Below are 44,854 nucleotides of genomic sequence, written 5' to 3'. Positions count from 1 at the left end.
GGCGGTACCCTGGCCCGCGCCGGCCACACCGAGGCCGCCTGCGACCTGGCACGCATGGCCGGTTTCGAGCCGAGCGGAGTGATCTGCGAAGTGATGAACGACGACGGCACCATGTCCCGTCGCGCCGAACTGGAAGCCTTTGCCGCCGAACACAACATCAAGATCGGCACCATCGCCGACCTGATCCACTACCGGATGATCCACGAACGTACCGTTCAGCGGATCGCCGAGCAGCCGCTGGATAGCGAACTGGGCCAATTCAACCTGGTGACCTATCGTGATTCAGTGGAAGGCGATGTGCACATGGCGCTGATCCTGGGCACCGTGTGCGCCGACGAGCCGACCCTCGTTCGCGTGCATAACATGGACCCGCTGCGCGACCTGCTGATGGTCAAGCAGCCCGGTCGCTGGAGCCTGCGGGCCGCGATGGCTGCGGTCGCCGAGGCTGGCAGCGGCGTGGTGTTGCTGCTCGGTCACCCGCTCGATGGTGACGTGCTGCTCGCGCACATCCGCGAGACGGCCGACCAGGTAGCAGTGAAAAAGCCGACCACCTACAGCATCGTCGGTGCCGGTTCGCAGATCCTGCGGGACCTGGGCGTACGTAAAATGCGCCTGATGAGTGCGCCAATGAAATTTAATGCGATATCCGGTTTCGATCTGGAAGTTGTAGAATACGTGCCCTCCGAATAATGACCGGTTGTTTCCGGGCCTTGATTCGCGGTTAACACATCACTGAGGGACGCGTAGAAAACGCGTCCCGGCTCTTTAAGAGATCTAACGAATGACCCTGAAGACCATCGAAGGTACCTTCATCGCCCCTAAAGGCCGCTACGCTTTGGTAGTTGGCCGTTTCAACAGCTTCGTCGTTGAAAGCCTGGTTAGCGGTGCAGTTGATGCCCTGGTTCGCCATGGCGTGAGCGAAAGCGACATCACCATCATCCGTGCGCCTGGCGCCTTCGAAATCCCGCTGGTTGCGCAGAAAGTCGCTCAGAAGGGCGAGTACGCGGCAATCATCGCCCTGGGCGCGGTCATTCGTGGCGGTACTCCGCACTTCGAATACGTGGCCGGCGAATGCACCAAGGGCCTGGCCCAGGTGTCCATGGAGTTCGGCGTACCGGTCGCTTTCGGCGTCCTGACCGTTGATTCCATCGAGCAAGCCATCGAACGTTCCGGCACCAAGGCCGGTAACAAAGGTGCCGAAGCTGCCCTGTCCGCCCTGGAAATGGTCAGCCTGCTGGCGCAGTTGGAGGCCAAGTGATTAGCGACGAAAGTGATCGTTTCAACCCACGCGATCCAAAGCCTGCGGATGCCGGCAAGCCATCGAAAAGTGTCAAGCGTCGCGAAGCCCGTCAGCTCGCGACTCAAGCGCTGTACCAATGGCACATGGCCAAGCAATCGCTGAACGAGATCGAAGCGCAGTTCCGGGTCGATAACGATTTCAGCGATGTCGATGCCGCGTACTTCCACGACATCCTGCACGGCGTTCCGGCCCACAAGACCGAAATCGACGCTGCACTGACGCCGTGCCTGGACATCACGATCGAAGAGCTGGACCCGGTAGAACTGGCTGTTCTGCGCCTGTCCACCTGGGAGCTGATCAAGCGTGTCGACGTGCCGTATCGCGTTGTGATCAACGAAGGCATCGAGCTGGCGAAAGTCTTTGGTTCCACCGACGGCCACAAGTTCGTCAACGGCGTACTCGACAAGCTGGCTCCGCGTCTGCGTGAAGCTGAAGTGAAGGCGTACAAGCGCTGATCGGCGCTTGCTATCGCAATGGGTGAGTTTGAGCTGATCCGCAATTTCTTCGCCGCCGCGCCTTGTGCGCAAGGCGGCGAAGGCGTTGCTCTGGGAATAGGCGACGATTGTGCCTTGCTGGCTGTTGCCCCCGGGGAACAGTTGGCCATTTCCACTGACACCCTGGTTGCGGGTGTACATTTCGCAGATCCTTGCGACCCTTTTCTGCTCGGCCAGCGCTCGCTGGCGGTGGCGGTCAGCGATCTGGCCGCCATGGGCGCCACGCCAGTTGCCTTTACCCTTGCCCTGACCTTGCCGACGGTGACTGCCGATTGGCTGCAGGATTATGCCCGCGGTTTAAATCTCATGGCCCAGGGCTGCGGTGTGGCGCTGGTGGGAGGGGATACCACCCGAGGACCGCTGAGCCTGACCATGACGGTATTTGGCCGGCTGCCCAGCGGTCAGGCGCTGGTCCGCAGCGGGGCGCAGGCAGGTGACCTGATGTGCGTTGGCGGCGAGCTGGGCAACGCCGCCGGCGCTTTGCCGCTGGTGCTCGGCCAGCGAACGGCCGACCCATCGATTGCCGGTTCGTTGCTGGCACACTATTGGTCGCCGCAGCCTCAGTTGGCCCTGGGTCGAGCGCTACGGGGCAAGGCGACCTCGGCGCTTGATATCTCCGACGGTCTGCTGGCCGACTGCGGGCACATAGCGCTCGCCTCCAAGGTAGGTATTCAGGTCGAGCGCAGTAAGCTGCCTGTCTCGGCGCCCTTGGTGGCTTTCCTCGGTCAGGCGGGCGCAGAAGAAGCTGCGTTGAGCGGTGGCGACGATTACGTGTTGGCCTTTACCTTGCCGTCCGTCGAGTTGCCAGGTCTGTTGGCCGCCGGCTGGCCGATCCATGTGGTCGGACGTGTAGTCAGTGGTCAGGGTGTGACCCTGCTGGACAACGACGGACGAGACATCACCCCGCAAACCCGGGGCTACCAACATTTTCGGGAGACAACGTGACAGATCATCCCAAGCAGGTTCCGGCGGAATTCGTACCGCCGTCGGTCTGGCGCAACCCGTGGCATTTCCTGGCGTTCGGCTTTGGCTCGGGCACCCTGCCAAAGGCGCCGGGCACTTGGGGGTCGTTAGTTGCGCTACCCTTTATCCCTTTATGGCAGATGCTGCCCGATTGGGGTTACTGGCTGATGCTGGGCATTACCATGCTGTTCGGCTTCTGGCTGTGCGGCAAGGTGGCCGACGATTTACGCGTGCACGACCACGAAGGTATCGTCTGGGACGAGATGGTCGGAATGTGGATCACCCTGTGGCTGGTGCCGGAAGGCTGGTACTGGTTGCTTGCGGGGTTCCTGGTGTTCCGCTTCTTCGACATCCTCAAGCCGTGGCCGATACGCTGGATTGACCGGCACGTGCACGGCGGAGTCGGGATTATGCTGGATGACGTACTGGCTGGCGTGTTTTCCTGGTTGGTGATGCAGGGGCTGGTGTGGCTTTTCGCTTGAGGGACTGATCAGGGGGGGCAGGGAATGGCTCTGCGCGGTTTGGCGGTGATGATTTTGGCGATGCTGTGCTCTTGGGTGCCGGCGAGTGACCTGACGCCGCCTTCCGTCATTCACCTGGCCAGCGAAGAGTGGGAAGACTACACCGCTGCCGATGGTCATGGCCTGGCCTGGGATGTCCTGCGCGCAGTGTTCGAGCCCGCAGGCGTCAAGCTCGACATCCGTACCGAACCCTATACTCGCTCCATCGGCTTGGCCCAGCGCGATGAAGTGGATGCCTGTGTCGGCGGCTATCGTGATGAGGTCAGCGATCTGCTTTATCCAAAGTGGAATTACGACACAGATCACGTCTATGCCTTGGGGCTGGCAAGCAATCCTGCCCCCACCCTCGATACCCTGGGCAGCTACCGGCTGGCCTGGGTGCGTGGCTACCAATATCAACTCTATCTGCCCAATGTCCGCCACTACAACGAAGTGATTCGGCGCACTGGCATCCTGTCGATGCTGATCCACAATCGCGCCGACTACTACATCGATGCCCTGACCGAGGTGGATTACCTGGTCAGTCGGGCCAAGGATCCCTCGCAGTTTCGCCGCACCCATGTCGCGGAGCTGCCGTTGTACCTGTGCTTTGCCGACAACCCCAAGGCTCGCGGCTTGATGGCGTTGTTCGATCAGCGCATGGACGTGTTGGTGAAGAGCGGGCAGTTGAAGCCGATTTTCGCCAAGTGGAAACAGCCGTATCCATTTGCCTCAAATTAAACACAGATCACTGTGGAAGCGAGCCTGCTCGCGATAGCGGTATAACTGTCATTTGATGTCGACTGGTACTGCGCCATCGCGAGCAGGCTCGCTCCCACAGCGGTGATGGAGGCCTGAGATCAAACTTTTTGATCGTTATGCCCCATAATTCAGCCTGAGCGTCTGCTGGAACCTGCTGTTACAATGCCGCGTCTGCGAATCTCCAGTACCTATAGAACAGGAGCACACCGGTGCCTGTCGTTTTTGTCGCCGCTTCCAAGCTGCCAACGCCTTTTGCGCAATTCACCATGCACGGCTTTCTCGACGAAGAGAACGGGCGCGAGCACGTCGTCCTGAGCCTGGGTGAGTTCGATGACGGTGCCCCGGTACTCGGTCGCTTGCACTCCGAATGCCTGACCGGCGATGCCTTGTTCAGTCAACGCTGCGACTGTGGTTCGCAGCTTGAGGCCGCCTTGCAGGCCATTGCCCGTGAAGGCCGTGGCGTGTTGCTGTACTTGCGTCAGGAAGGTCGCGGCATCGGCCTGCTGAACAAGATCCGTGCCTATGAATTGCAGGACGGTGGTGCCGATACCGTCGAAGCCAACGAGCGCCTGGGCTTCGCCGCTGACCAGCGTGACTACGCCATGTGCCTGCCGATGCTCGAACATCTGGGAGTGAACTCCCTGCGCCTGATGACTAACAACCCGCGCAAGGTCAAAGCCTTGACCGATATGGGTATCGTGGTCGCCGAGCGCGTGCCGTTGCACACCGGGCACAACCCGCACAACAAACTGTACCTGGCCACCAAGGCCAGCAAGCTCGACCACATGATGGGCAATGAGCATCAGGGCGAGGTAGGTCGGGCGTGACCCGAGGTCAGGTGCGGCGGCGACTTTCCGTCAACTGGTGGCAATACCTGGCGCTGGCACTGGCGCCGCTTTTTGTGATCAACGGCTTATTCGGCGATAGCGAGCCGATCCTGCCTGTGCTGGCGATGCCTTTGTTCATTGCCGGGGTCGCGTCGATGTTTGTCAGCCTGAAATTCTTTGGCGCCTACAAGCATGGGTTGATTGCCACGCAAAAAGCCCTCGATACCCCTGAAGAGCCCGTCGCCTGGATTAGCCTGGCCGCCAAACGCCGCACGGCGCTCCTGGTCGCCGGTTTGCCTGCCTGGATCGGTGCCCTGGCGGTATTTGTCGGTCTTGAAGCGGTGCCGTTGTTCCTGCTGGCGCTGTCGACCGCAGTGCTGTTCTACCTTTACCGTATCCCGCGTCAGCTCGGCTGATGTTGCGTTATTGGCTGGCGGTGTTGCTGCTGGCCGTGAGCGGCAACGCTGCAGCGGTCGAGCGGGTGGTCAGCCTGGCGCCGTCCCTGACTGAAATCGTCGTTGAATTGAATTCTGCAGATCTCCTGGTGGGCGTGCTGGATGCCGGCGAGCGTCCGGCGGCGCTGAATCATCTGGCATCAGTCGGCCGCTACGGCCAGTTGGACATGGAGCGCCTGCTCAGCCTCAAGCCCGATTTACTGTTGCTGTGGCCCGGCAGCGTCGGCCCGGCCCAGCGTGAACAGCTCAAACGCCTGAATATCCCCACCTACGTTGCCGAGCCTCATGACCTGCAACAACTCGCGGCGCAGATCGAGGCGATAGCCCGGCAACTCGGGCGACCGGAACGGGGCGTGGCATTGGCTGCAAGTCTGCGCGAGCGCCTGGCTGAACTGCGCCAGCGGTACCGAAGGGATGAACCATTGCGGGTGTTTTATCAGGTCTGGGATCGACCGCTGTATACCGTCGGTGGCGGGCAGATCATCAGTGATGCACTTGAAGTGTGTGGGGCGCGCAATGTGTTTTCCGACCTGCAGCTGCCGGCGCCGCAGGTGAGCGTGGAGGCGGTGCTGCAGCGCAATCCCGAGGTGATTTTAGCCGGTGACCAGGCACAGCTTGAGGCATGGAAGGCCTGGCCCCAGGTAGCGGCAGTGGCGCAAGGGCGGTTGTTGAGGGTGGCGGATAAGGGACTGGAGCGGCCAAGCGGACAGATGATCGAGGCGACGGCCGCATTGTGTCGGCTGATTGCGCCCGACCGCTAAACTGCGTCGCCTGCATCGTGGGCAAGCCCAGGCACCGTTGGATCAGAGCTCAGGCGTCCAGCTCACCCCGAACATCCACGCCCGACCTTCCTCGCGATACCCATATTGGCTGCCGTCATGGCTGTACAGCGCCCGGCTATAACCCTTGTCCAACAGGTTATCCACCTTCAGCTCAAGCTTGACCTCGCGATTCAGTTCCCAGCTGCTGCGTAACCCCAGCAGCGCATAACCGCCAAGCGGTTGCAGATTGGTCTCGTCGTCATAACTGCTGCTCACCGCCTGCCAGCTGGCGCCGACTCCCAGGCGATCGAACTGCCGGTCCAGGTCCAGGCTCAGGGTGCGTCGAGCGCGGCGCGCCAGGGTATGACCGGTGTCGCGATCCTGCGGGTCGATGATTGCTACGCCCAGATTGCCTTGCCAGCCGAACAGTTCCTGTTTCAACGCGGCCTCGAACCCGTTGATCCGCGCCGATGCGACGTTCTGCGGGCGTGAATTGCTCCCGAAGATGATCGCGTCTTCCAGGTCGGTGCGATACAACGATGCCTCCAGACGGCTGGTTTCGCTCAACTGGCTGCGCCATTGCAGCTCGTAGCTCTTCGAGGTTTCCGGCTTGAGGTCGGGGTTACTGAAATCCGGGTAGTACAGGTCGTTGAAGGTCGGTGCGCGGAAACCTTCGCTGTAGCTCAGCAACAGGTCGTTGTCCGGGTTCAGCGGCAGGGTGAAGGTGCCGCTCCAGCTGTTCTGGCCGCCAAACTGCTGGTTCTGGTCCCGGCGCAAGCCCAGTTCTGTGGAGAAACTATCCGCCTGGTAGCGATGTTGAATGAACGCGGCGCGGTTCCAGCGACTGTCCTCGTCAAAAGGTGTGCTGCTGTTGATCCGGTCTTCGTACCAGTCGCCACCGAGGATCAGGCTGTTGCGGGCGTTGAGCGTCAGGTCGTTCTGCCAATTCAGCGAATCGCGGTAGGTGTTGAAAACGCTGCGCTCATCACTGAGCTTGTCGAGCGTCTTCTCACGGTTCTCGCTGTGACCCAGTTCGAGCCGGGTTTTCCAGGCGTCGTTGACCTTCGCATCAAAGTAACTGCTGACGCTGCTCACGGTGAAATCGCTGTAGGGCTGCTGCTGGACTGATTCGAAGGTGTCCATGTCGAAACGGCCGAACGGATTGTCAAACGCGCTTTTGCCGCGGTTATCCAGCAGGTTGGCGCCGACTTCGACGTCATCAGTCAGCGCATGGCTGAGGCTCATGCTGACCGACTTGTTGCGGTACTCATCGTGATCGCCATCGCTGGGGTACGACTCGTGGGTGCGATCGATTCCGGCGGTTTCATCGAGACTGGCCCCGAGGTTGAAGCGGGTTTTCTCGTTACCGCCAGACAAGCCAAGGCTGCGTTCCCAGGTCTGATTACTGCCAAAACCGGCATGCAGGCGGGGCTGCAGGCCCTGTTCGCCGCCGCGGCGGGTGAAAATCTGGATCACCCCACCAATCGCATCACTGCCATATATCACCGACCGGGAGCCACGCAATACTTCCACTCGCTCAACCTGCTCGATGTTGATGTGCTGCAGGTTGCTGTCGCCGGACGTCGAGTTGCCGATACGCTGGCCATCGACCAGCACCAGGCTTTGCGCCGACTTGGTGCCTCGAATATAAATCCCCGGCAGACTGCCGCGCCCGCCGGCTTGTCCGACCTGCACGCCTGGCACGCGACGTAGCAGGTCAGTGACACTGGCCGGTTGCAGGCGGTCGATGTCTTCGCGGGTGAACACGGTATTGGCGGCGCTACTGTCGTTGCGGGCTTCGACCTGACGGTTGGCGCTGATCAGCACGTCGGGGAGCTTGAGGGCCTGGTCGCGTTCGAAAGTGTCGGCCAGCAGTGAGCCGGATGGCAGGAGGGTCAGCGTCAGGGCGAGAGGGGCGAGTTTCATTGGCATCCGTCGGTGTTTCAGGTGTACATAAATCAAATGTGGGAGCGGGCTTGCTCGCGAATGCGGGGCGTCAGTCGACTCTCAATTGACTGATCCGGCGCATTCGCGAGCAAGCCCGCTCCCACAAGGGGTTTTGCATTTATTCAAATGTTGAGCAATTGCAGGCGTCGGCGAATCGACGCCTCGATCCCGGCTTCATCCAGACCGCACTCAGCCAGCATCTGTGCTGGCTTGGCGTGCTCGACGTAGATATCCGGCAAGCCCAGGTGCAGCATCGACTTGAGGATATTCTCCCGGGCCAGGAACTCGCTGACCGCGCCACCGGCGCCGCCCATGATCGCGTTTTCCTCGACGGTCACCAGCAAGTCGTGGCTGCCGGCGATTTCACGAACCAGGGCTTCATCCAACGGTTTGACGAAACGCATGTCGACCACGGTCGCATCCAGCGTCTCGGCGACTTTCAGCGCTTCGGCCAGTTGCACGCCGAACACCAGCAAAGCGACTGTGCTGCCCTGGCGGCGAACGATGCCCTTGCCGATTTCGATCGGTTCGAGAGTTTTTTCTATGGTTGCATTCGGACCATTGCCGCGCGGATAGCGCACCGCAGCCGGACCGTTGTGCAGGTGCCCGGTAGTGAGCATCTTGCGCAGTTCGTTTTCATCGCTTGGCGTCATCACCAGCATGCCGGGGATGCAGCGCAGGAACGACAGGTCGAAGCTGCCAGCGTGGGTCGGACCGTCTTCGCCTACCAGGCCGGCGCGGTCGATGGCGAACAGCACGTCGAGGTTCTGCACTGCCACATCATGCACAAGCTGGTCATAGCCCCGCTGCAGGAAGGTCGAGTAAATCGCCACCACCGGCTTGGAACCTTCGCACGCCATGCCAGCCGCCAGGGTCACGGCATGTTGCTCGGCAATCGCCACGTCGAAGTAGCGCTCCGGGAATCGCTCGCTGAACGCCACCAGGTCCGAGCCTTCCTTCATGGCCGGGGTGATGCCAACCAGGCGCGGGTCTTCGGCGGCCATGTCGCACAGCCATTCGCCGAACACACCGGAGTACTTCGGTCCGCCGGCTTTCTTCGGGGCTGCGGCGGGCGCGTCGACGGGTTCCAGCTTGGTGATCGCGTGATAGCCGATCGGATCGACCTCTGCGGGAGCGAAGCCTTTGCCTTTCTTGGTGACCACGTGCAGGAACTGCGGGCCCTTGAGGTCGCGCATGTTGCGCAGGGTCGCGATCAGGGTCGGCAGGTCGTGGCCATCGATCGGGCCGATGTAATTCCAGCCCAATTCCTCGAACAGCGTACCGGGGACCAACATGCCCTTGGCATATTCTTCAGTGCGGCGAGCGATCTCCCAGGCGCCGGGCAGGCGCGACAGGACCTTCTTGCTGCCTTCACGCATGCTCGCGTAAGTGCGGCTCGACAGGATCTTCGCCAGGTAATTCGAGAGCCCGCCGACGTTGCGCGAGATCGACATGTCGTTGTCGTTGAGGATCACCAGCATGTCGGCGTTCACTTCCGGCGCGTGGTTCAACGCTTCGAATGCCATACCGGCGGTCAGTGCGCCGTCGCCGATCACTGCGATCGCCTTGCGATCGCTGTTCTGCAGGCGGGCGGCAATGGCCATGCCCAGCGCGGCACTGATCGAGGTGCTGGAGTGGCCGACGCCAAAGGTGTCGTATTCGCTTTCAGAGCGACGCGGGAACGCGGCAACGCCGTCCTTCTGGCGCAGCGTGGCCATACGCTCGCGCCGGCCGGTGAGAATCTTGTGCGGATAAGCCTGATGGCCCACGTCCCACACCAGCCGGTCATCCGGAGTGTCGAACACGTAATGCAACGCGATGGTCAGCTCGATGACGCCCAGGCCGGCGCCGAAATGCCCACCGGTCTGTCCGACCGTATAAAGCAATTCCAGGCGCAACTCATCGGCCAGGGTTTCCAGCTCGGCTTCGCCTAACCGGCGCAGGCCGTCCGGCGTGTTGGCACGGTCGAGCAGGGGCGTGGTCGGGCGCTTGCGGGGAATCTCATGAAACGTCGTGGGCATCAGGCGAATCGTTATAGGTATAAAAGATGCGGCAGTTTACCTGATGCATCGCCCCCTGCCCACGCGTTGGTTTTAACTTGGCGGATACGCCGTCAGCTACGGCGCTCGACAATATAGCGGGCAAGGTCGCGCAACGGCTCCGCTGACGCGTCAAACGGTCGCAGGGAGAGCAGGGCCTGATCGCGCAGTTCCAGAGCATATGCCTTGGCCGCGTCGAGGCCGAGCAGGGCCGGGTAGGTCGGCTTGTCGCGAGCAATATCGGCGCCCTGGCGTTTGCCCAGGGTGGCTGTATCGCTTTCGACGTCAAGAATGTCGTCCTGCACCTGGAACGCCAGGCCGATGGCCCGTGCATAAATCTGCAGGGACTTCAGTTCGTCCTTTTCGGCACGGCCGCTGGCCAGGGCGCCCAGCTTGACGCTGGCCTCGATCAACGCGCCGGTCTTGTGCCTATGCATGTACTCCAGTGCCTTCTGATCAAGCTTCAAACCGACTGAGCCGAGATCGATGGCCTGGCCGCCCACCATACCGGCCGGGCCTGCCGCCAACGCCAGGGTGCCTACCATCTGCAGGCGAATGTCAGCATCGGCGGTGCTCAGTTGCGGATCGAGCAGGGCGCTGAACGCCAGGCTCTGCAAGCCGTCGCCGGCGAGAATGGCGCAAGCTTCGTCGAATTTTTTGTGGGTGGTCGGCTGGCCGCGCCGCAAATCGTCATCATCCATGGCCGGCAGATCGTCGTGCACCAGGGAATAGGCGTGGATCAATTCGACCGCACAGGCCGCGCCGTTAGCCTGTTCGACCTGACCGCCCAAGGCTTCGCAGGCGGCATAGGCCAGCAATGGACGAACACGTTTGCCGCCGTTCATCACGCTGTAGCGCATGGCTTCGTACAACCGTGCGAGCTCGGGGCCTGGGGCGACAAACAAGGTCTCCAGCGCAGCATTGACCCGCGCCTGGCTGGTTGCCGAATACCCGGCAATCATTCTGGCTGGTCCGCGTCGAAGGGTTCCTCGGCGAGTTCGCCATCGCGCTCAAGCAACACCTGAACCTTTTGCTCGGCCTGGGCCAGCGCCGCCTGGCAATCGCGGGTCAGCCCGATGCCCTGCTCGAAAGCCGTCAGCGAGTCTTCCAGCGACAATTCGCCGTTCTCCAGGCGCTCTACCAGCGTTTGCAGGTCAGCGAGGGATTGTTCGAAATCCAGTGCAGCTTTTTTGCGGGCCATGGCGGCTATTTCCGGTTGACGTTAAACCGGCGCGACACTAGCAGACATGGGGGTTATGGGCAAATGAGCGGGGGCGTCAAAGGCTCATTCCCAGGGTCAACCACACTCTGTGGCGAGGGAGCTTGCTCCCGCTGGGCTGCGTGGCGGCGCCGAAATCCTGCGAGCGTTGCGCACTCGAGCGCGAGCAAGCTCCCTCGCCACGGGCCTTGGTTCCTGCTGAGTTGTCCGGATAGGGGCGTTCGTGGCGTTCTCTTGAGACGAATGAGCCGAATAGAAATGCTATTCGGCTCACCGTCCACCCCTTCGCCGTGACTCCTACCGCAAATTCAGCCGGATCTGATTGTGAAAAACCGGCCGACTGTCTAACCTCGCGCCATCCTTGACCCGATATTCACAGGTCTTTCTGACGAAACGCAGTATCTGGATTTGTCACGCGCCGAGGATCAGGCGCAGGGCTTCATTGTGCATGGCAGGAGGCGTTACATGCGTTCATTTCTTCCGGTGCTGCTGGGGTGGGTCTGCACGACTGCTGCCTTGGCCGAACCGACGGCGCAATTGTCGGAACCGGTCGGCGGCTGGCGTTACAACGGTCTGCTCGATCGCAGTGAACACCCTCAAGTCGCCTATCCGACACCGCCTATCGACCGGGGCGTGCAGCGCAATCGCAGCATGATCGAGGGCCAGCTCAAGGCTATCGGCACACAGCGCGGTCCGCACAGCCTGGCGGTCAATGGTAATCCCCTCAATCTGTACACCGACGAGCAGGGCCGCTTCGCCCGACCTTATGCGTTCGGCGCCGGCTCCAACAGTGTCGAAGTGCGCAGCGCTGAAGGCCAGTCGCTGAAACGCGTGCAGTTCTACGAAGCCAACAACCTGCGTACGCCAGCGCGCATTCGCGTGGTGCTGGGCTGGGACGATCCGAAAGCCGAGCTCGACCTGCACATCGTCACACCCGATGGCCAGCATGCATTCTGGTCGCATCCGGCGTTATCCAACGGGGGCGGCCTGGACCCGGACGGGGTGGACGGTCCCGGCCCGGAAATGTTCACCATGACCGCGCCGATGCGTGGCACCTATCTGGTTTACGTCAACTATTGGGGCAACTTCGGTAGCGGCGGCTATAACTTCGATGAGACCAGTAACCAGAACGAGGTCATCACCTCGCAAATCAACCTGGTGCTGAACGAGAACACCGTCAACGAAAAACGCGAAACCTTCATCGTGCCCCTGCGCGCGATTGGTGACCTGCTGCTGGTCAAGACTTTCAACTATTAAGCATCCCGCTCCACGGATGAACTGCTGAGCCTTGGGAACATGAGCGTGAATATGAGCGATAACACTGTACCTGCGTCAGCCAATCCCCCGCGTCGCTGGCCGGCACTGTTGATCGGGCTGTGCGTAGTGGCTGGCGTGGCCGGCGCCATGGGTTGGTTCATGTACAAACCCAAGGCGCCGATGGCGCTGCTGGCCAGCGACAAGCTGGGGATGAGCCGGCCGGACGGCCTGCTCGAAACCCATTCCCTGAGTCAGTTGCCCAAAGACCTGCTGGCCGTGCCGTTCCTCAAGGAAACCCTGACTGAGGATTTCGTCTTCTATTACGAGACCCATGCCGATCGCCTGGGCTTGATCGGCAGTCTGCGACGGATTATTTACGAACATGACCTGAAATTGCAGGACAGCCTCATCGAGCAACTCTTCGATCAGCCGGCAGACGTTGCACTGTGGCGCGGGGCGGATGGTCGCCTGAAGGATTTTCTGCTGGTGATGGATCGTGGAGGCCTGGCCAAAGTGCTGGAGCCGCTGGCCAAGGTGGCGCTGGATGATACCCAGTTGAGCAAGGTCGCTGAGGTGAAAGTCGGAGCCGACGATGTCGCGCTGTACCAGCTGACCTATAACGCTACCAAGGCGTTGCTGTTCGCTTCTCATGGCGACAAATTGGTGGTGCTGTCCAATCCGACCCGCCTGCAAGACCCCGAAGATGGCGCAGCGCCAGAGCCGGGCAGCGTTTCCAGCCAGGCCATCGCGGCCTTGCTCAATGGCGAAAAACTGTTCCCCGAGGCATTTGGCCTGCAACCCCGAGCCCCGGAGGTGAAACAGCGGCTGTCGGTGAATTCCAGTGTTTTGGCCATGGGCTACCAGCGATTCATCCCCAACTTTGCCGGGCTGCGGTTCGACATGGACGACCAGGGCTGGCACAGCTTCCTCGCTATGGACGAACTGGACAACCAGCCAGACTTCGATTTCAAGCCGATCTGGCAGGCCATGCCCATGGGCGCCAGCGCCTGTGTGGCCTTGCCGCTGGCCGCCGAGCAACAGCAACCCTTACTGGTGAAGCTCGGCGCCGACGACAAGGTGGCCCAGGCGTTGACCGGACACATGGCAGGTGCTGCCGGCCTGTGCTGGTACGCCGATTCGCGGCTGTACACGCCGTTGATGGTGGCGAGCCTGGACGATGATGACAGCGCCAGACTCGACGGCGACCTGGGCACTTTGTTCGGCTCGATGGTCGGTGCCTATGAAGGCAAGGTCGATGAGCATGCTTTCCCGGTGGTGGAAAAACAGGAAGGTGAAAGCCGTCAGTGGCAGCGCCAGGTCAGCTCCAACTTCGGCCCCTATGCGGCCAAGGATGCTGAACAACCGGACGCGATCAGCGGCAAGGCGTTCATGCGCGTGAGTCTGGCGCGTCATGGCTCGACGCTGCTGTTCTCCCTTGATGACAAGCTCGTCGACAAAGCCCTCGGCACCCTCGACAAGCGTTTCCCGCCGATGGCTGACCTAGTGCCGAAAGACCTGGTCATGCCGGTGTACTTCGGTCCGCAATCCATGGCGCAACTGATGCAGCGGGAAACCCTCGACAGCCTGCCACAAGACATGGAACCGGTGTTCTACAACGCCGCTCAGACTTATCTGATCCCAAAACTGCGCACGTTGGGGGGCTATGGCAAGTACGCCCTGACCTTGCCCGCAGGCAGTGAGCCTGACGGTCATTGGCAGTGGCTGCCACTGCAGTGGCAAGCGCTGTGACCTTGCTTGTGCGCAGCCTTGGCCTTTTGGCGATGCTCTTGGGCAGTCGCGTGTTCGCCAGCGATGTGGCCTCGCTCGATCCACAGCAATCCCAGGTATTTCGCGCCTGGTTCGTACGCATCGCCCAAGAGCAGTTGGTGCAGGGCCCAAGTCCGCGCTGGTATCAGCAGGACTGCGCCGGGCTGGTTCGATTCGCCGCCAACGAAGCGCTGAAGGTGCATGACGGCAAATGGCTGCGCAGCAATGGCTTGTCCAATCGCTACCTGCCGCCGGAATTGCAACTGAGCGAGACGCAACGCGGCCTGGCCAGGCAGTGGCAGCAAGGTGGCGGCAAGGTTGGGCCCTACGTCAACGCCATCAAGCTGATCCAGTTCAACAGTCATCTGGTTGGCCGTGACGTGGCTCAGGCCCGGCCCGGCGACCTGATGTTTTTTGATCAGGGCGACGACCAGCACCTGATGATCTGGATGGGCCGTAACATCGCCTATCACACGGGCACCAGTACCCCGACTGACAATGGCATGCGCTCCGCGAGCCTGCAGCAACTCATGACATGGAAGGACACCCGATGGATACCCGACGCAGCCAACCCCAACTTCATCGGCGTCTATCGACTGAATTTTCTCTCCCAATGATCGGTGCCCGCATGCTGCGTTTTCTGCCTTTGCTGTTGGTCCTGATGCTGCCTTTTTCGGCGGTCGATGCCGAAGACAGCGTCCAGCCAAGCGGCTACACGCCAGTGCCCGGGGAAAGCTTTTTCCTGTTGGCCGACAGTAGCTTTGCCAGCGACGAACAAGCAGTGGTTCGACTCGAAGCCCCTGGGCGCGATTATCGCCGGTTTCGCATGGAGCCCTATGGCGGCGCGGACATCCGGGTGTATCGCATCGACAAGCCTCTGGACTTTCTCAAGCGCCAGAAGAACCTGCACCGGGTAGTCAGCGACGGCCAGTTCAAGGGCGAAGGCCTGTCGAACACCCTCGCGTACCTGTGGGACAACTGGTATCGCAAGTCCCGCCGGGTGATGCAGCGAGCGTTTTCCTACGAGTCACGTAAACAAGTCACCGAGGCAGTACCAGAGCTGAAAATGGGCGCCGCCATGGCTGCGCCCACGCCCTACGACGCCCAGCCACAATTCGCCTTGATTCCGGGTTTGCCGGTGGTCAGTCAATTCCGCTACCCGCTGTGGGAAGCCAAGCCGATCCAGCCGCCGCCGGGCGTGAACCTGGCGGGTTCCTCCAGCGATTTCGTCAGCGTCGCCCCGGGCAATGTCTACATCCCGCTGGGCAATCTGAAGCCGGGCCTGTACCTGGTGGAGGCGCTAATTGGTAAATATCGCGCGACCACCATGGTGTTCGTCTCCAACACCGTGGCCGTGAGCAAGATTGCCGGTGATGAATTGCTCGTGTGGGCAGCGCGCAAACATGAAGGCAGCTCGGTGCCGAAGGTCAATGTGCTATGGACCGATGGCCTCGGCGTCATGAGCAGCGGAGCCACCGATGCCGATGGCTTGCTGCGCCTGAAACACGTGAGCCCCGAACGTTCGTTCGTGATCGGCGAGGACCAAGAAGGCGGGGTGTTTGTCTCCGAGAACTTCTATTACGACAGCGAAATATACGACACCAAACTTTATGCCTTCACCGATCGGCCGCTGTATCGGCCAGGGGATTGGGTGTCGCTGAAAATCGTCGGGCGTGAGTTTAAGAATGCCCGGGATTCGGTACTGCCAACCGCCGCCGACGTCAATGTGACCGTCCTTGATGCCACGGGTACCGCGCTGCAGTCGCTGGCGCTGAAACTGGACTCCAAAGCCGGCACCCAGGGCCGTTTCCAGTTGCCGGACAACGCGGTGGTCGGCGGTTACGAATTGCGTTTCAGCTACAAAAACCAGGCCTACAGCAGCGCCTTTCGCGTCGCCGAATACATCAAACCGCACTTCGAGATATCGCTGAACCTGGCGAAGCAGGATTACCGCACCGGCGAACCGGTGAAGGGCAGCCTGGTGCTGCTGTACCCGGATGGCAAGCCCGTGGCAAACGCCCGGTTGAGCCTGACCCTGCGCACCCAGCAACTGTCGATGGTCGACAATGAGCTGCAATACCTCGGCCAATTTCCAGTTGAGTTGACCAGCACTGAACTGATCACTGACGCCAAGGGCAGTGCCTCTCTGGACCTGCCCGCTGCCGACAGACCGAGCCGCTACATGCTGACGGTGTTCGCCAGTGATGGCGCGGCGTATCGGGTCCGGACCACCAAGGAAATCCTCATCGACCGTGGTGCCGCCAGCTTCAGCCTGAGCACACCACAGCGCTTCAGTGCGGTGGGGGAAAAAGTGCTGTTCAGCTATCTCGATCAAGGAGGCAGCGAGCAGGCCAAAACGGTTGTGCCGAGCAGTTACAGCTGGGTCCGTCTGGAAGATCAGAGCACCGCTGAAGGCAAGCTGGATGCGGCGGACAAGGGCTTCACCCTGGCCTTCGAGCGTCCGGGCACCTACAACCTGACGTTAAAAGATCCTCAGGGCCGGGTGATCGGCGCCACCGGGCATTCGGTCACGGGCGATGGCGTGAAAGCCGTGCCCGGCACCGTGGAGATCGTCCTCGACAAACCCGAGTATCGGGCGGGTGACGAGGCCCTGGCGCTGATCACTTTTCCCGAGCCCGTCAGTGATGCGCTGCTGTCGCTGGAGCGGGATAAAGTCGAGGCCACCGCACTCATGTCCAAGGGCGGCGACTGGCTGAAAATGGAAAAACTCAGCGAGACCCAATACCGTGCGCGCATCCCGGTAAAAGACAACTTTGCCCCCAACCTGACGTTCTCGGTGCTCTACACCAAGGGTGGTCAGTACAGCTTCCAGAACGCCGGGATCAAGGTGATTGCGCCGCAGATCGACGTGGCGATCGTTACGGATAAAGAGACTTACCAACCGGGTGAAACAGTGTCGGTCGACCTCGCCACCGCATTCGCCGACAAGCCTGTGTCGGCGCACCTGACGGTCAGCGTGGTGGATGAGATGGTGTACGCGTTGCAACCGGAAGTCGCGCCGAGCATCGACCAGTTTTTCTATCACCCTCGACGCAACAACGTGCGCACCAGCGCCAGTCTGTCGTTCATCAGCTATGACGTCGCGCTGCCCGGCAGCCCTGGCGCACCGGGAAAGGCCAACCGTAGCGAACGCGGCGTGAAAGTGCTGGAGCGGCCGCGCCGTGAAGACGTCGATACCGCTGCCTGGCAGCCAGAGTTGGTCACCGACGCCAATGGCAAGACCCGTTTTACCTTCACCATGCCGGACTCTCTGACCCGCTGGCGCATCACGGCCCGGGCCATCGCCGATGACGGGCAGGTAGGGCAGAAAAAGCAATTTGTGCGTTCGGAAAAACCGCTGTACCTGAAGTGGAGCGGCCCGACCCGATTCCGCAATGGCGACAAGCCGGACCTTGGAGTATTCGCGTTCAGCCAGGCCGAAAACCCGGTCAAAGCCGAACTGCTGATTCACTACGGCGGTACCGAGCAGCGCATGCCGGTGACCTTGAACAACGGCATCAATTACCTCGCGATACCTGCCTTTACGTTGGCCTCGGGAGAGTGGTCCGCCGAATTGGTGCAGAACGGCAAGACTGCCGACTCCCTGGCCGTGCGCCTGACCACGACCGGCGAAGGCTGGCAGGTCACCCAGAGCCAAAACCTGTACGTGGCGAGCGGTGATACGCCGTTGAGCCTGCCTGCGGACGCGACGGATATCCGCTTGCGCCTGGATGACAGTGCGCAGGCGGTGTTCCGGACGGCGCTCGATGATCTGCTGAGTTATCCCTATGGCGGGGTCGAACAAACCGCCAGCCGTTTGCTGCCATTGAGCATTGCGTATCCGGCGTTGGCGTCGAGCCCACCAATCCGCGATCGCTTGCGCCTGATCATGCAAAACAGCCGCCTGCGCCTGGTGCAGATGGCCGGCCCATCGGCCAGCTTCACCTGGTGGGGCATGGACGGTGAGCCGGACGCATTCCTCACGGCCTACGCGTATTACGCCGACTGGCACGCCAGCCAAGCCCTGGAATTGAGCCTGCCGCCGGAGCATTGGCAGCGGGTGCTCGAGGTGTATGCGAAGCAGGCGAAAAACACCCCGTTGTTGCAGCGGGCGCTGATCCTGTCCTTTGCCCGGCAGATGCAGTTGCCGGTGAACACCTTGCTCAGCGGGTTGATGGAAGATCTGACACAAGCAGGTGAGGGGCAAGCGGCGAACAGGCTCGACGAGTCTCAAGACAGCCTTGTCATGGGGGCCCCGGATTCGGCGCTGGGCCTGGCGGCCGCCCGAGTACTGGCGGCCTCCCTGGCCAACCAGTTGAAGGTCAGTCTGCCGGAGGCCTTCACCCTTCAACTCGCTGACGCCCGGCATCGCCTGGAGGTCAGCTCACAACCCTTTGTCGAAGCATTGAACCTGTCGCTGCAACCCTTCGACCAGGCCCAGGCGCAAGCTTTGCTGCAACGTCTATTGCCGCAACAATCCACCCTGGAGCGCGCCCTGGCCCTGACGTGGTTGGCGCGCAGCATTGAGCAGGCCTCGCCCACCATCGCGCTGGCACCGGGTGCAGGCTGGAAGAAGCAACATGGTGCTACCGGCGAGATGTACTGGACGTGGCAGGGTGCTTCGCCGGTGCCGACAGTGCTGGCGTTGTCCGGCACCCAGGAGCGGCCGTTGAGAGCCGCCTTGAGCTTCCAGACCCTGCAGCCGCCAGCCGAGCCGCTGGCCGTGACCGTCACGCGCCGTTTGTCACGTCTGGTGCCGGGTGACGAAGCCTTCACCTTCAAGCTCGAACCGGTGGTCGGCAAGCCGTTGTCCAGCGACAGCCTGTACCTGGATGAAGTGATCATCAACAGCAAGGCCTCGAAACCACTGCGCTACGGCATGCTGGAAGTGCCGTTGCCGCCGGGAGCCGATGTCGAGCGCACCACCTGGGGCATCAAGCTGATGGGCAAAGCAGGCACCGAACCGACGGCACTGGAGAAAGCGCGTTTCGAACCGGGGCAAATGGCCTACGCCGTTCCAGTCGACGCCTTGAGCGGCGAATTGCGCTTGCGCCATCTGGTGCGGTTCTCGCAAAAGGGCCAGTTCAATCTGCCGCCAGTGCGCTTCAGTCAGGTCTATGCGCCACAGCACCAGGCTCAGGAGCAGACGCCGGCCCTGAGCCAAGTCACGGTCCACTGACATGCTACGGCCAGTGGTCTGGTGCCTGCTGTGCTTGATTCCCGCGCTGGCGACAGCGCAGGACGAGCCCTTACGTGTGGCTTTCAAAGGGGAACTGCTGTCGCTCAGCCGCACACAGCTCATCGCCCGCCAGCCATTACCTGCTGATTTGCAGGCGCCGCTGGGCAGTCTGTGGAAGTTGTTTGTCTACGCCTGGCTGGTGGATACCGGCGCGCGGGAATCATCCTATGAATGCCGCGGACAGTCTAAGGAAGAAGTCTACTGCTGCAGCTCCGGCGGTAAGATCGAGCGCGATCAGGCCCTGGTAAAATCCTGCGGCTTGTACTTCGAACCGGCGCGACTGGGCATTACCGGCTCTGACTGGCGCGCCTATTGGCAAGCGCGGCAGGCACCGCAGTGGTTGCTGCAGTTGCCGTCATTGCAACCTTCCACGCGAGTGTCGGTGGCGCAATTACTTCAGGCCCTGGCGCTGATGCCGGCGCAGGCCGAGGCGCGAAAGGTGTTGCTCGACGTGGTGTTGAATGCCGCTGACGGCAACGCCGTGGGTGAGTTTGGCGGCCGGCTGCGAGTGAAAACCTGGAGCTGGTTGGGCGATCAGGATCCGTCGTCGCGCCAGGGTGGTTTTGCCGGATGGACAGTGGATGGCACGCCCATCTGGGCGGGCGGGCGCGGAACCAGCCAGAGGGTTCTGCGCAAACATGGCCAGGCCCTGGCCTCGGTGTTGTCGGTTGACTGGCCGGCGCAAGCAGGGCGTTGTGTCGAGGTGGGACTGTTTTCTCGTTATCCGATCGCGCGGGTCATGTCAGGGGATCGCATCGTCACGTCCGGGCCGCTGCAAGGCGATTTACGAGTCGAGTTCACCAACGGCAACCAACTCGATATCCGCAGCGACGGCGAACTGTTCCTGCTCGATAATAAGCTGGTGGCCCGACTCGAACGTGAAGAATACGTCGCCAGAGTCCTGCAGCGCGAAGCCCAATCGCAACCCGCAGAAGCCGCCAAGGCCTTGGCCGTGGCGATCCGCACCTACCTGCTGCAGAACGCCAGCCGCAACGGCGACTGCCTGAGCATTGACGACAGCAGCGCTCGGCAACGGGTCGCCCCAAGGCCGGCCACTGCCGAGTCTCGCCACATCGCCGCCTGGACCAGCGACCTGGTGCTGGCCGGCACCACCGTCACTTACCACTCGGACCAACCGGGCCCGGACAAACTTTCCTGGCAGCAAGCCGTCGAGCAAGCCAACGCCGGCCAACGCTACGACGCCATCCTGCTGCACGCCTATCCACGCGCCAGCCTCAGCCGCTGGGATAACCCGGTCGCGTCCTGCGAAGCACTGCCCGCCGCCCAGGACTGGCTGCAAAAACAGCGACGAGGCTGGCGTCCCAGGCTTGAAAGCGAAACCGGCTACAACGAAGTCAGCACGTTCGCCGTCTGCCGCCTCGCTTTTGGTCGGCCCTACGTCGACCGAGAACGCCTGCGTCTCTATGTACGCGGCGTGCTGTCGCTGCAGGATCGCCTCGACCTGACCCATGAATACCTGCACCTGGCCTTTGAAGCACATCCCAACGGCCAGGACGAAACCTACATCGAAGGGCTTGCCCGTCACCTCTTGCTGGAATAGGCCATGAAACTCCGTTATCCACCGATCATCCTGCTCCTCTGCCTATTGCCAACCATTGTTGCGGCCCAGAGCGCCGTGAAACTCGACACACCCGTCGGCGGCTGGCGCAGCGGCGCAGCCGAAGGCGAGGGCGAAAGCTTCCGCCAGACCGTCAACTACCCGGCTTCGTCGGTAAATACTCCCGCCGGCCAGGCCAACACGGCCCGCATCACCGGCCAGATCAAAGCCACCCCCAAGTCCGCTGATCCCGGTCGCCTGATCGTCAACGGCGTCAGCATGCCTCTGAAAATCGACGCCGCCGGCCGCTTCGACCGCCCGTTCTCATTCCCCAACGGCAGCAACAGCGTCGAAGTCCGCAGCCCCAACGGCCAGCAACGCCATCGCACCCAGTTCCTCAACACCAGCGGTGGCGCCACCCCGGCCAAGCTACGGGTACTGCTGGCATGGGACAGCGACAACACCGACCTGGACCTGCACCTCATCACCCCGGACGGCGCCCACATCTGGTACGGCGACCGCGCCGTCCCGAACGGCGCCGCGCTCGACGTTGACGTCACCACCGGCTACGGCCCGGAAATCTTCGCCATGCCGGCGCCGATCAAGGGTCAATACCTGGTGTACGTGAATTATTTTGGCGGCGGGTATCGCAGCGATGACGAAGGGCAGGAAGATGCCGTGCAGGCGCTGACGACGGCGCAGGTGACGGTGATTACGGAGGAGGGCACGCCTAGTGAGAAGATGGAGACGTTTCTGGTGCCGATGCGGGCGGTGGGGGAGTTGACGTTGGTTAAGAGGTTTAGTTATCCGTGAGGGGAGGCAGCAGCGTTGCTGAACATGAGCGGATAGGAAACTACAGGTCATACAGGCTTACCTTGACTCGCTGAGGGGCGGCAAGGCGTTCGGAGACCACAGCGATGAGTGTTTCATCTTCTTCGCTACGCGCGGCTTTTCGACAGGCATTAAAAAGCCGGCTTGTGGCCGGCTTCTCGGGGACTGGCTTGATTCATTTTTGGTAAACCGCGCCAGCCTTCAAAACGTACACCCGGATCTTGCGTCCGGCTGTGGGACCTGGGGAGAAAATCATCTGCCAGGTCGGTGCGATCTGAGCCTTGGGTAGGGTCGATGCGCAAATGTGGGGCGCAGCATACTGATTTTTTTGGGGAATTCCCAGTGTGATGTGGTAGGTAGAGCGTTTCGGTGTGTGTAGCAGCTAACTTCGCTAGCTGCTTCCGGTTACTTCCTCTGGTTTACAGAAACGGCACCAGCGGCCGACGTTTGTTCAAAGTGGACCACCAGAACACCCAGCCCAGCACGCGAATGTTCTGCTCTTCAATCTGCGCCGAACGGAAGACTTCGTCGGGGTATTGGGCGCTGTTGTGGCTGCGTATGCGTATGGCGTTACCCGGTACGCGGTGCAGGTATTTGATCAGTAGCATGCCGTCATGTTCGATGGCGTAGATCTCGCCATCGATGATTTGAGTGAGCCCCCGATCAATCGCGACCAGAGAGCCATCTTCGATTTTTTCCGCCATGCTGTTGCCTACCATTCGCGCGCAAATGGCGTCGGCGTGGCGGATTTCCAGGGAGTCGAGGTCGCAGCGTGGCAGGCGGATGGAGTTCTCGGGATCTTTGACGACGTGGGTTTTGCTGGAGCCGGGTGTGAGGGGCATTTCCTTGTAGAAGGGCACCTCGACATCCGTCTGTTCGATCACTTGGTAGGTGCCGCGTATGGCATGGGCGTCGAAGATGTTGCCGGTGTCGTGGATCAGGCGCGTTTCCTTGGCGTCTTTGGGACCCTCGCCGGTTTTCAGCCAGGCGCTGTTGATGGACAGAATCCTGGCGACTTCCTCCATGCGGTACTCGGGCACGCCTCGTGTGTACCAGTTATGGACGTTTTGCGCCTGGGCGATCTTCAGGAAGTCGGCGAATGCCGTCGTCGTGATTTTCGCCTCCTTAAGGACGGCCTTGAATCGTTTACCGCAGGTTTTATTCTTTTTCATAAACGCGAGTCTAAAGCCGTATGCCAAGGCTTTGAATCAACGAAGCGTTCAAATATCGCGTGATTTTTACGACCGGATGTAAGACGTATTGTGGGAAAATTAAACAAGGAAAAACCAATCCGTCTCGCAGTTAAACCCAGCGTTTAACGCAGTTTCCCCCGTCCACAAAAAACCCCGGATCACCGGGGTTTTTCTTGATGCTTGAAGCTGCTTCTTTAGCCTTTATAGGCCGCAACCGACTTCATGATCTCGGTGCGGGCTGCTTCTGCGTCGCCCCAACCTTCGATTTTCACCCATTTGCCTTTTTCGAGATCTTTGTAGTTCTCGAAGAAGTGTTTGATCTGTTCCAGCAGCAGGGCTGGCAGATCGGTGTATTCCTTCACGTCGACGTAGAGCTGGGACAGCTTGTCGTGTGGGACTGCGATGACTTTGGCATCGCCGCCACCGTCGTCGGTCATATGCAGGATGCCGACCGGACGGGCGCGGATCACCGAGCCTGGAGCAACCGGGTAAGGGGTCACGACCAGCACGTCGAGGGGATCACCGTCGTCAGCCAGGGTGTTCGGGATGAAACCGTAGTTGGCCGGGTAGAACATCGGGGTGGCCATGAAACGGTCAACGAACAGGCAATCGCTGTCTTTGTCGATTTCGTATTTGATCGGCGCGTGGTTGGCCGGAATCTCGATCGCGACGTAGATGTCGTTCGGCAGGTCTTTGCCAGCCGGAATCTTGCTGTAGCTCATTGGGCGGTGCCCCCGTTAGTTGACCAAAAACACTTGGCCGGATTGACCAAAAAGTGGCGGCGATTATAGGCATATTCCGCCGTCGATGCCACGTACCAAGGGTCGTAGAGACCTTAGTCGTGTGCCTGATAGACCGGGTCTTCGGCCTGAAGTTGCCGCAGCCGGGCCAGTGGGTCCTGCCGGTAAAACAGCTTCAGCTGGTCGTAGACCTGAGGATACGCCTCGTGCAGCAAATCCGGGGCGCTGAAGAAATATTCGCTGGTGACAGCGAAAAACTCCGCTGGATTCTCTGCGGCGTACGGATCGATGGCGGTCTGTGCATCGGGGTTTCGGTCCAGTTGCCGGTCGAGGTCGTCGTACGCCTCCTGCATGATCCTGGCCCAGTCGCTGACCCGCATGTTGGCGTGCAGCGGCGGCAGACCGTTGGCTTCGCCGTTGAGCATGTCGAGTTTGTGCGCGAGCTCGTGGATGACCAGGTTGTAGCCTTCCCAGCCGCCGCTGGCCATCACGCCGGGCCAGGCGAGGATGATCGGGCCTTGCTGCCAGGCTTCGCCGCTGTGCTCGCCGTCCCACTCGTGTTCGACGCCGCTGGCGTCGCGATGGCGCTGGGGGCTGAGGAAGTCATCCGGGTAGAGAACGATTTCGTGAAAACCCTGGTACCAGTTCAGGTCGCCCAGGTGCAGCAGCGGCAATTGCGCCTGGACGGCCAGCAGCAGGCGTTGTTCCTGGTGCAGTTCGACGCCGGGTAAGGCGGTCAGGTGCTTCTGGTCGAGGAACAGCACGCCGGCTTCACGCAGCCACCGTTCTTCCTCGGTGCTGATGCCGTCGAGAAAGCTCAAATGATGGCGCACCCGTTGCCACAGGTCGTCGGCAATCGGGTGTTTGGCCAGGATGCGCTGGCGCCGCCAAGCGCTCAGGGACCACATGGATGATCAGCGTGGGGCGGTTTTGGAGCTGGAACCGCTGATGCGGCTGCGCACGATGCCGATGATCATCGGAACCAGCGACAGCAGGATAATGCCGACCACCAGTAACGACAGGTTGCTCTTGATGAACGGCACGTTGCCGAAGAAGTAGCCAAGTGTCACCAGGCCGCCCACCCAGAGGATCGTGCCCAGTACGCTGAAAAAGAAGAAGCGCGGGTAAGGCATCCGGGCAACGCCGGCGACGAACGGCGCGAACGTACGGATGATCGGCAGGAAGCGCGCCAGGGTCACCGTTTTGCCACCGTGCTTGTCGTAGAAGTCGTGAGTTTGCTGCAGGTAGTCGCGGCGGAAGATTTTCGAATTGGGGTTGCTGAACAAGCGTTCGCCCGCCGTTCGTCCGATCACATAGTTGGTACTGTCGCCGAGGATGGCCGCTAGCATCAACAGGCCACCCAGCAGTACCGGGTCCATGCCACCACCGGCGGCTACAGCACCTGCGATAAACAACAGGGAATCACCTGGCAGGAATGGCATGACCACCAGGCCGGTCTCGCAAAAAATCACCAGGAACAGAATGGCGTAGATCCATGGCCCGTAGTTATTGACCAGCAAATCGAGGTAGACGTCGAGATGCAGGATAAGGTCGAGCGGGTTGAAATCCATGGAAAGCACCTGTGGTGACGGCCCGACTCTGCAGGCCTGTGCGAATGACTACGCGAAAGCCTACAGGGATATGTAGTTTTTCTTACGAGCCGAAAAGGTCGGCATTATACGAGCTGACAACTGAAAAGCGCGTTGAGTTTGTAGCGGGGGATGTCGGGGAGACCGGCGGTGTGTCCGCGATATTCTGTAGGAGCGAGCGTGCTCGCGAAAAGCCCGAGAGCGTTGCGGGGGTTCAGGTGCCCAGCGTCATCGTTGACGACCATCGCGAGCGATCTCGCTCCTACAGTTGGGGGTCAGAGCTCTTCGCTGATCGGCAGTACGTAGTTCTTGAATTCGGTGTCTTCCTTGAATCCGATGGATTCGTAGGTTTTCTGCGCGACTTCGTTATCACTGCTGGTGGAAACGCGCATGCGCACGGCGTTGGTATCCTTGGCCATCTTCTTCGCGGTGCGGATCAGGTTGTCGGCCACCAACTGGCGGCGGGCGTCTTCGGCGACGTAGATGTCGTTGAGGATCCATACGCGTTTGAGTGAAAGAGAAGAAAAGCTTGGGTACAGCTGGCAGAAGCCCATCAGCTTGTTGTTGTCGTCATCGGACAGGGCCAGATAAATCACTGACTCCTTGCGACGCAGGCGTTTTTCGAGGAACGCGCGGGATGAGTCAGGGTAAGGCAGGGAGCCATAGAACTCACGGTATTTGACGAATAACGGGGTCAGCATGTCCAGGTGTTCGAGGGTCGCTTGGATAATCCGCATCGATAGGTCTCGTCTTCAAATGGCTGTCTTCACGTGTTCTGACGGCGAACGGTTCTCACTCGGGCAGCCGTGGGTCGATCCTGCCTGAAACCGCAGGCCAAGCGCAATGCGGAAACGGTTCAGGCTTCTGGTGGGCTCAGCAGGAAGTTGCCTTTCATCTCAACGTCCGCGTCCGCTTCCAGGGTGTGCACCTGGGCTTCATCCTTCAAATTGACCCCGGACAACTGCCGCCGACAGGCCTCGCGCATCAGGTACAGCAAGCGGTGGGCGGCCATGCCGTAGCTCAAACCTTCGAGGCGGACATTGGAAATGCAGTTGCGGTAGGCATCGGTCAGTCCGACCTTGGGGTTGTAGGTGAAGTACAGGCCCAGGCTATCCGGCGAGCTGAGGCCGGGGCGTTCGCCGATCAATATGACCACCATTTTTGCGCCCAGCAGTTCGCCGATTTCGTCACCCACTGCGACTCGGCCCTGTTCGACCAGGATTACCGGCGACACTGACCAGCCCTCGGCCTGGATCTGCTCTTCCATGCGTTCCAGGAAAGGCAGGGTGTGCCGATGCACGGCCAGCGCCGACAAGCCGTCGGCCACCACGATGACCAGATCCACTGCGCCGCGATTGGCCTGCGCGTACTCGCGCAGGGTCTGGGCCGACTGGTCGCTCAATTTTCGGCCAAGGTCCGGGCGTTGCAGATAGCTGTTGCGATCGGTGGCCGCACTGCGCAGCAACAGGCTCTGCCGTGCGCGTTGATCGAGTTGTGTACGGATGCCAGCGTGATCAAATGGCAGATGCACGGCGTCCCGAGCCTGGGCGTGGGCCAGTTGGAAGTCCAGCTGCGCGCTGGTGGGCATGCTGGTGCCGGTTCGGCCGAGTGCGATGCGCGCCGGCGTCAGGCGGCGCAGTTCCAGCCAGGGGTTTTGTGGATCAACAGGTGGTTTTTCCATATCAACACTCATCCCAATTGCGCCAGGGCCTGGCGGAAAGCCGGAGGCAGGTTGTTGCCGAAGAGTACCTTGCCGTCCGCCTGGGTGAAGATGCCCATTCTTGCCAGCCACTGTTCGAATTCCGGTGCGGGTTTGAGGCCCAGGGTCTGCCGCGCGTAGAGCGCGTCATGGAACGAGGTCGTCTGGTAGTTGAGCATGATGTCGTCGGAGCCGGGGATGCCCATGATGAAGTTGATCCCGGCCACGCCCAGCAAGGTCAGTAGGGTGTCCATGTCGTCCTGGTCGGCTTCGGCGTGGTTGGTGTAGCAAATGTCGCAACCCATGGGCACGCCCAGCAGTTTGCCGCAGAAGTGATCCTCAAGGCCGGCGCGGATGATCTGCTTGCCGTTGTACAGGTATTCCGGGCCGATAAACCCTACGACCGTGTTTACCAGAAACGGTTTGAAGTGTCGCGCAACGGCGTAGGCCCGGGTTTCACAGGTCTGCTGATCGACTCCGTGGTGGGCGTTGGCGGACAAGGCACTGCCCTGGCCGGTCTCGAAATACATCAGGTTCTGCCCGAGAGTGCCACGATTCAGGCTCAGCCCGGCGTCGTAGCCTTCCTGCAGCACATTCAGGTTGATGCCGAAACTGGCGTTGGCCGCTTCGGTGCCCGCGATGGACTGGAACACCAGGTCCAGGGGGACTCCGCGGTTGACCGCTTCGATGGACGTGGTGACATGGGTCAGCACACAAGCCTGGGTAGGAATGTCATAGCGCTGGATGATGGCATCGAGCATTTCCAGCATCGCGCAGATGGAGGCGATGCTGTCGGTGGCCGGGTTGATCCCGATCATGGCATCGCCGTTGCCATACAGCAGGCCGTCGAGGATGCTTGCTGCGATGCCGGCGGGCTCGTCGGTGGGATGGTTGGGCTGCAGGCGTGTAGACAGCCGGCCGCGCAAGCCCATCGTGCCGCGAAATTGGGTAACCACGCGGATCTTCTGCGCAACCAGCACCAGATCTTGTACGCGCATGATCTTGGACACGGCGGCGACCATTTCCGGGGTCAGGCCGGGTGCGAGGGCGCGCAGGCTTTGTTCGTCGGCATGGTCGCTCAGCAACCAGTCGCGAAATCCGCCGATGGTGAGGTGGCTCACCGCGGCGAAGGCCTGCTTGTCATGGGTGTCGATGATCAGCCGGGTCACTTCATCGGCTTCGTAGGGGATCAGTACTTCCTGCAGGAAGTGTGTGAGCGGGATGTCGGCCAACGCCATTTGCGCGGCGACGCGCTCGCCATCGTTGAGCGCGGCAACGCCGGCCAGGAAATCCCCCGAGCGCGCCGGGCTGGCCTTGGCCATGACGTCCTTGAGGCTCTCGAAGCGATAGACCTGGGCGCCGACGGTGTGAGCAAAACTAGCCATACAGATTCTCCGTGACGGCGCAGGCCGGGCCTGCGCCGTGGTTTGCGGCGGTCAGTGCAAGGCTTTTTCAGCGGCCTGAATCGCCGCGAACTCTTCTTCGGGCGTGCCTGCTACCAAGTGATGCCGACTGTAGAACGCAAAGTAAGCAATTAACACTCCATAGATGATCGCTGCGCCGATGACCACTCGTGGGTCCACCAGAAAGCCCGCCACTACCGCGATGCATGCTAATACCAAGGCTACACCGGAGGTGAATATGCCGCCCGGTGTACGGTATGGCCGATCCATTTTGGGGCGGCGAATGCGCAGGGTGATATGGGCGGCCATCATCAGGACATAGGAAATGGTCGCACCGAACACTGCCACGAGGATGAGCAGGTCACCCTGGCCGGTCAGAGACAGGCCGAAACCGATAATCCCCGGAATGATCAGCGCCAGCACCGGCGCTTTGCTTTTATTGGTCTCGGACAGTTTACGTGGCAGGTAGCCGGCGCGGGACAGGGCAAAAATCTGCCGCGAATAGGCATAAATGATCGAGAAGAAACTGGCGATCAGACCCGCCAGGCCGACCAAGTTGACGAAACCACCCATCCAGGTCGAGCCGCCATATGCCTTGCTCAAGGCTTCGACCAGCGGGTTACCCGAGGTCAGCAGCGCGTTGGCACCTGCACCACCGGGCCCGATGACCAGAATCAGCAAGGCAAAGCTTACCAGCACCAGCATGGCGCCGATCAGGCCGCGGGGCAGGTCGCGTTTCGGGTTCTTGGTCTCTTCTGCCGCCAGCGGTACACCTTCGACTGCGAGAAAGAACCAGATCGCATACGGAATTGCCGCCCATACGCCGACATAACCAAAGGGCAGGAAGCTGCTCGCGCCCTTGGCGTCCGTCACTGGAATGTCCAGCAGGTTGGCGACGTCGAAGTGCGGCACCATCGCTACCAAAAACACGCCCAGGGCCAGTGCGGCAACGGCGGTGATGATAAACATCAGTTTTAGCGCCTCGCCCACGCCGAAGATGTGGATGGCGATGAAGATGATGTAGAACGTCAAGTAGATCATCCAGCCGCCAATGCCGAACAGTGACTCGCAATAGGCGCCGATGAACACCGCGATCGCGGCGGGCGCGATGGCGTACTCGATCAGAATCGCGGTCCCGGTCAGGAATCCGCCCCAAGGGCCAAATGCGCTGCGGGCAAAACCATACCCGCCACCGGCGGTGGGAATCATGGAAGACAGTTCGGCCAGGGAAAAGCACATGCACAGGTACATGGTGGCCATTAGCAATGTGGCGAGGAACATGCCGCCCCAGCCACCTTGGGCCAGGCCGAAGTTCCATCCTGCGTAATCGCCGGAAATGACGTAGGCCACGCCGAGGCCTACCAGCAGGACCCAGCCTGCAGCGCCTTTTTTCAGTTCCCGTTGTTGGAAGTATTGTGAGTCGACTTTTTCGAAATCCACGGAAGAGCCGGTCGCCGGGGTGCCCGAAAGGGGTTCGCTAGGCATAGGGTTCACCATTCTTATTGTTTTGGGTGGGCCTTGTGGGAGTGAGGCTGCTTGCGATGGCGGTGGTTTTTCAACTGATGTGTTGAAAGGGTGAGCCGCTATCGCGAGCAGCCTCGCTCCCCCAGGGGGAGCAAGTGCTGCGCGGTTTTAGAAGAAGCCCAACGGATTGATGTCGTAGCTCACCAGCAGGTTTTTGGTCTGCTGATAGTGGTCGAGCATCATTTTGTGAGTTTCACGACCGACGCCGGACTTTTTGTAACCGCCAAACGCCGCGTGCGCGGGGTACAGGTGATAGCAGTTGGTCCAGACACGGCCGGCCTTGATGGCGCGGCCCATGCGGTAGGCGCGGTTGATGTCGCGGGTCCAGAGACCGGCACCCAGGCCGAACTCGGTGTCGTTGGCGATGGCCAGCGCTTCGGCTTCGTCTTTGAAGGTGGTGATGCTCACCACCGGGCCAAAGATTTCTTCCTGGAACACGCGCATTTTATTGGTGCCCTTGAGCAAGGTCGGCTGGATGTAATACCCGGTCGCCAGGTTGCCCTCGAGTTTTTCCACTTTGCCGCCGGTCAGCAGTTCTGCGCCTTCGCCCTTGGCAATTTCCAGATACGAAAGAATCTTGTCGAACTGCTGTTCGGAAGCCTGGGCGCCGACCATGGTCTCAGTGTCCAGCGGGTCGCCACGTTTGATCTGCAGAACTTTCTTCATCACCACTTTCATGAAGTCGTCGTAGATCGATTCCTGCACCAGTGCACGGGACGGGCAGGTGCAGACTTCGCCCTGGTTGAAGAACGCCAGCACCAGGCCTTCAGCGGCTTTTTCAATGAAGGTTTCTTCAGCGTCCATGATGTCGGCGAAGAAGATGTTCGGCGACTTGCCACCCAGCTCCACGGTGGATGGAATAATGTTTTCGGCAGCGCATTTCATGATGTGCGAGCCGACCGGGGTCGAACCGGTGAAGGCGATCTTGGCGATGCGTTTGCTGGTGGCGAGCGCTTCGCCGGCTTCTTTGCCGAAACCTTGCACCACGTTCAACACGCCCGGCGGCAGCAGGTCGCCGATCAACTCCATCAGCACGGTGATGCCCAGCGGGGTTTGTTCGGCAGGCTTGAGGACCACGCAGTTACCGGCTGCCAGCGCCGGGGCGAGCTTCCAGGCGGCCATCAGGATCGGGAAGTTCCACGGGATGATCTGCCCGACTACGCCCAATGGTTCATGGATGTGATAGGCCACGGTGTTGCCGTCGATCTCGGCAGCGCTGCCTTCCTGGGCGCGCAGGCAACCGGCGAAGTAACGGAAATGGTCGGCCGCCAGCGGAATGTCGGCATTGAGGGTCTCGCGCACGGCTTTGCCGTTGTCCCAAGACTCGGTGATCGCCAGGACTTCCAGATTCTGCTCGATACGATCGGCAATTTTCAGCAGTACCAGCGAGCGCGCCTGGGCAGAAGTGCTGCCCCAGGCGTCAGCGGCGGCGTGTGCAGCGTCCAGGGCCTTGTCGATGTCTTCGGCGGTCGAACGCGGGAATTCGGCAATGGGTTGGCCATTAACTGGCGAGGTATTGGTGAAGTACTGACCTTTGACAGGCGCGACGAACTCGCCGCCGATGTAGTTACCGTATTTGCTCTTGAATGAAACGATAGCGCCTTCAGTACCGGGGTGAGCGTAACGCATGATAGTTCTCCTTGGCTTTTATGCTTATTAAGGGAGTGGCGCATGTGCGCTTGCTATAAGCGTAGAGCAAAGGTTGGGCCACTGCCTTGCAGGGCAGGGGAATCAAGGGGTTGCGCGGTTTTTGTCGGACGGATGGGCGGGCGCTGTGACGGTATCGGTACAGGCTGGGTAACAGTTTGTACCGAATTTGTCACACCTTGTGACTGGGCGGTCTTGCCAGCATTGCAATGCGCTGGAGCCTGGAGGATGCTCAGTGGGCGTTATGGACCGCGTAGGACCTCTCGGGAGAATAATAAGAGATGCAAGACAACCATTTGAGTCGCCATGCCCAGCAGGTCATGACCGTCACCCAGGGCAAATCCCATTTGCACGGTCCTGGCAGTGATCCGTCCATTGCCCGTTCGTGGTTGCGTTGTCTTGAGGATTATCACCTCGACCCATCCCTGACGATGGCGCCCACGGTACTGGAGCACGGCCGCGTGCTGGAAAGCCGCGAGCGTTTGCAGCAAGTGCTGCATATCGCCGGTACTGAAATGACCAGCCTGCACCAGCAATTGTCCGGCGCCGGTCATGCCGTGCTGCTGACCGATGCCCGGGGGGTGATTCTCAACTGTGTCACGGCGCCTGCCGAACGCAAGATCTTCGAGCGTGCCGGCCTCTGGCTGGGCGCCGACTGGAGCGAAGCCTGCGAAGGCACCAATGGCATCGGCACCTGCCTGGTGGAGCGTCAGTCGCTGACCATCCACCAGGATGAACATTTTCGCGGGCGTCACACCGGCCTGACCTGTTCGGCGAGCCCCGTGTTCGACCCGCATGGCGAGCTGCTGGCGGTGCTCGACGTGTCCTCGGCGCGCCACGATGTATCGCGCCAGAGCCAGTTCCACACCATGGCCCTGGTCAACCTCTCGGCGAAGATGATCGAGAGCTGTTATTTCCTGCGCTATTTCGATAATCAGTGGCTGCTGCGCTTTCACCTGCAAGCCGAGTCCGTCGGTCTATTCAGCGAAGGCTTGCTGGCATTCGATGGGGAAGGGCGGATCAGCGCCGTCAACCAGAGCGCCCTGAATCTGTTGGGGCACATTCGCGGCGGGCTGCTCGGCAAGCCCGTCGAGGCGTTTTTCGACTGTTCGCTGGACGAGCTGCTCGGTCGTGCAAGTATCAATGCCAGCGCCAGTTGGCCACTGCGCACCCGTGACGGGCGCAACCTGTTCGCCTTGTTGCGCGGGCAATCGCGCAGTATTGCGGCACCAGTGGTAAAGAGCCCGGTAGCGCCGCAGCAACCGCGTCCTGCCGGCATTTGCCTGGGGGATACGTCGCTGCAGGAGGATTTTCGCAAGTCCTTGCGAGTCTTCGAGCGTGACGTGCCGCTGCTGATCAACGGCGAGACGGGCTCGGGCAAGGAGGCCTTTGCCAAAGCGGTGCACAACGCCAGTCAGCGCTGCGAAAAAGCCTTCGTCGCGCTCAATTGCGCGGCCATTCCCGAAAGCCTGATCGAGAGTGAGTTATTCGGCTATCGCGGCGGCAGTTTCACTGGCGCGCGCAAGGAAGGCATGCGCGGCAAGTTACAGCAGGCGGATGGCGGCACTTTGTTCCTGGATGAGATCGGTGACATGCCCCTGGCCTTGCAAACCCGCCTGCTCAGGGTGCTGGAAGATCGCCAGGTGGTGCCGATCGGCGGTGAACCGGAGGCGGTGGATGTACGCATCATCAGTGCCACTCACCGTAACTTGCTGGGGCGGGTGCAGGACGGCAGTTTCCGCGAAGACTTGTATTACCGGCTCAATGGACTCGAAGTCGCGTTGCCGGCGCTGCGCGAACGCACCGATAAATCGCAGCTGCTCGATTTTCTGCTGGCCGAGGAGGCCGGCTCGGACGCTGTGCTGATTGAGGAGCCTGCGCGCCAGGCGCTGCTCGGGTTTGCCTGGCCGGGGAATGTGCGGCAACTGCGCAATGTGCTTCGCACCTTGGCGGCGTTGTGCGACGGCGGGCGGATCGGTCTTGCGGACTTGCCGGCAATGATTCGCCAGGCGCTGCCGCAAACGGATATTGCCCCTTTCCCATCGGAGCATCCGCTGGAGGATGCCGAGCGGTTGGCCTTGCTCAATGCGCTGGAGCAAACGCGCTGGCACATGACTCACACGGCCGAGCAGCTGGGTGTCAGCCGAAATACCCTGTATCGCAAACTTCGCAAGCACGGCCTAAGCCGATCCCTGTAGGCGGTGATCTTGAAACACAGGGTGCGTATTTGGCCTCCCTAGGCTAACCTGCGGCCATGTTTTACGAGGTCGATTATGCACATTCATATTCTTGGTATCTGCGGCACTTTCATGGGTTCGATGGCGGTCCTGGCCAAAGAGCTGGGTCACCGCGTGACAGGCTCCGATGCTAACGTCTACCCGCCAATGAGCACTCAGCTAGAGGCTCAGGGCATTGAATTGACCCAGGGTTACGATCCCGCGCAACTTGAGCCGGCTCCGGATCTGGTGGTGATTGGCAACGCCATGTCCCGCGGTAACCCGGCTGTCGAATACGTCCTGAACAAAGGCCTGCCGTACGTCTCGGGCCCGCAGTGGCTGGCAGACCATGTGCTGCAAGGTCGCTGGGTGCTGGCCGTCGCCGGGACCCATGGCAAGACCACCACCAGTAGCATGCTTGCCTGGGTGCTGGAACACGCGGGCATGAGCCCGGGTTTCCTGATCGGCGGCGTGCCGCAGAATTTCTCGGTGTCGGCGCGTCTGGGTGATACGCCGTTCTTTGTCATCGAAGCAGACGAATACGACAGTGCCTTTTTCGACAAGCGCTCCAAATTCGTTCATTACCGTCCGCGCACCGCGATCCTGAATAACCTTGAGTTCGATCATGCGGACATCTTCCCGGATCTGCCGGCTATCGAACGCCAGTTTCACCATTTGGTGCGAACCATCCCGAGTGAAGGCCTGGTGATCCATCCGACTACCGAGCCGGCGTTGCTGCGGGTGATCGACATGGGGTGCTGGACGCCTGTCCAGACCACGGGTGCTGGCGGTCAGTGGCAGGTCAAGCTGCTGAGCGAAGATGGCTCGAAGTTCGAAGTGATGTTCGAGGACAAGGTCCAGGGCGTGGTCGAGTGGGACATGACCGGTCAGCACAACGTTGCCAATGCCCTGGCGACCTTGGCGGCGGCGCGACATGTCGGCGTGGTCCCGCCCATGGGAATTGCGGCTCTGAGCGCTTTCAAAAGCGTAAAGCGGCGGATGGAGAAAGTTGCGGAAGTTCGTGGCATCACCATCTATGACGACTTTGCTCACCACCCGACGGCTATTGCCACGACGCTAGACGGCCTGCGCAAGCGCATCGGGGACGCACCGCTGATTGCGATCATCGAGCCACGCTCCAATTCCATGAAGCTCGGCGCACACCGTGATGGCCTGCCGGAAAGCGTGGTCGATGCCGACCAGGTGATCTGGTACGCCCCGGCCAATCTCGGATGGGACCTGGGCGCCACCGCAGCGCTGTGCACGGTGCCGTCGATTGTCAGCGACTCCCTGGAAGGCATCATCGAGCGCGTGAAGAGCCAGGCCCAGCCCGGCACACACGTGGTTATCATGAGCAACGGCGGCTTCGGCGGCCTTCACGGCAAACTGGCCGAGGCGCTGCAATGAACAACGGCCCGGAACGCATCACGCTGGCGATGACCGGTGCTTCGGGCGCGCAATACGGTTTGCGCCTGCTGGACTGCCTGGTGCGTGAAGATCGCGAAGTGCATTTTCTGATATCGAAGGCGGCGCAACTGGTGATGGCCACTGAGACAGACGTTTCGCTGCCGCCGAAAACCCAGATGATGCAGGCGTTCCTGACCGAATACACCGGTGCTGCCGCCGGGCAGATACGCGTCTATGGCAAGGAAGACTGGATGTCGCCAGTGGCATCGGGCTCCGGCGCGCCGGCGGCGATGGTGGTGGTGCCCTGTTCCACCGGGACTTTATCGGCCATAGCCACGGGAGCCTGTAACAATCTGATCGAAAGGGCGGCCGACGTGACCTTGAAAGAGCGTCGCCAACTGATCCTGGTGCCTCGTGAAGCGCCTTATTCGAGCATTCATCTTGAACACATGCTCAAGCTGTCGAACATGGGCGTTACCATTCTGCCAGCGTCGCCGGGCTTTTATCATCAGCCGCAAACGATCGATGATCTGATCGATTTCGTCGTGGCACGGATTCTAAACCTGCTGAACATTCCCCAAGACATGCTGCCGCGTTGGGGCGAACACCACCTGACCAGCGATGAATAAGCTGCTGGTGATTGTCCTCGCACTGCAATTGGCCGGTTGTGCCACGGCGCGCACGCTGGATGCGGCCAAGCCGGGTGCGCCGGTCGTTTATGCGGGGACCCGGCTGGATTTGTATGCGTTGAATGGTGGGTGCTGTGCCATGGATCGCTTTGGCGCTGAGGCACCGAGTTACCCGGGTGTGGACCTGCCCGCGAGTGCGTTGCTGGACACGCTGTTGTTGCCGTTGTCGTTGTTGACGGTGATTGGCGTAAGTTTCCAGGCGACCGGGGGATTGTAAGAATCTAAAGATCGCAGCCTGCGATCTTTTGACCTTATTTGCCTAACTTACGTAATTCATCAGATTCAACCACCCGAACCCCATCCTGCTCCTCCAGCGCCAGGCGCCACATCGCCCGTGCTAGTTGGCACGCTTCGATCCCATGGTATTTTCCCGGAATCAATCGAGATAATGGCCCGGCGACTTTTTCAGCCAGGCGCGGTTCAACCCGGTCACCCAGCAGCAGAGAAGGGCGGCAGATGGTTAATTGCGGCCAGTCCTGCGCGCGCAAGGCTTGTTCCATCTCGCCTTTGACCCGGTTGTAGAACACCGAGGATTTCGGATCAGCGCCCAGCGCACTGATCACGATCAAATGCCGTGCGCCCATTTCCCGCGCGCGTTTGGCAAACGCCACGACCATGTCCAGGTCCACGGCACGAAACGCCTGTTCCGAGCCGGCCTGCTTGATGGTAGTGCCGAGGCAGCAGTAGGCGATGTCCACGCGCCCGTTGAGTTGGGGTAGAAACACTGCGGGGTCGCCGACAGGGTTTTCCAGGTGGGGGTGCTTGGCCAATGGCCGGCGTGAGGGCGCCAATACCCGGGTAATCGTGGGTTCATTGAGCAGGCGGTCAAGCAAGTGTTCACCGGTCAAACCGGTAGCTCCGGCAAGCAATACATGCTGAGGCGTCAAGTACATAGTGTTTCTCCCTTGATACTGTTCAGCTTAGTTGCTCTTTGCATCCTTGCTGCCGACAGACACACTTTGCAGCGCCTTGCGTGCTTGCTGCTTGCGCAATAACTGCCAGTGCGACAGGACGGTCTTGGGCGCCCATATCTGCGGTTCGGATGCTTCGAAGTTGTCGGCGAGTTCGCGCTCGGCCACGGTGGCCTTGGCCAGTTTGAAGGCTTGTTCCAGATCGTCGGTCTGGTTCAGCGCCTGGGCGAAAAGGGCATCGCCGAAATAGGTGAAGTTGGCTTCCTCGGAACATCCGAACGACACGCGATCAGCCCGTGAGGCGGTCATGATCAGGGTGCGTTCATCCTTGAGGGGCGGGATGAAACCGCCGGAGTAGCACGCGGAAATTACGATGATTTTATCGCGGTTTTTCAGCGGGGCCAGCACTGCAGCAAGCTCGTCTGCAGGCAGATCTGACAACTCCATGCGCGGCTGATCCAATACCAGTTCGTGTTCGCTGGTGCCATGGCTGGTCAGGTAAATGAAAATCAGGTCTTCCGGTCCGCTGCGCTCGGCCAGGGTCGCCGCGGCGCGGCGCAGGTTTTCCCGGGTGGCCATCGGTCGATCCACCAGGTGGTCGCGATGGTTGACCAGGCGGATCTGGCCAAACGCACCAAAGCGGCTGCTGAGCATGTTACTGACGTAATCGGATTCGCGCAGGAACACGCTCTGCTTGCCATCACCCCCAAGGGTCAGGGTGTAGAGCTCGACGGCCGGCGTCGAGGCCGGCACGCTCGCCAGGGCGTCGTCCAGCAACCGGCCCTGAGCCAGCAGGCCAAGTTCAAGACTGTCGGGAAGCAGCTTGCCCTCGGCGTCGCGAACCCTCTGGCCAGCGATCCAGGTACCGCTTTGCACGGTGCCATCAGTCAATACCAGCGTGCCGCGGCCCGAGTAGCTGTCATTGTCGAACTGGCCAACGTAGAAACTGCCGTCCGCAAGGTTCAATCGCCCGGGCCCGCTGAAGCGCCAGTCGCTGAACTGGCCAATATAATGGCTACCATCGGCGCCAATCAGTTCGCCTTTGCCATTGAGCGAGCCTTCCTTGAATTGCCCGAGCCAGACATCGCCGTCGGCGTTCTCGTAGCGGCCTTTGCCGTGCAGCTGGTTATTCTTGAAGCTGCCGACATAGATATCGCCATCAGCACTATTGAACGTCCCGTTACCTTCGAGCTGACCGTCGACGAAATGGCCGGTGAACTGGTTGCCGCTGGCATCGCCGCGCTGGCCTTCACCGTTGGGTTTGCCATGGGCGAACTGGCCCTGATAGGAACTGCCGTCCTCGAGCTCAAGGCGACCCAGTCCTGAATATTGATCGGCCTTGAACTCGCCGCGGTAGGTCATGCCGTTTTCTTTGAGGGTACCTTCGCCGTCCCGTCGACCGGCCTTGAAGCCCCCGGTGTAGCTGCTGCCATGGGTGGTCAGCGTACCCTGGCCATCGAACAGGCCTTGATTGAATTGTCCGCGATAGACTTCGCCATTACTGCCGTGCCATTCGCCCTGGCCGTGCCATTGGCCCTTGTCGAACTCGCCGGCGTACCAGCTGCTGTTCGGATAATCGACCCGCCCCTGGCCTTGCAGCAATCCGTCCACCAGTTCGCCGCGATAACGTCCGCCGTCCGGCAGGCGAGCGTCAGGCGGCAGCAGCGATTCGCCGTCTCCGCAAGCGGTCAGCAACAGGGTCAACGCGAGGAGGGCAATCGAGCGCATAGCGGGATCCGGGCAATTAGGCGACCGAGTATGCCGCAGCTCCATGACCTTATATAGCCAGGAAGACAGGAGAAGGCGCGAAACAGCATGAGCTGCTTCGCATCCAGGATCATTTACACGAAGCAGAGCGACAGCGGTTCAGCGATATAAGCCGGTTTGTCCGAACCTTCGATCTCAAGCGTGGCGGTGGCCTTGAGCAGCCACTGGCCGGGCTTTTTCTCGGTGACTTCGGTCAGGTCAACCTTGAGGCGGACCTTGGAATTGACCTTGACCGGCTGAATGAACCGCACGCTGTCGAGGCCATAGTTGACCACCATCTTCAGGCCTTCAGGCAGTATGAGGATGTCCTCCATCAGCTTTGGAATAAGCGACAGCGACAGGAAACCGTGGGCAATGGTGCTACCGAATGGCGTTTGCGCGGCTTTGACCGGGTCGACGTGGATGAACTGGTAGTCCCCTGTGGCTTCGGCGAACAGGTTGATGCGCTCCTGGTCGATGGTGAGCCATTCGGAACTTCCAAGTTCCTTGCCGACATAATCTTTGAGCTCTGCAACTGGAACATAGGGCATTGAGACTCTCCTTGGGTTCATCGGATTTATAGTTTTTGAGGTGGGGGGTCAGACCTCCCGAATTACCACTTTAGATCATCACGGCCGCGTACTGCGGTCAACTGAACATGCTTTTGGCGAATGCCGGTCCATAGCGTGGGCATGCTTATAATGATCGGCCCGCCATTGCGGGTGACGGGTTTGGCGGGAGACGAGGATGTTGTTACGAGGTTTGACATGGCTGGTGCTGTTCCAATTGCTGGGCACGGCGATCAATCACCTGTTTCTGCCGGTGTTGCCGGGGCCCATCGTCGGCCTGCTGTTATTGCTGGCATATCTGATCAGTCGCGGGCAGGTGGGCGAGCCACTGAGCCTGGCGGCCAGCAGCCTGCTGCGTTACCTGCCGCTGCTGCTGGTACCGCCGGCAGTTGGGGTCATGGTGTACGCCAAGGATATTGCGGCGGATTTCTGGGCCATTGTCGGCGCACTGGTGTTGTCGCTACTGCTTTCGATGGCGTTTGCCGGAATGCTGATGCAGCGCTTGGTCAAGCGCCATGTTACACCTGAGGACGGCCAATGATCTTTGACTGGCAGGGCGCCTGGACGTCAGTGATTCACCATCCATTGTTCGGCATTGGCATCACGCTGGGGGCTTACCAGCTGGTGCTGGCGGCATTCGAGAAAACCCGCTGGATTTTTTTGCAGCCGGTGCTCGTGTCCATGCTGTTGGTGATCGCAGTGCTGGTCGGTTGCGGCATTACCTATGCCGAGTATCGCAAAAGCACCGAGATCCTGAGCATCCTGCTGGGGCCGGCGACTGTGGCACTGGCTGTGCCGCTCTACCTGAACCTGCGGCGGATTCGGCAGTTGTTCTGGCCGATATTTACTACGCTGGTGATAGGCGGGGTGGTGGCCACCGGTCTTGGGGTGTTGCTCGGCTGGTCGTTCGGCGCTGAACACATGATCCTGATGACCATGGCGCCCAAGTCCGTGACCTCGCCGATTGCCATGCTGGTAGCGGAGCAGATTGGTGGAGTGGCCGCGCTGGCGGCGGTGTTTGTGCTCATCACCGGGGTAATCGGGGCGATTTTCGGACCTGGCCTGCTGAATCGACTCGGGGTCCACAGCCCGGAAGCTCGCGGCATGGCGCTGGGCATGACGGCCCATGCGGTGGGCACTTCGGTGGCCCTGCAGGAAAGTGAAGAGTGCGGCGCCTTCGCGGCGCTGGCAATGAGTCTGATGGGCGTGGCCACGGCGGTTTTCCTGCCGTTGGCGGTGTCGATGGTGGTGTAAGGAAAATGTCTATGAGCTTGCCGCTTTTTCCACTGAACACAGTGCTGTTTCCTGGCTGCATCCTCGACTTGCAGATTTTCGAAGCGCGCTACCTGGACATGATCGGTCGCTGCATGAAACAGGGCGGCGGGTTCGGCGTGGTGTGCATCCTCGACGGCGAAGAGGTTGGTCTTGCGCCCGATGGCTATGCGTGGGTCGGCTGTGAGGCACTGATTACCGATTTCAAACAGCAGGCCAACGGCCTGTTAGGCATTCGCGTGCAGGGCGGCAGGCGCTTCAATGTGCTGCGCACCGAGGTCCAGCGCGATCAGTTGACGGTCGCCGAGGTCGAGTGGCTGGAAGACGAGCCGGAGCAACCGTTGCAGGACGAAGATGCGGACCTCGTGGCCTTGCTCAAGGCATTGGCCGAGCACCCGATGGTCGAAGCGTTGAACATGGGCACCGAAGCAACTGGGCAGCAGTCGTTGGCCAATCAGTTGGCGTACCTGTTGCCGTTCGCCGAAGTGGACAAGATCGATTTGCTGCAACTCGATGATCCGCAGCAACGGCTGGATGCCATCCAGGCGCTGCTCGATGAACTGCAAGGCGAGTTGTTCGCCTGATCGGCACGCACTTGTGTAGAAACCTCAGTAGGCGTAGCGCAGCATGGCGTGTGGCAGGTGGCGCAGGGCGAAGAAGCTGAACAGTGTCGCCATTGCCGGCAGTATCAACCACCAGACTTTTGGTGGCATGGCCTTGAGTTCTTCACTGCGCTGTATTGTCCACAGGCTCGCTGCACAGACACCGGCCGCCAGCACCGCCCCCGCCGTAATGTCGGTCGGCCAGTGTGCCCCCAGGTAGACCCGCGACAAGGCAATCGCAAGTGCCGGCAGGCAACCCACCAGCAGCCAGGTCAGGCGCATGCGTGGGGGGTGCCCGCGACCGGCCAAAACCGCCAGGGTCAGGAACAGCGCAAACGCCCCGGAGGCATGGCCGCTGGGCATGCTGTAGCTGGTGAGCGGATCGCTGAGAACTTCCGGGCGTAGCCGGGCAAAAAACTGTTTGGCCCCGGTGTTGGCCAGCGCCGTAATCAATAGCGTTGCGCCGGCGAAGACCGCCTTGCGCCATTGGCGCATCACCAGCAACAGGGCGACGAGCAGTGTGCTGAACAGCAGCATGTTGCGGAATTCACCGATAATCGTCAGCGTCACGGCGACTTCATCGAGCGTCGGGCTGCGATGTTCCTGTACCAGTGTCATCACCCCCTGGTCGAGTGCGGTCAGGTGCGGGTAGCCGATAAATAGCCCGGCCAGAATCAGCAGGCTCATGCTGGTAATCAACACCGTCGCCTTGCGATGGCGGCGTATGCTGCTGGTGATGCTCAGGCCGACCATCACCGCAATACTGCCCGCCACGATGCCCGCTTCTGGCCAGAAACCTTCCGGCAAGGGCAGGCGAATCGCCGCGCCGGCGGCCCAGCCAGGCAGAAGGTAGGCGACGCTCCAGCCAGCAGCGGCCAGCAGGCTTACCGCGGCAAAGCGCGGGAAGGGCATGTCGAACATCCCAGCGACCATGGGCAGCATGGGACGTAGCGGGCCGATGAAGCGGCCTACCAGTAAACTGGCGATGCCGTAGCGCTGGAAATACGACTCCGCGCCGGCAATCCATTCCGGATGATGGCGCAAGCCAGGCAGGCGGCGGATGTTCTGGTGAAAATGTCGCCCGATGAAGTAAGAAGCGACATCGCCCATCACCCCGGCGACAAACCCCAGCAGCAATGTCTCGCTCAACGACAGCGCGCCGCTGCCGGCCAGCACTGCCACGGCAAACAACAACACTGTGCCTGGGACGATCAGCCCTGCAATCGCCAGGCACTCGACAAAGGCCACGATGAATAAAGCCGCAGCCAGCCACTGAGGGTTTGCCGCGAGCCATCCGGTCACGCTATCGAGCCATGGGCCCATAAAAACAACTCCATCGAATTTATATAAGCGTCCTCAGTGGACGAACACACGCTTCAACACACCACCGAATCCTGGAGCGAGCTTGCTCGCGATGGTCGCTAACGATAGCGAGTGCTTTCTGGATCAGCGCGGCGCTCTGGTAAACATCGCGAGCAAGCTCGCTCCTGCAGGGGGCTCGATTATTCAACTCAGCAAAATGTAATCCCGCCCTTCGACCTGCCCGCGTCGCAGGGGGTTGCGCGTGCAGTACGGCGCATACGCTGCCTCCACGAAGCGATACATCAAGTGTTCATCGCGCCCCAAAGGGATCCCGAGCCGGGTGGTCTGGATCACGTGGCCAGGCGGGGCGCCCACGTCTTCCACCAGCAGCGCCTCATGGTCAAAACGCCTGGTATCCCAGACCGGCACCTTCAAACCTAGCGCCTTGCACAGCAATGTCTGCCCTGCGCAGAGCTTTTGCGAGGTCCGTGGGCGCCCTTGAGCATCGGGATTGTTCAACAGCATTTGCGCCAGGCTGGCCGGCCCGCTCAGTTCATCGACCCATGGATAGGCCGATTTGATCAATACGGCATTGCCCGGGCCCTGGGCGCTGAAATTCAGCGAGTCACCGCCGCGGGCGTAATACATATAGATGTGACCGCCATCCAGAAACAAAGCTTTACGCTTTTCTGTGTAGCCGAGCGAGGCGTGGCTGCCTTTTTCTTCGAAATAATAGGCCTCGGTCTCGATGATCCTGGCGCTGAGCCACAAATCACCGACCCGGTGCCGAATGACTTTGCCCAGCAGATCCCGCGCGAGCGTCTGTGCGTCGCGGTCAAAAAAGGCATCCGGCAGCGCGTGGGGCTTGAGGTCGCAGGCGGATGAGGCAGTCAGGTTGGTCATGACGAACAGCGTTTATCGGGGCTGATAGAGCAGTGAGGATAACAATATGCACCTTAATTACGGCTGAACGTCGGCAAATTGAAGTCCATTTCGACCATCCGCCCGTCACCGCTGTTAGTCGCGGGTCGCGACAGCTATAATCTGCCGCTTTATTCTTTAACAAGACCTAGCAAAGACCACTCCAGACCATGACTGAGTCCGTTCTTGACTACATGACCCGCCTGGGTCGCGCTGCCCGCGAGGCTTCTCGCGTCATTGGCCGTGCCAGCACCGCGCAGAAAAACCGCGCCCTGCAGGCTGCTGCCAATGCGCTGGACGCGGCGCGCGTCGAGCTTGCCGCTGCCAATGAGCTGGATCTGGCGGCCGGTCGTGCCAATGGCCTGGAACCTGCGCTGCTAGAGCGCCTGGCACTGACGCCTGAACGTATCGACGGGATGATCGTCGGTCTGCGACAGGTCGCTGCCTTGCCCGATCCTGTCGGCGCCATTCGCGACATGAGCTTTCGGCCTTCAGGTATTCAGGTCGGCAAGATGCGTGTGCCCCTGGGTGTGATCGGGATCATCTACGAATCGCGTCCCAATGTGACCATCGATGCGGCCAGCCTTTGCCTCAAGTCAGGTAATGCGACCATTTTGCGTGGCGGTTCCGAGGCCATTCACTCCAATCGCGCTATCGCGGCGTGCATCCAGCGCGGCCTGGCCGAGGCCGAATTGCCCGCCGCCGTAGTGCAAGTGGTAGAAACCACTGATCGTGCCGCCGTTGGCGCGCTGATCACCATGCCTGAGTACGTCGATGTCATCGTACCCCGTGGTGGCCGCGGCCTGATCGAGCGAGTGAGCCGCGATGCTCGCGTGCCCGTGATCAAGCACCTGGACGGCATTTGCCACGTTTATGTCAGCGCTTACGCCGACCTGGCAAAAGCCCAGCGCATCGCCTTCAACGCCAAGACCTACCGATATGGCATCTGCGGTGCAATGGAAACCCTGCTGGTAGACGCAACCGTTGCCAAGGATTTCCTGCCACCCATGGCCGCCCAGTTCCGCGAGAAAGGCGTTGAGCTGCGCGGCTGCGCTCGTACCCGGGTGATCATCGATGCGATCGTGGCAACCGATGATGACTGGAACACCGAATACCTGGCGCCCATCCTGTCGATCCGCGTAGTCGACGGGCTGGACGAAGCTATCGAGCACATCAACCAGCACGGCTCCCATCATACTGACTCGATCGTCAGCGAAAGCCTCGCCGACACGCGGCGCTTCGTCGCCGAAGTCGATTCGGCATCGGTGATGATCAACACGCCGACCTGCTTCGCCGACGGGTTCGAATATGGATTAGGTGCCGAGATCGGCATTTCTACTGATAAGCTGCACGCCCGCGGACCCGTGGGCCTCGAAGGCTTGACCTGCGAGAAGTACATCGTGGTCGGCGATGGCCAGCTGCGCGGCCAGGCGTCGATTTGACTTGGGCGACCTCGACCTGACAGCGCCGGCCACCCCCGACGAGCCTGCCCCGCGACGCGTAGG

41 protein-coding genes and 1 pseudogene are annotated in these 44,854 nt (G+C 60.8%); 23 read left to right on the top strand and 19 right to left on the bottom strand.

The genetic code is table 11. The annotated features are described in order from the left end of the window. The 9 genes from L9059_RS27415 to L9059_RS27375 all read left to right on the top strand — a co-directional run. A partial coding sequence (locus L9059_RS27415) for a 3,4-dihydroxy-2-butanone-4-phosphate synthase (RefSeq protein WP_247294067.1) occupies positions 1-690 on the top strand: 690 nt, incomplete at its 5' end. A gap of 91 nt (positions 691-781) precedes the next feature. Continuing rightward, on the top strand, positions 782-1,258 hold the full coding sequence (gene ribH / locus L9059_RS27410) for a 6,7-dimethyl-8-ribityllumazine synthase (RefSeq protein ID WP_003185938.1): 477 nt from the start codon (positions 782-784) through the stop codon (positions 1,256-1,258). Then, complete coding sequence (gene nusB, locus L9059_RS27405) at positions 1,255-1,755, top strand: transcription antitermination factor NusB (RefSeq protein ID WP_247294065.1); 501 nt, start codon at positions 1,255-1,257, stop codon at positions 1,753-1,755. The genes ribH and nusB overlap by 4 nt, the downstream gene beginning before the upstream one ends. A gap of 18 nt (positions 1,756-1,773) precedes the next feature. Then, positions 1,774-2,739: a thiamine-phosphate kinase gene (gene thiL, locus L9059_RS27400; protein WP_247294063.1), complete on the top strand. Its 966-nt coding sequence runs from the start codon at positions 1,774-1,776 to the stop codon at positions 2,737-2,739. Then, positions 2,736-3,239, top strand: coding sequence for a phosphatidylglycerophosphatase A family protein (locus tag L9059_RS27395; protein ID WP_247294062.1), 504 nt, complete (start codon positions 2,736-2,738; stop codon positions 3,237-3,239). The genes thiL and L9059_RS27395 overlap by 4 nt, the downstream gene beginning before the upstream one ends. A 24-nt stretch (positions 3,240-3,263) precedes the next feature. Continuing rightward, on the top strand, positions 3,264-3,998 hold the full coding sequence (locus L9059_RS27390) for a substrate-binding periplasmic protein (protein ID WP_247294059.1): 735 nt from the start codon (positions 3,264-3,266) through the stop codon (positions 3,996-3,998). Positions 3,999-4,228: 230 nt separating this feature from the next. Next, positions 4,229-4,846, top strand: a complete 618-nt coding sequence (gene ribA / locus L9059_RS27385) for a GTP cyclohydrolase II (RefSeq protein WP_247294057.1) — start codon at positions 4,229-4,231, stop codon at positions 4,844-4,846. Further along, positions 4,843-5,262, top strand: a complete 420-nt coding sequence (locus L9059_RS27380) for an MFS transporter (RefSeq protein ID WP_247294055.1) — start codon at positions 4,843-4,845, stop codon at positions 5,260-5,262. Before ribA ends, L9059_RS27380 begins: the two co-directional genes overlap by 4 nt. Continuing rightward, entirely contained in the window at positions 5,262-6,062 is an 801-nt protein-coding gene (locus L9059_RS27375; protein ID WP_247294053.1) for a cobalamin-binding protein, read from the top strand. Before L9059_RS27380 ends, L9059_RS27375 begins: the two co-directional genes overlap by 1 nt. A gap of 42 nt (positions 6,063-6,104) precedes the next feature. Here the strand turns inward: L9059_RS27375 and L9059_RS27370 are convergent, their stop codons facing one another. From L9059_RS27370 to L9059_RS27355, 4 genes are all read right to left on the bottom strand, one after another. Further along, a complete protein-coding gene (locus L9059_RS27370; protein WP_247294051.1) occupies positions 6,105-7,988 on the bottom strand; it encodes a TonB-dependent receptor domain-containing protein in 1,884 nt (627 codons plus the stop codon). Between the two features lie 143 nt (positions 7,989-8,131). Then, positions 8,132-10,030 carry a 1-deoxy-D-xylulose-5-phosphate synthase gene (dxs, locus tag L9059_RS27365; RefSeq protein WP_247294050.1) on the bottom strand — a complete coding sequence of 633 codons (1,899 nt, stop codon included), beginning with the start codon at positions 10,028-10,030 and terminating at the stop codon, positions 8,132-8,134. Positions 10,031-10,122: 92 nt separating this feature from the next. After that, a complete protein-coding gene (gene ispA, locus L9059_RS27360) occupies positions 10,123-11,010 on the bottom strand; it encodes a (2E,6E)-farnesyl diphosphate synthase (RefSeq protein WP_247294049.1) in 888 nt (295 codons plus the stop codon). Then, the gene (locus tag L9059_RS27355) at positions 11,007-11,249 is read right to left on the bottom strand and encodes an exodeoxyribonuclease VII small subunit (protein WP_007894317.1); all 243 of its coding nucleotides are present in this window, start codon (positions 11,247-11,249) and stop codon (positions 11,007-11,009) included. Before L9059_RS27355 ends, ispA begins: the two co-directional genes overlap by 4 nt. Positions 11,250-11,732: 483 nt before the next feature. Between L9059_RS27355 and L9059_RS27350 the strand changes: the two genes are divergently transcribed. The 6 genes from L9059_RS27350 to L9059_RS27325 are packed head-to-tail and all read left to right on the top strand — an operon-like array spanning position 11,733 to position 21,901. After that, positions 11,733-12,524: a YfaP family protein gene (locus tag L9059_RS27350; RefSeq protein ID WP_247294048.1), complete on the top strand. Its 792-nt coding sequence runs from the start codon at positions 11,733-11,735 to the stop codon at positions 12,522-12,524. Positions 12,525-12,575: 51 nt separating this feature from the next. Then, complete coding sequence (locus L9059_RS27345; protein WP_247294047.1) at positions 12,576-14,273, top strand: DUF2138 domain-containing protein; 1,698 nt, start codon at positions 12,576-12,578, stop codon at positions 14,271-14,273. 32 nt (positions 14,274-14,305) lie between these two features. After that, positions 14,306-14,908: a DUF1175 domain-containing protein gene (locus L9059_RS27340; RefSeq protein ID WP_247294071.1), complete on the top strand. Its 603-nt coding sequence runs from the start codon at positions 14,306-14,308 to the stop codon at positions 14,906-14,908. Next, a complete protein-coding gene (locus L9059_RS27335) occupies positions 14,905-19,470 on the top strand; it encodes an alpha-2-macroglobulin family protein (RefSeq protein WP_247294069.1) in 4,566 nt (1,521 codons plus the stop codon). The genes L9059_RS27340 and L9059_RS27335 overlap by 4 nt, the downstream gene beginning before the upstream one ends. 1 nt (position 19,471) lies before the next feature. Continuing rightward, on the top strand, positions 19,472-21,091 hold the full coding sequence (locus L9059_RS27330) for a DUF2300 domain-containing protein (RefSeq protein WP_247294046.1): 1,620 nt from the start codon (positions 19,472-19,474) through the stop codon (positions 21,089-21,091). Positions 21,092-21,094: 3 nt separating this feature from the next. Further along, complete coding sequence (locus tag L9059_RS27325) at positions 21,095-21,901, top strand: YfaP family protein (RefSeq protein WP_247294045.1); 807 nt, start codon at positions 21,095-21,097, stop codon at positions 21,899-21,901. Between the two features lie 40 nt (positions 21,902-21,941). Here the strand turns inward: L9059_RS27325 and L9059_RS27320 are convergent. The 10 genes and pseudogenes from L9059_RS27320 to exaC all read right to left on the bottom strand — a co-directional run. Further along, positions 21,942-22,028, bottom strand: a pseudogene (locus tag L9059_RS27320) (type II toxin-antitoxin system RelB/DinJ family antitoxin); the annotation flags it as partial. Between the two features lie 310 nt (positions 22,029-22,338). Next, on the bottom strand, positions 22,339-23,091 hold the full coding sequence (locus tag L9059_RS27315; protein WP_247294044.1) for a S24 family peptidase: 753 nt from the start codon (positions 23,089-23,091) through the stop codon (positions 22,339-22,341). 215 nt (positions 23,092-23,306) lie between these two features. Further along, positions 23,307-23,834 (bottom strand): inorganic diphosphatase, encoded by a 528-nt coding sequence (gene ppa, locus L9059_RS27310; protein WP_045061525.1) that lies wholly within the window; start codon positions 23,832-23,834, stop codon positions 23,307-23,309. 113 nt (positions 23,835-23,947) lie between these two features. Then, a complete protein-coding gene (locus tag L9059_RS27305) occupies positions 23,948-24,760 on the bottom strand; it encodes a M90 family metallopeptidase (protein WP_247294043.1) in 813 nt (270 codons plus the stop codon). Between the two features lie 6 nt (positions 24,761-24,766). Beyond that, positions 24,767-25,423: a DedA family protein gene (locus L9059_RS27300; protein WP_247294040.1), complete on the bottom strand. Its 657-nt coding sequence runs from the start codon at positions 25,421-25,423 to the stop codon at positions 24,767-24,769. Between the two features lie 293 nt (positions 25,424-25,716). Continuing rightward, entirely contained in the window at positions 25,717-26,178 is a 462-nt protein-coding gene (locus tag L9059_RS27290) for a GNAT family N-acetyltransferase (RefSeq protein ID WP_247294039.1), read from the bottom strand. A gap of 119 nt (positions 26,179-26,297) precedes the next feature. Then, positions 26,298-27,122: an ethanolamine ammonia-lyase subunit EutC gene (gene eutC, locus L9059_RS27285; protein WP_247294037.1), complete on the bottom strand. Its 825-nt coding sequence runs from the start codon at positions 27,120-27,122 to the stop codon at positions 26,298-26,300. Positions 27,123-27,130: 8 nt separating this feature from the next. Beyond that, positions 27,131-28,525 (bottom strand): ethanolamine ammonia-lyase subunit EutB, encoded by a 1,395-nt coding sequence (locus tag L9059_RS27280; RefSeq protein WP_247294035.1) that lies wholly within the window; start codon positions 28,523-28,525, stop codon positions 27,131-27,133. Between the two features lie 51 nt (positions 28,526-28,576). Continuing rightward, complete coding sequence (eat, locus tag L9059_RS27275) at positions 28,577-30,028, bottom strand: ethanolamine permease (protein WP_247294033.1); 1,452 nt, start codon at positions 30,026-30,028, stop codon at positions 28,577-28,579. 147 nt (positions 30,029-30,175) lie between these two features. After that, positions 30,176-31,696: an acetaldehyde dehydrogenase ExaC gene (exaC, locus tag L9059_RS27270; RefSeq protein WP_247294032.1), complete on the bottom strand. Its 1,521-nt coding sequence runs from the start codon at positions 31,694-31,696 to the stop codon at positions 30,176-30,178. A 299-nt stretch (positions 31,697-31,995) separates the two neighbouring features. On the opposite strand from exaC, the gene L9059_RS27265 reads away from it, so the two are divergent. From L9059_RS27265 to L9059_RS27250, 4 genes are all read left to right on the top strand, one after another. Further along, positions 31,996-33,912 (top strand): sigma-54-dependent Fis family transcriptional regulator, encoded by a 1,917-nt coding sequence (locus tag L9059_RS27265; RefSeq protein WP_247294031.1) that lies wholly within the window; start codon positions 31,996-31,998, stop codon positions 33,910-33,912. A 75-nt stretch (positions 33,913-33,987) separates the two neighbouring features. Then, positions 33,988-35,337: a UDP-N-acetylmuramate:L-alanyl-gamma-D-glutamyl-meso-diaminopimelate ligase gene (gene mpl / locus L9059_RS27260; protein ID WP_247294030.1), complete on the top strand. Its 1,350-nt coding sequence runs from the start codon at positions 33,988-33,990 to the stop codon at positions 35,335-35,337. Then, positions 35,334-35,966 (top strand): flavin prenyltransferase UbiX, encoded by a 633-nt coding sequence (gene ubiX / locus L9059_RS27255; RefSeq protein ID WP_045061515.1) that lies wholly within the window; start codon positions 35,334-35,336, stop codon positions 35,964-35,966. Before mpl ends, ubiX begins: the two co-directional genes overlap by 4 nt. After that, positions 35,959-36,243, top strand: coding sequence for a YceK/YidQ family lipoprotein (locus L9059_RS27250; protein ID WP_247294029.1), 285 nt, complete (start codon positions 35,959-35,961; stop codon positions 36,241-36,243). Before ubiX ends, L9059_RS27250 begins: the two co-directional genes overlap by 8 nt. Before the next feature lie 34 nt (positions 36,244-36,277). Here the strand turns inward: L9059_RS27250 and L9059_RS27245 are convergent, their stop codons facing one another. The 3 genes from L9059_RS27245 to L9059_RS27235 all read right to left on the bottom strand — a co-directional run bounded on the left by L9059_RS27245 (position 36,278) and on the right by L9059_RS27235 (position 39,234). Next, positions 36,278-36,919 (bottom strand): oxidoreductase, encoded by a 642-nt coding sequence (locus L9059_RS27245; RefSeq protein ID WP_247294028.1) that lies wholly within the window; start codon positions 36,917-36,919, stop codon positions 36,278-36,280. A 27-nt stretch (positions 36,920-36,946) separates the two neighbouring features. Next, a complete protein-coding gene (locus tag L9059_RS27240) occupies positions 36,947-38,665 on the bottom strand; it encodes a C13 family peptidase (RefSeq protein WP_247294027.1) in 1,719 nt (572 codons plus the stop codon). Positions 38,666-38,778: 113 nt separating this feature from the next. Then, positions 38,779-39,234: a MaoC family dehydratase gene (locus L9059_RS27235; protein ID WP_247294026.1), complete on the bottom strand. Its 456-nt coding sequence runs from the start codon at positions 39,232-39,234 to the stop codon at positions 38,779-38,781. A 196-nt stretch (positions 39,235-39,430) separates the two neighbouring features. On the opposite strand from L9059_RS27235, the gene L9059_RS27230 reads away from it, so the two are divergent. Genes L9059_RS27230 through L9059_RS27220 form a run of 3 tightly spaced genes read left to right on the top strand, consistent with a single transcriptional unit; the run spans position 39,431 to position 41,108 of the window. After that, complete coding sequence (locus L9059_RS27230) at positions 39,431-39,793, top strand: CidA/LrgA family protein (RefSeq protein WP_247294025.1); 363 nt, start codon at positions 39,431-39,433, stop codon at positions 39,791-39,793. Beyond that, positions 39,790-40,506 (top strand): LrgB family protein, encoded by a 717-nt coding sequence (locus L9059_RS27225; RefSeq protein ID WP_247294023.1) that lies wholly within the window; start codon positions 39,790-39,792, stop codon positions 40,504-40,506. Before L9059_RS27230 ends, L9059_RS27225 begins: the two co-directional genes overlap by 4 nt. An 11-nt stretch (positions 40,507-40,517) precedes the next feature. Then, the gene (locus tag L9059_RS27220; protein ID WP_247294021.1) at positions 40,518-41,108 is read left to right on the top strand and encodes an LON peptidase substrate-binding domain-containing protein; all 591 of its coding nucleotides are present in this window, start codon (positions 40,518-40,520) and stop codon (positions 41,106-41,108) included. A gap of 24 nt (positions 41,109-41,132) precedes the next feature. Here the strand turns inward: L9059_RS27220 and L9059_RS27215 are convergent, their stop codons facing one another. Together L9059_RS27215 and L9059_RS27210 are read right to left on the bottom strand one after the other, a co-directional pair. Then, on the bottom strand, positions 41,133-42,449 hold the full coding sequence (locus tag L9059_RS27215) for a bifunctional DedA family/phosphatase PAP2 family protein (RefSeq protein WP_247294019.1): 1,317 nt from the start codon (positions 42,447-42,449) through the stop codon (positions 41,133-41,135). A 183-nt stretch (positions 42,450-42,632) separates the two neighbouring features. Further along, positions 42,633-43,331, bottom strand: coding sequence for a DNA-3-methyladenine glycosylase (locus tag L9059_RS27210; protein WP_247294017.1), 699 nt, complete (start codon positions 43,329-43,331; stop codon positions 42,633-42,635). Positions 43,332-43,519: 188 nt separating this feature from the next. Between L9059_RS27210 and L9059_RS27205 the strand changes: the two genes are divergently transcribed. Beyond that, positions 43,520-44,791 (top strand): glutamate-5-semialdehyde dehydrogenase, encoded by a 1,272-nt coding sequence (locus L9059_RS27205; protein ID WP_247294015.1) that lies wholly within the window; start codon positions 43,520-43,522, stop codon positions 44,789-44,791. The last annotated feature ends 63 nt before the right edge of the window (positions 44,792-44,854 follow it).

The organism is Pseudomonas violetae, from assembly GCF_023072615.1.
Taxonomy (GTDB): domain Bacteria; phylum Pseudomonadota; class Gammaproteobacteria; order Pseudomonadales; family Pseudomonadaceae; genus Aquipseudomonas; species Aquipseudomonas violetae.
The sequence above is the reverse complement of the archived record's forward strand: the minus strand, read 5'-3'. Positions and strand labels throughout refer to the sequence as shown.

Bases quoted from the DNA above. Each gene is read 5' to 3' on its own strand.
- ribH (WP_003185938.1), top strand. From the start codon at position 782: ATGACCCTGAAGACCATCGAAGGTACCTTCATCGCCCCTAAAGGCCGC.
- thiL (WP_247294063.1), top strand. From the start codon at position 1,774: ATGGGTGAGTTTGAGCTGATCCGCAATTTCTTCGCCGCCGCGCCTTGT.
- L9059_RS27390 (WP_247294059.1), top strand. From the start codon at position 3,264: ATGGCTCTGCGCGGTTTGGCGGTGATGATTTTGGCGATGCTGTGCTCT.
- L9059_RS27375 (WP_247294053.1), top strand. From the start codon at position 5,262: ATGTTGCGTTATTGGCTGGCGGTGTTGCTGCTGGCCGTGAGCGGCAAC.
- L9059_RS27370 (WP_247294051.1), bottom strand. From the start codon at position 7,988: ATGAAACTCGCCCCTCTCGCCCTGACGCTGACCCTCCTGCCATCCGGC.
- dxs (WP_247294050.1), bottom strand. From the start codon at position 10,030: ATGCCCACGACGTTTCATGAGATTCCCCGCAAGCGCCCGACCACGCCC.
- ispA (WP_247294049.1), bottom strand. From the start codon at position 11,010: ATGATTGCCGGGTATTCGGCAACCAGCCAGGCGCGGGTCAATGCTGCG.
- L9059_RS27355 (WP_007894317.1), bottom strand. From the start codon at position 11,249: ATGGCCCGCAAAAAAGCTGCACTGGATTTCGAACAATCCCTCGCTGAC.
- L9059_RS27350 (WP_247294048.1), top strand. From the start codon at position 11,733: ATGCGTTCATTTCTTCCGGTGCTGCTGGGGTGGGTCTGCACGACTGCT.
- L9059_RS27345 (WP_247294047.1), top strand. From the start codon at position 12,576: ATGAGCGATAACACTGTACCTGCGTCAGCCAATCCCCCGCGTCGCTGG.
- L9059_RS27340 (WP_247294071.1), top strand. From the start codon at position 14,306: ATGCTCTTGGGCAGTCGCGTGTTCGCCAGCGATGTGGCCTCGCTCGAT.
- L9059_RS27335 (WP_247294069.1), top strand. From the start codon at position 14,905: ATGATCGGTGCCCGCATGCTGCGTTTTCTGCCTTTGCTGTTGGTCCTG.
- L9059_RS27330 (WP_247294046.1), top strand. From the start codon at position 19,472: ATGCTACGGCCAGTGGTCTGGTGCCTGCTGTGCTTGATTCCCGCGCTG.
- L9059_RS27325 (WP_247294045.1), top strand. From the start codon at position 21,095: ATGAAACTCCGTTATCCACCGATCATCCTGCTCCTCTGCCTATTGCCA.
- L9059_RS27315 (WP_247294044.1), bottom strand. From the start codon at position 23,091: ATGAAAAAGAATAAAACCTGCGGTAAACGATTCAAGGCCGTCCTTAAG.
- ppa (WP_045061525.1), bottom strand. From the start codon at position 23,834: ATGAGCTACAGCAAGATTCCGGCTGGCAAAGACCTGCCGAACGACATC.
- L9059_RS27305 (WP_247294043.1), bottom strand. From the start codon at position 24,760: ATGTGGTCCCTGAGCGCTTGGCGGCGCCAGCGCATCCTGGCCAAACAC.
- L9059_RS27300 (WP_247294040.1), bottom strand. From the start codon at position 25,423: ATGGATTTCAACCCGCTCGACCTTATCCTGCATCTCGACGTCTACCTC.
- L9059_RS27290 (WP_247294039.1), bottom strand. From the start codon at position 26,178: ATGCGGATTATCCAAGCGACCCTCGAACACCTGGACATGCTGACCCCG.
- eutC (WP_247294037.1), bottom strand. From the start codon at position 27,122: ATGGAAAAACCACCTGTTGATCCACAAAACCCCTGGCTGGAACTGCGC.
- L9059_RS27280 (WP_247294035.1), bottom strand. From the start codon at position 28,525: ATGGCTAGTTTTGCTCACACCGTCGGCGCCCAGGTCTATCGCTTCGAG.
- eat (WP_247294033.1), bottom strand. From the start codon at position 30,028: ATGCCTAGCGAACCCCTTTCGGGCACCCCGGCGACCGGCTCTTCCGTG.
- exaC (WP_247294032.1), bottom strand. From the start codon at position 31,696: ATGCGTTACGCTCACCCCGGTACTGAAGGCGCTATCGTTTCATTCAAG.
- L9059_RS27265 (WP_247294031.1), top strand. From the start codon at position 31,996: ATGCAAGACAACCATTTGAGTCGCCATGCCCAGCAGGTCATGACCGTC.
- mpl (WP_247294030.1), top strand. From the start codon at position 33,988: ATGCACATTCATATTCTTGGTATCTGCGGCACTTTCATGGGTTCGATG.
- ubiX (WP_045061515.1), top strand. From the start codon at position 35,334: ATGAACAACGGCCCGGAACGCATCACGCTGGCGATGACCGGTGCTTCG.
- L9059_RS27250 (WP_247294029.1), top strand. From the start codon at position 35,959: ATGAATAAGCTGCTGGTGATTGTCCTCGCACTGCAATTGGCCGGTTGT.
- L9059_RS27245 (WP_247294028.1), bottom strand. From the start codon at position 36,919: ATGTACTTGACGCCTCAGCATGTATTGCTTGCCGGAGCTACCGGTTTG.
- L9059_RS27240 (WP_247294027.1), bottom strand. From the start codon at position 38,665: ATGCGCTCGATTGCCCTCCTCGCGTTGACCCTGTTGCTGACCGCTTGC.
- L9059_RS27235 (WP_247294026.1), bottom strand. From the start codon at position 39,234: ATGCCCTATGTTCCAGTTGCAGAGCTCAAAGATTATGTCGGCAAGGAA.
- L9059_RS27230 (WP_247294025.1), top strand. From the start codon at position 39,431: ATGTTGTTACGAGGTTTGACATGGCTGGTGCTGTTCCAATTGCTGGGC.
- L9059_RS27225 (WP_247294023.1), top strand. From the start codon at position 39,790: ATGATCTTTGACTGGCAGGGCGCCTGGACGTCAGTGATTCACCATCCA.
- L9059_RS27220 (WP_247294021.1), top strand. From the start codon at position 40,518: ATGAGCTTGCCGCTTTTTCCACTGAACACAGTGCTGTTTCCTGGCTGC.
- L9059_RS27215 (WP_247294019.1), bottom strand. From the start codon at position 42,449: ATGGGCCCATGGCTCGATAGCGTGACCGGATGGCTCGCGGCAAACCCT.
- L9059_RS27210 (WP_247294017.1), bottom strand. From the start codon at position 43,331: ATGACCAACCTGACTGCCTCATCCGCCTGCGACCTCAAGCCCCACGCG.
- L9059_RS27205 (WP_247294015.1), top strand. From the start codon at position 43,520: ATGACTGAGTCCGTTCTTGACTACATGACCCGCCTGGGTCGCGCTGCC.